The sequence below is a fragment of the Arthrobacter sp. TJ-170 genome (genome assembly GCF_058269305.1).
This window is the reverse complement of sequence record NZ_JBZCNL010000004.1, coordinates 57,672-113,895: the sequence shown is the minus strand read 5'-3', so window position 1 is coordinate 113,895 and position 56,224 is coordinate 57,672. Positions and strand designations below refer to the sequence as shown.

Below are 56,224 nucleotides of genomic sequence, written 5' to 3'. Positions count from 1 at the left end.
CCGCTGCCCAGCCGTTGACGACGGCGATGACCACCTTCGGCATGGTCCGCATCAGCCGCTGAACCTCGAGGATGTGAAGGCGCCCGGCACGTGCGGGGTCGATGCTTTCCCGGGTTTCGCCCTCTGCGTAGCGGTAGCCGTCCCGCCCGCGGATCCGCTGGTCGCCGCCCGAGCAGAAGGAATGCCCGCCGTCCTTGGGGGAGGGGCCGTTGCCTGTGAGGAGGACCGTCGCGACGTCCGGGGTCATGCGGGCATGATCCAGTGCCCGGTACAGCTCGTCCACGGTGCCCGGACGGAAAGCGTTGCGTACCTCCGGCCGGTTGAACGCGATGCGGACGGTGGGCAGGTCCCGCGACGCGGCGCCGTCGTTGCGGCTGCGTTCCACCTGGCTGCGTTCTACCTGACGGTGGTAGGTGATGTCCTGAAGATCCTCAAATCCCTCCACGAGCCGCCACCGGGCAGGGTCAAAGACATCGGATACCTGGGCAGGAAGGTCTGTGGTCACCAATCGAGTCTAGCTTCGAGGGCGGGGGTGACTTCAAAGTGCTTCCTGCCTAGCTCACACAGAACTCATTACCCTCAGGATCAGCCATGGTGTACCAGATGTGCGGACCCTCATTGCCCTGGTGCAGGAAGCGCGCCCCGCGGCTTTCCAGGGCGGCCCGCACGGCGTCCCTGTCATCGCCGTCGAGGCTGATGTCGAGGTGGATGCGATCCTTGACCGTCTTCGGTTCCGGTACTTTCATGAACAGGATGCGCTGGCGACCTTTCTGGCCTATTTCTTCAGGACGGCACACCGCCTCGCCGGTGTTCCAGACCCGGACGCCATTGTGCTCGATCAGGTCACTTTCCTGTGCGTATCCTTCTGCGAGCATCTTGTCGATGAAATTCTGGTTCGTCGGCTCAACCTCCCACCCGAGAGTTTCTGCCCACCAGTCAGCCTGGGTATGGGGATCTGCGCTGTCGACTACTACCTGAATGTTGTAGGTCATGGCTCTCAGCGTAGGAACGGCTGCAACCCCGATCCAGTACATTCCGGACAAGCTCTGTCCGTTATTCCGGTGGCGGTCAGCCGCGGAAGGGTCTGGACCGGAACCGCGGGGAGGACTAGCGTGACACCCACCCGCCGGAGTGGCCGGCGTCCGCTGAAGGAGGAAGCATGGCGAACCATACGTACAGCATTTCCGAGGTTGTCGGGACATCACCGGACGGGGTGGACGCAGCCGTGACCAACGCGGTGACGCACGCTGCCAAGACGCTCCGGAACCTCGACTGGTTCGAGGTCAAGGAGATCCGGGGGCATCTGGTGGATGGCGCCGTCGCTGACTGGCAGGTGACCGTCAAGCTGGGCTTCCGTTTGGAGGAGTAGTCGCGGGCCGAGCCGTTGACGATTCCCGCAATACTGTCCCCAGACGGCCTCAGTTGACCCTCCCGGCACCCCGTGCGATTCTTTATAGAACGAACGGTCGGTAATTATGCCGCCCTCAGCGTGACGCGCTGACGATGACGACGATGATGACGGAGGCTGGCATGGCCGAGGCTTTTCTGGTGGGCGGGGTTCGCACCCCGGTGGGACGGTACGGTGGAGCGCTTTCAGCGGTTCGGCCGGACGATCTCGCAGCGCTCACCCTCCGTGAACTGGTCCACCGCTCGGGCCTAGATCCCGAGGTTGTAGACGAAGTCATCCTCGGCAACGCCAACGGCGCCGGCGAGGAAAACCGTAACGTCGCCCGCATGGCCACCCTGCTCGCAGGTCTGCCGGACACCATCCCCGGGATCACGGTGAACCGGCTGTGCGCATCCGGGCTGTCGGCCATCATCATGGCGTCGCACATGATCAAGGCGGGTGCGGCCGACGTCGTTATCGCCGGTGGCGTCGAGTCCATGAGCCGCGCGCCCTGGGTGATGGAGAAGCCCACGACGGCGTTCGCCAAGCCCGGTGCAGCCTTCGACACCTCGATCGGCTGGCGCTTCACCAATCCAACCTTCGCGGCGCAGGAAAAGACTACGTACTCGATGCCGGAGACGGCAGAGGAAGTGGCCCGCATTGACGGAATCACCCGTGAGGACGCTGACGCCTTTGCCTTCCGCTCACACCAGCGGGCGGTCGCGGCGACAGAAGCGGGTCGCTTTTCAGACGAAATCGTCCCGGTCAACACCACGCGCGGCAAGAAGAACGTCACCGTGGACACCGATGAGGGGCCACGGCCGGACACCACGCTCGAGGTGCTCGCGGGTCTGAAGCCGGTGGTGACCAAGGACGGCGTTGTGACCGCCGGGAACTCCAGCTCCCTCAACGACGGCGCGTCCGCCGTGATTGTCGCGTCCGAAGCGGCACTCACCCGGCTCGGCCTGACTCCCCGTGCCCGGATCGTCACGGGCGCCTCAGCGGGGGTGTCGCCGGAGATCATGGGCCTCGGCCCGGTTCCGGCAACTCAGAAGGTGCTCGAACTCTCCGGTCGTTCCATCGGCGACCTCGATGCCGTCGAACTCAATGAAGCGTTCGCCACCCAGTCCCTCGCCTGTATCCGCAGGCTCGGCCTCGACGAGGAAATCGTCAACCGCGACGGCGGCGCGATCGCCCTGGGGCACCCGCTCGGTTCCTCCGGCTCGCGACTCGCGGTCACCCTGATGGGCCGCATGGAGCGCGAGGGCGGACACCTCGGCCTCGCCACCATGTGCGTCGGCGTAGGGCAGGGAACCGCCATGCTCCTGGAGCGTGTGTAGTGCAAACACTGAAAATCGACGACGGCGGCGACCGCCTGGGCGTCCAGCTCCACCGCCCCGACGTCCGTAACGCGATCGACCAGCAGATGGTCGACGAGCTGCACGAAGTGTGCGCTGACCTCGAGCGCACTCCGCGGATCCTCATCCTCTCCGGAACGGGCGGCGTGTTCGCCTCCGGCGCCGACATTGCACAGCTGAAGGAACGACGGCGCGAGGACGCACTCGCTGGAATCAACTCGACGCTGTTCTCCCGGATCGCAAGCCTCCCGATGCCCGTCATCGCCGCTCTGGACGGCTACGCACTCGGTGGCGGCGCCGAGCTCGCCTTCGCCGCCGATTTCCGGATCGGTACGCCCGAACTCAAGATCGGGAATCCGGAGACCGGTCTGGGGATCCTGCCCGCAGCCGGCGCGACGTGGCGGTTGCGCGAGCTTGTCGGCGAGCCGCTCGCAAAGGAGATCCTGCTCGCGGGCAGGGTGATGAACGCCGACGAGGCGCTCGCCGTCCGGCTCATCAGCGAGATCCATCCGGCTGAGGAGTTGCTGCAGGCTGCCCACCGCCTCGCAGACCGTATTGCCCGCCAGGACCCGCTGGCAACCCGCGTCACCAAAGCCGTGTTTCACGCACCCCGCGAGGCCCACCCTATGATCGACCAGCTCGCCCAGGGCATCCTGTTCGAGTCCGAGGCGAAGTTCGAACGCATGCAGGCATTCCTGACAAGGAAAGACACAGACAGGAAGAAGAAACTTTGACCACACAGCGCAATCAGGCCATTCCCTCAACCGTGGGCGTCCTCGGAGGCGGGCGCATGGGCGCAGGTATTGCGCACGCGTTCTGTGTGGCGGGTGCCGCCGTCGTCGTCGTTGAACAGAATCGCGACGCAGCGGAGGCCGCGCGCGGACGCATCACCGCAGCGCTCGATCGCAGCATCGCCAAGGGGACCACGCAGGAGAGTCTCGACGCGCTGTCGGGAAGGCTGGAAGTGGCCACCGATTACTCCGTGTTCCGGCCGTGCGGCCTGGTGGTTGAAGCGGTGCCGGAGGACCTCGGGTTGAAAACCGCGGCGCTGCGCGGTGTCGAGGAGCAGCTCGACGACGGCGCGTGGCTCGCAACGAACACCTCCTCCCTGTCCGTCGGTGAGCTGGCCGGCGTCCTGCGGCGGCCGGACCGGTTCTGCGGGCTGCACTTCTTTAATCCCGTGCCCGCCTCGACGCTCATTGAGGTTGTGCTCGCGCCTTCCACGTCGGCTGAACTGGCTGAGAAGGCACGCGGGTGGGCTGAAGCCTTGGGGAAAACGCCCGTCGTGGTCAAGGACGCTCCGGGATTCGCCAGTTCACGCCTGGGTGTTGCGATTGCCCTCGAGGCGATGCGCATGGTCGAGGAGGGTGTTGCATCTGCCGAAGACATCGATACGGCGATGGTTCTTGGTTACAAGCACCCGGTTGGTCCCCTGAGGACAACGGACATTGTGGGCCTCGACGTGCGGCTTGGAATTGCCGAATACCTGGCGTCGACCCTCGGCGAACGGTTCGCTCCGCCGCAGGTCCTGCGCGACAAAGTGGAGCGCGGCGAGTTGGGACGGAAGTCAGGCCAGGGTTTCTTCACCTGGGACGATTGACCGCAACGCGAGAGCCTTGCCCGCTTGAGAGCTAAAAGGGCTAAGGTTTTGGAATGAGCGAGCGGACGACCCTGGTGGATAAGCCGTTGATCGGACCGGTTGATGCGCCTGAGCTCCATGTCATGACCTACAACATCCGACGCCGGGTGGCTCATGTGAACCCCTGGAGCCACGATTATTGGGGCCGCAGGGAACCGCTGGTCCGCCGCCTGCTCGCAGCTGAGCAGCCCACCGTCCTCGGCGTGCAGGAAGCGCTCCCGGACCAGTTGCCGGCGATCCTCGAGAGCCTCGGAGACAAATACCGGAGTATCGGCCGCGGCCGCAACGCCGACGGTGACGGCGAGCAGTGCCCCATCGTCTACAACGCGGACCGGCTGGAACTGCTCGACTGGGATCAGGACGCGTTGTCCAACACCCCGGACACACCGGGGTCCAACGATTGGGGAAACCTCATCCCCCGCGTCGTTGTTACCGGCCGTTTCCGGGACCGGGACACGGGTAAGGAACTCACAGTGGTCAATACGCACCTTGACCACATGTCCCGCAAGTCCCGTCAGCGGTCAGCGGAGGCAATCAGGTCGCTCGTTGCGCGGACTGAGGGCGCCGTCGTCGTCATGGGCGACTTCAATACCGGCGCCGCATCGCAACCGTATGAGGAGCTGACCAACGGCGAGGTTCTCGCTGACGCCTGGGACGCGGCACAGAAGCGGGTGACCGAGCTCTGGGGAACTTTCCCGCACTACCGTGCGCCGAAGCAGGGGCACAAGCGTATCGACTGGCTGATGGTGAACCAGGATGTCACCGTGGTGGAAACGGGCATCAACACCACGCGCTACAACGGGGACTGGCCCTCAGACCACACGCCGGTGCAGGCGACCATCACAATCGATTAGTCGATCGCCTTGCGCACCTCCGGCAGGTACCCGGACTTGTAGCCCTTCGCGGTTGGATGGAGCTCACCAATCACCGTGCAACCGGTGAATGTGATCCGGGGGTCCGGCGAACCGATTCCGTGCTTATCGAATCGTTTGGCTACGTCCTCGAATTCGGCGCGGCGGCGGCAAGGTCGTTGCCGCCCGCGGAAACGGTAACAAGATCAGTCTGCGGGCTGATCTCCTCTGCTGCCGCAAGACCGGCCACTTGTTCCGGGAGGTCGGGCACACCGCCTAACACGTTGGCGGCACGCGCACCGGAACAAGCTGCTTTGAAGGTCAGCTGCAATGAGACCCGAAGCCAGGAGTACGCTGGCTGCGCCTCGGAGGAGTTTCATCGGATCAAGATACGCCTGAATCCCGAGTTCGAACGTAGGGTTTCGGCGAGCCTTGCCAGCCTCGCCGAACAGGTACATCCTAGGTCTCCTGGACACCTCAACGCGGGAGGGAAAGTGGGCCCTGAAGCCGATGCAGAGGCCGTCGCGGAGCGTATTTTCAACGCTGCACTCGGCACCATGGACATCCTCGCCATCCACCTCGGCGACCGGCTCGGCTGGTACCGGAGCCTTGTGAACGATGGCCCTGCGTCTGCGGCCGAACTGGCACAGCGCACCGGGACGTCCGAACGTTATGCCGCGGAGTGGCTCGAGCAGCAGGCCATCACCGGCCTCCTGGCTGCGAACGACGACGACGGTGCCCGCCGCTTTACTCTGCCTCCTGGTGCGGCGGAGGTGCTGACTGACGGCAGCAGTCTCAACTTCCTCGCTCCACTGGCCCGGATGCTGGCAGGTGCTGCCGTGCAGCTTCCTGCGTTGCAAGCGGCGTACCGCGCCGGCGAGGGGGTCAGCTGGCAGCAGTTCGGCGATGATGCCCGCGTGTCGCAGGCTGATATGAACCGTCCGTGGTTCGAACGGGAACTCGCTAACGCCTTGAAACAGGCACCTGACGTGATGACGCGCCTGCAGAAACCGCAAGCATCGATCGCAGACATCGGCTGCGGAGCCGGCTGGTCGACGATTGCACTCGCCCGGACGCTCCCCTCAGCGGAGGTCACGGGGTTCGATATTGACGCGGCCTCGATCGATCTTGCACGGACCAATGCGTCCGCCGCGGGGAGCAGTGTAGATTTTCAGCACGTCGACGCTGCGGGGTTGCCCGAGCAGCAGTTCGACGCGGTATTCGCCTTCGAGTGCATCCATGACATGCCCTACCCGGTTGACGTACTATCAGCGGCCCGCCGGTCGCTCCGTGCCGGGGGAAGCGTCATCGTCATGGATGAAGCTGTGGCGGAAACCTTCGCTCCACCCGGTGATGAGGTCGAGCGACTTATGTATGGGTTCAGTCTGCTGATTTGCCTGCCCGATGGCATGGCTCACCCCAACAGCGCCGGCACCGGAACTGTCATGCGTCCGGACACCTTGCGCCGGTATGCCTCGGCAGCCGGATTCAGCGAGGTTCGGGTCCTGCCGATCGAGGGCTTCGGGTTCTTCCGCTTCTACGAGTTGGTGCCCTAACGGACTCGTTGCCGCTTGTTACCCTGAGGCATGGCTTCGATTGATCTGGATCACCTGCGCCGGAACGGCGTGAGCCGGACGGTTCCATGGCAGGGTGCGGTCAATGCGCGGGACCTTGGCGGCGTCAGCCCGGACATCCGCCCCGGAAGGCTGTACCGGATGGGCCGACATGAATGGCTCACGGACGCCGGTTGGCAACAGGCATACGACGACGGCGTCCGGACCATCGTGGACCTGAGGAACCCGGGGGAGCGCGGACGGCGTGACACGGACCCTGTGATCAATCCAGCCGTCCTGGACCGCTTCCGGGTGGTCAACTGCCCGACCGAGGACCAGTCCGATGAGGAGTTCATGCGGCTGGTCGGCCCCTACCTGAGCACACCCGAGTACTACCTGGAGAACCTTCGCCGCTGGCCCGAGAAGATCGCCGCGGTGGTGCGCGTCATCGCGGAGTCGGAGGGCGCCGTCGTCGTGCACTGTTCCGCCGGGCGGGACCGGACCGGCATGGTGACCGCGGTGCTGCTGGCGCTCGCCGGCGCGTCGCATGAGAACATTGCCGACGATTACGCGCTGGCCGTACACGGCATCAACGAGCACCACCGCGCACAGGAGAAGCCGCACGAGAGGCCGAAATCACCCGAGGAACTGCACGAGTGGATCCTGCACACCAGAGCTCATCTGCTGGAGCTGCTGGACGGTTTTGACGCCGAGGCGTACCTGCGGAAGGCGGGGCTGTCGCAGGCGGAGATTGACGCGGTTCGTGCGCGGCTGACCTCCCGGACCTAGTCCTTCCCGGGTTTCTTCTCGAGCAGCAGGTTGGTGATGCGCAGGGTGCAGAGGCGGCCGCCGCCGTCGTTGGTGATCACTACCTCATGGGTGGTGAGGGTGCGCCCGAGATGGATCGGGGTGGCGGTAATGGTGATGATGCCGTCCCGTGCGGACTTGTGATGCGTCGCCGAAACGTCGACCCCGACAGCAGTCTTGCCCAGCGTGCTCGCGTGAATGACTGCGGCCCAGGAGCCGACGGCCTCGCCGACCGCCAGCGACGCTCCACCGTGCAGCAGCCCGAACGATTGGCGGTTTCCTTCCACCGGCATTGTCGCGACGACCCGTTCGACGGACTGTTCGAGGATTTTCACGCCCATCTTCTCGTCGAGTTCACCGAGGGTTATTTGCCAGGGTTTGCCGGTCACTTAGGGCTCCTTGTGGGGGTGTGGGCGGATCGCACGTTCATGTACTCTGGACATATTACCGAACGTCCGTTCAGTAATGTTTGTTCAGACACCTCCGTGAGCTTCCGAACGCGAAAGGTCAACGATGACTTCGACCGCCCTCAGCGTGGACATTGTCCCCAGCTTCATCCGCGACGCCTGGTGGACCCCTGACCAGCACACGTTGTCCGAGGACAACGCCGCCGAAGTACGGGATGCCAGCACCGGCGAACTGCTTGCCCTGGTGAGCACGAGCGGGCTGGACGTTGCCGACGTCGTCAACTACGCCCGAACCACCGGGCAGGGCGAGCTGGGGGAGTTCACATTCCACCAGCGTGCACTGAAGCTCAAGGCGCTGGCCCAGTTCCTGAACGACCGTCGTGAGCAGCTCTATGAGCTCTCTGCCCGGACCGGCGCAACGAAGATCGACTCGATGGTGGATATCGACGGCGGTATCGGAGTCCTGTTCACCTTCGGTTCCAAGGGCCGGCGGGAGCTGCCCAACTCGCAGGTTGTTATCGACGGGCCGGTGGAGGTGTTGTCGAAGGACGGTTCCTTCATCGGGGAGCACATCTACACCCGCATCCCCGGGGTAGCCGTCCAGATCAACGCCTTCAACTTCCCGGTCTGGGGGATGCTTGAGAAGCTCGCGCCGGCGTTCCTAGCCGGTGTGCCCACCATCGTGAAGCCCGCGACGCCGACCGGTTATCTCACGGCCGCCGTCGTGAAGCTCATCATCGAGTCGAACATCCTTCCGGCGGGCTCGCTGCAGCTCATCTCCGGCCCTGCCCGCGACGTTCTCGATCACCTCGATTACCGCGACCTGGTGTTGTTCACGGGTTCCGCGTCCACGGCGAACAAGCTGAAGTCCCACGAGAATGTGACGACCGGCGGCGTACGCTTCTCGTCCGAAACTGACTCGCTCAATGCGGCGATCCTCGGTGAGGACGCAGTGCCGGGCACGCCCGAGTTCGACGCCTTCATCAAGTCCCTCGTTACGGAAATAACCGTCAAGGCAGGCCAGAAGTGCACCAGCATCCGCCGAACGCTGGTTCCGAAGGCGCTGGTGAACGACGTCGTTGCTGCCGCCCGCGACCGCATCGAGCAGCGCGTCACGCTCGGCGATCCGCGCGCTGAGGGTGTCACCATGGGCGCGCTCGCGTCGGTGGAGCAGCTGCGGGGTGTCCGCGAGGCCGTCGAATCGATGCTTGCAGCCGGCGGTGAGCTCGCGTACGGAACGCTCGACTCTCCCCGTGTCACACACGCTGACGGCACTGTGGATGTCGCTGAGGAAGGCGCGTTCATGGCTCCGGTTCTTCTGACCTGGGAGAACGCGGACGCCGTGGAGCTTCATACGGTGGAGGCATTTGGTCCCGTCGCCTCGGTGGTGGGGTACGACGACGTCGCCCACGCCGTTCGTCTGGCCGCCATGGGGGAGGGTTCGCTCGTGGCGACGGTCTGCACGAATGATCCGTCCACTGCCCGCGAGCTGGTGACCGGTATCGCCGCCCACCATGGCCGCGTCCTTCTGCTGAACCGTGAGGATGCGCGGTCATCAACCGGGCACGGCTCACCCGTTCCGCACCTGGTGCATGGCGGGCCGGGCCGCGCCGGTGGCGGCGAGGAGCTCGGCGGTATCCGGTCCGTACTGCACCACATGCAGCGCACAGCCCTGCAGGGTTCGCCGAACATGCTGACCGCGATCACCGGCGTCTGGCATACCGGTGCTGACCGTAACTTCGATGAGGAACATCCGTTCCGGAAGAACCTCGCGACGCTGCGCATCGGCGATGCGGTACGGTCCGACCTGCGTCAGGTAACCCTTGAGGACATCACGGTCTTCGCCAACAGCACGGGTGACAAGTTCTACGCCCACACCAACGAGGAAGCCGCGGCTGCCAATCCGTTCTTCCCGGGCATTGTGGCGCACGGATACCTGCTGCTCTCGTGGGGTGCAGGGCTGTTCGTTGAGCCTGCGCCGGGGCCTGTTCTAGCGAACTATGGTCTCGAAAACCTGCGGTTCCTCACGCCCGTTGCGGCTGGCGACTCCATCCGCGTGACGCTGACGGCGAAGCGCATCACGCCGCGCGAGGATGAGGAATACGGCGAGGTGGCCTGGGACGCGGTACTCACGAACCAGGACGACGAGATCGTGGCCACCTACGACGTCCTGACCCTCGTGGAGAAGTAACTCCAGGTCTCTGCTCGCGTCCAGCCCCGCCCGCCCACCTCGACACTCCACCTCGACGGTCCACCGGGATATCCCACCGTACTCGCGTGTTCGGTGGGATAGTCCGGATATTCCCACTCAACCCGCGAGTTCAGCGGGACGGTACCTCGCGACTGCTTGCTGAACCAGCCGAACGAATTCGTTCGGCCGATCCACGATGAGCTGATAAGTGGCCCGGAGCAGGGGAGTGCCGTTCAGCGTCAGCGTGTTTCCGCGTCGCCGGTCTTCCTCAAAATCAGCGGCATCGCTGTGGTGCTTCCTACCGTCAGCTTCAATTCCGAGGACTCCCTCGACGAAGAGGTCCAGCCGGCCGACGCCCTTCACGTAAACCTGCGTCTGGACGGACAGTCCCGCGGCCCTCAAATGGTACCTGGCGGCAGTTTCGATGATCGATTGCGAGTGCGGGTCTACGAGATGCACGATTCTTCGCAGATTTCGATCCCGCACTCCGCCCGTACGGTTGCGCAACTGCTCAAGAGTGACAAGCCGCTTGATCACCGCTGATTCAACAATGCACAGGGCCTCGAGCTCAGGAAGGCACCTCATGCATTGCAGGCAAATATCGAGCGGCGTAAGCCGGATGCCTGAGCGATGAACCAGGAAGTTGCCCTGCACAGGTCGTCCATGATCGACGCTGACGTGAATGGAGCGTGGTTTGGTGAGAACCCATAATCCCAGACGCTCCGCAGCACTAATGCACGCTAATTCGGTCATGGCACAGGTGGCCGCAAGAAGTACGGGGTCAGCATCGGGTACGGCGTACACGCCACGGACGGGACGGAAGAGGCGTTCGTCTCGCAGCGCTGCGAGGATCTCGTGCCCGCTGAAACCAGCCCTCTCCAAATCTCGCCGCCGGGCCACTCCGCCTCGTTCAGCGACCATTTTCACGATGTCCATGCCCACCATGCTCGCGGCCACCTCGCGCGCGCGGTCGGGGGAATATCGCTATGTGGATAAGGCTCCCGCTGGGATATCCCGCCGAGCTGAAGGCCTCAGTGGGATAGTCCGGATAATCCCACTGACCTACCCGGTTCGGTGGGATATCCCGATGGAGGTGGGCGCAGCCGGCAGGCTAGGACCAGGGCGTGACGGGCTTGTCTTGCTGTGCGCCGTCGACCAGCAGGTCCACCCGCTCGTTGAAGAAGCACACTAGGCCATGGATCTGGTTGGCATCCGGGAAACGTGAGTCGTACTGCCAGGCGATGTCCCTGCCCTTCGGCGACTCCGCGTAGGAGAAATAACTCGCTTCGCCCTTGTAGGGGCACACCGTCCGGGTCGCGCTTGGCTCAAGCACATCGAACCGCACGTCCTCGGGCGGGATGTACAGACGAGGGGGCAGGAACGTTTCATACAGCAGGGCGGCGCGTGACGTCTCGGCGAGTGTGGTGCCTCCCATCCGCACCGTGACCTGTTCGGACGAACGGCGAATGTCGATGCGGCGGAACGGGTCTCGTGGATGTCCGATGATCGATTCATCGTCCTCACGCCAGTCCAGCGCATCGAAGTCGAGCAGGATGTAACCAGCGAGTGAAGCGTCGTCCGGGCGGAAGGCAGCATTGGGCCGGGAGGAGTTGCCCGCCGTGACGGTCAACGGGGTGCCGGTTGTCGTGTGCCGGCTGAAGGGCGTGCGGGGTCCAGGACTGGCGGACCCTCCAGCATGATGGCCACGGGGTACTCCTCGCCGACCGGCTGCTCCGCATTCGGGGGAGACAGTTCCGCCCGCACGTCCTCCTCCGGCACCGCGAAAATCGGGGTGACCCGCTTCGGCTCCCACACAAGCAGCGCACGGCGGGTGTCGACGACCGAAGTGCCGTCGAGGTCACCACGAACTCGTTTGAGGGTGGGCTCGTAGCGAAGTTCGGAAAGCAGACCCAGCATCGTGTCGGAGAGCTTGGTGCTCATAGGATCAGGGTCCGCTCAGGGCGGGGATCAGTCAAGACCGAAGACGTCAGGCGTGGTGGAGGCCCTCAAACACCATGGCGATGACGTCGTCGGCAAGTTTTTCGGGAGTCAACGGGCCGCCAGGCTTGTACCACTCGACCACCGAGTTGATGGTGCCGAACAGCAGCCTCGTGGTGGTGCGCGGGTCGATGTCCCTGCGGATGGAGCCCTCGGAGCGGGCAGCCTCAACAAGTGCGGCGACCTGCCGGTCAAACGTACGACGGCGCTCAAGGGCTTCGCGCTCAACCTCCGTATTGCCGCGTAACCGCAGCAGGAGCGTCACGAAGGGCAGGCGCTCGGTCAGCACTGCGATGGTGCCGCGCAGCACGTACTCGAGCCGCTGATCCGCCTTGCCGGAGGTTGCTTCCGCTTGGGTCAGTACAGCCTCGAGTCCGCCGAGTGCGTGGTCCAGGGCAAGCCGTAACAGGTCACCCTTCGACGGCACGTGATGGTAAATCGCCGACTTGCTGATGCCCAGGTTCTCCGCGAGGACCCCCATGGACGTGGCCTCATAACCATGCCGGTTGAAAACGTCGACGGCGATGTTAAGGACGGTCTGCTGGTCATATCCGGGGCGTCCGCGGCGGGTAGCGGCCTGTGGGCTGGGCATACGCGCTATTTTCGCATGAACGTTCGGTCAGATGAGCTAACGGGTGTCACGCTGTTACGCCTTCGGCCGCAGGTCGTAGATCCGCTTGAGCTTGCCGCTTGAGCGCGCCAGCGATCCGCTCTCCACGACCGACACGGCGCAGCTTGAACCGATGTGAATCTTGATCTGTTCGCTGAGCTGGGATGCCGCCGCCTCAGCTTCATCGGCGCTGACACCCTCGCGCGGCTCGATCCGGACGGTCATCTGGTCCATGCGCTGGCCCTCAGGGCGTGTGAGCTCAAGCTGGAAGTGCGGGCTCAGCGCCGGTATGCGCAGTGCGATCTCCTCGATCTGCGTGGGGAAGAGATTCACGCCGCGCAGAATGATCATGTCGTCGCTGCGCCCCGTGATGCGGTCCATGCGCCGCATGCCCGGGCGTGCGGTGCCCGGCAGCAGGCGGGTCAGATCATGCGTGCGGTAACGGATGATCGGCAGTGCCTCCTTGGTGAGCGAGGTGAACACGAGCTCCCCGAACTGGCCGTCGTCGAGCACTGTGTCGGTGAAGGGGTCAATGATCTCAGGGCGGAAGTGATCTTCCCAGATGTGGGAGCCGTCCTTGGTCTCAACGCATTCACCCGCGACGCCGGGGCCCATCACCTCGGACAGCCCATAGATGTCACAGGCGTCGAAGCCCATCCGATGTTCGAGCTCCTGACGCATCTGGTTGGTCCAGGGCTCGGCGCCCAGCACGGCGGTCTTCAGCGAGGTGCTCTGCGGATCGATGCCGGCAGCGACCATTGCGTCAAGGATGGTCAGCAGATAGGTCGGAGTACTGAGGATTGCGTCCGGTTCGAAGTCCCGAATGAGCTGCACCTGACGTTCGGTCTGTCCGCCCGAAATGGGGATCACGGTGCAGCCGAGCCTTTCCGCACCGGCATGAGCTCCAAGACCGCCGGTGAACAGCCCGTAGCCGTACGCGTTGTGAACCTTGTGCCCCTTCTTCACGCCGCTTGCACGCAGGCACCGCGCCACGAGTGACGCCCACCGGTCCAGGTCCCCGGTTGTGTAGCCGACCACGGTGGGCCGCCCGGTTGTGCCGGAGGACGCGTGGATCCGCGCCACCCGGTCCTGGGGGACAGCAAACATTCCAAACGGGTAGGTCTGCCGAAGGTCTTCTTTGGTGGTGTAAGGGAATTTGGCGAGGTCCGAGAGCTCGCGTAGATCAGTGGGGTGCACGCCGGCGTCGTCGAACTTGTGACGGTAAAGGTCCACATTCTCGTAGGCGTACCTGACCGTCCACTGCAGCCGCTCAAGCTGGAGTTCCTCGATCCGACCCCGGTCGTAATTCTCCTCGGGATCCCAGGTGGCTGCTTCCGCTGCGGTTGCCTTGATGGCCGTGGTGGTCATGCTTTCCTCGTTCCGGACGCGTCTTCCGACTGGGGCAGGTTCTGATTGCGGCGGTTCGGGACGGTGCGGGAGCGACCACGGAACAGCGCGACGAGGCGTTCGCTGTCGGGGGCACCGCCCTCATCGGTTGCCGTTATGGTGATGTCAAAGACGCCGCTGCGCCCCGCGCCGGCACTTCTGTCCGCCACCGCAGTGAGGCGTTCGCCGGGCATCGCCGAAGACAGGAAATTGATGTCGACGCCGGAGGCGACAGTGATGGTGTCGGTCTCACCAATGGGGTTGCAGGCAAGAGCGAACGCCGTGTCGGCGAAGGCGAAGATCATTCCGCCGTGGGCGATGCCGAAGCCGTTGAGCATTTCTTCACGCACACGCATGGTGGTGGTGGCGTGCCCGTCGGCAAGGCGCAGCACCTCGATGCCGAGCCAGTGAGAGGCGTAGTCCTTCTCCAGCATGGGGTGAACAGGGCGGACGTCAGTGTCCTTCATGGAGGCCTCTCGAGATTTATTTACCGATCGTTCATTAGGTAATACCTCGAGGGCCTCCACTGTCAAGCAGATGAAGGGCCGTAAACCTGAAACTAGCCCGCCACGCCGGCCTGCGAAAGCACCTTCGTGGCGCCGAGGGCGTCCGCGACGAACGCGTAGTCCCAGGCGACGTCCTTCCACTGCTCATACCGCCCGCTGGCGCCGCCATGGCCGCCGTCCATCTCGGTCTTGAGCACAATGGATTCGCTGCCGGTCGTGAGCTCGCGCAGCCTCGCCACCCACTTGGCTGGCTCCACGTACAGCACCCGGGTGTCATTGAAGCTCGTCACAGCGGCAATTCGCGGGTACGCCGTCTCGCGGATGTTCTCGTACGGCGTGTATTCCTTCATGTACCGGTAGACGTCGGGGTCGGTAATGGGGTTGCCCCACTCCTCCCACTCCAGCGCCGAGAGCGGAAGTTCCGGATCCAGAATCGTCGTCAGGGCGTCGACGAACGGAACCTGCGCGACGATTGCGCAGTACTTCTCGGGAGCCAGGTTGGCCACCGCACCCATCAGGAGTCCACCGGCGGAACCGCCGATCGCGGCGATCCGGTTCGGGTCCACCCATCCGGACTCGGCCAGATACGTGGTGGCGTCCACGAAATCCGTGAAGGTGTTCTTCTTTGCGAGCTTCTTTCCGCCCTCGTACCAGGTGCGCCCCATCTCGCCGCCGCCACGGATATGCGCGACGACGAAGATGATCCCCCGGTCGAGCACCGACAGGCGTGAAATGGAGAACCCCGGATCCATGCTGATTTCATAGCTGCCGTAGGCATAGACGACGGCGGGGTTGGTGCCGTCCTGCTGGAGGTCACGACGGCGAAGCACGGACAGCGGAATCTGCGTTCCGTCCGCCGCGGTAGCCCACTGGCGCTCGGCGACGTACTCCTCGGACCGGTAGCCGCCGCGCACCTCCGTCTCTTTGCGCAGGGTCAGGACACCGCCGTCGAGCAGGTAGTCATACACGCGCGGCGGCGTGAAATATGAGGCGTAGGAAAGCCGGATCACGGGAGATTCGAACTCGGCGCCGGCGAGGTTGCAGGTGTATAGCGATTCATCGAAGGTGGGCTCTGTCAGCAACGGCTGGGCGGGTGTGCCGAGGCCTTCGCGCGGCAGGATCTGCACGCGCATGGTGGTGTCCTTCCGCACTGAAACCAGCACATGCGTGGCGGTGACGGTGGCGCCGTGGACGCGGACGGCGTCGTCGTGCCCCACTACGGTCCGCCACTCCTGCTCTGCGAGCGGGCGCTCGAACTGCTCCGCGGGAACGAGGCTCACCATCGAATTCTTCGCGCGGTGGTCATGGGTCAGCAGGTAGTGGAGGCGGCCCTCGATGTGCAGGGGCTCAGGCTCATAAAGAACGCGTTCGGAACGCGGGATCAGGGTGGTGAGTCCGGCTCCCTGGTTCTCGAGGTCCAGTACGCGGTACTCGCTGTACTCCGAGCAGCCGATGCCGATGAGGAGCTGCGTGCGGTCGGCGGAAAGGTCGAAGCCGGTCCACATCGCGACGTCGTCCTCCTGGTACACCAGGACGTCCTGTTCGACGGCGGTGCCAAGACGGTGCGATCTCACCTGGTAGGGGCGCCAGCTGTCATCGACGACGGTGTAGAACACCTGGGATGCGTCCGGGGAGAAGGCCACGCCGTAGAAGACGTTGGGAATCACATCGGGCAACAGCTCCCCGGTGCGGAGGTCCTTCAGCCTCAGGGTGAAGCGCTCATCCCCGGCGTTGTCCACGCTGAAAGCCAGCAGGTTGCCGTCCTCACTCACGGAGAGTCCGCCGAGCGAGAAGAAGGGCTTGCCCTCCGCCTCGGTGTTGCCGTCGAGCAGCACTTGCTCACCCTCGACGGGCCGTCCCGGCACGACCTCGGGCGGTGTCCAGTCCAGGGCGACGTCGCCGGTGTCCGTCGCGCGTACCCGGCAGTGGATGCTGTACTGCTTTCCCTCTTCGGTGCGGGAGTAGTACCACCAGTCCTTTTTGCGGGCGGGGACGGAGAGGTCAGTTTCCTGGGTACGGTTCTTGATCTCGTTGAAGATGTCCTGGCGCAAATCTTCCTGCCCGGCAGTCACGGCCTCGGTGTACGCGTTCTCGGCCTTGAGGTGCTCAACGACCTCCGGGGTCTCCTTGGCGCGCAACCATTCGTAAGGGTCGATCACGGTGTCGCCGTGGTGGGTGCGTTCGGTTGGAACCTTCTTGGCAACGGGAGGGGTGAAAGTCATGGCACCATCCTGCCAGAGGGACGGGCGCGTCAGCTGGTTGAAGTTCCGCCCGCGGGATTACGCTGACAGGGCGGCGCTCAACGGGAACTGGGCCGTAACCACGGCGACGGCGGCGCGGCAGGGGGAGCCGATATGGTCATGACTTCGCAGGGAGGGCCCGTGGTCAGGAGCGACGTTGCCGAGTTCCTGGTCTCCGGTGCTGCTGCCCACTGGCTGGGGCCGGGTGTGCTGGCCTGGGACCTCCCGGATGCCCCCGAAGGCGCCTCTTACCGCCTCTACCACTCACCCGACGGTGGCCTTGACATCGTGGACAGAGTTGTCGCGGGCGGCGACTACCTTGATCTGGAACGCAGCTCCGATGTCCTCGACCCGGAGTTGGCGGCCGCGTCCCCACACCTGAGATCCTTCGATACATTGACCCTTCCGAAGAAGGGTGCACGGCAGGCAAAGCACCTGCTGAAGGGTGAGCTGCTCGCCGTCCAAATCGGTACGGACGGGTCGGTGCTGCAGGCGACCGGCGTGCAGGTTCCCCGAGTTCTCGATTCTCTCTACCGGAATGCCGCCAACCGCTCGCTTGGCCTCAGCTGGAAGGGGCGGCGCCCCCGCTTCGCCCTGTGGGCGCCGACTGCCCGCCGGGTAAGCCTCCACGTGTACCGGGAAGGATCCGGCGGTGAGCCTGTGGCTACTGTTTCCCTGAAGGAAGGAAACGACGGCGTCTGGACCCTTCTCGGCGAGAAGGACTGGAAGGATGCCTACTTCCTCTACGAGGTTCAGGTCTACGTACCGGAAACCGGCAAGGTGGAGCGCAACCTCGTCACCGATCCCTACAGTGTGGGCCTGTCCACGAACTCCGAACGCAGCCTGATCGTCAACCTGGACGATGCGGAGCTGGCACCCCCGGGCTGGGAATCCCTGGAGAAACCCGCCCTGGCCGGGCCAGTAGACCTGTCGATCTACGAACTGCACGTGCGGGACTTCTCGATCAGCGACGCCACGGTTCCCGCGGAGCGCCGCGGCACCTATGCGGCCTTCGCCGAAAGGGGCAGCGACGGGATGAAGCGGCTGACGGAACTCGCGGACGCCGGCCTCAACGCCGTCCATCTCCTGCCGGTGAACGACATCGCAACCATTGAGGAGCGCCGGCACGCACAGGCACAGCCGCAGTGCGATCTTGCGAGCTTCGCTGCCGACAGCGACGGGCAGCAGGCCTGCATCTCGGCCGTCGCGGGCAGGGACGGCTTCAACTGGGGCTACGATCCGCTGCACTACACCACGCCGGAGGGCTCCTACTCCACCAATCCCGACGACGCCACCCGCATCTGCGAGTTCCGCGAGATGGTGGCTGGCCTGAACAGCGCAGGGCTCCGCGTGATCCAGGACGTGGTCTACAACCACACCGCCGGCGCCGGCCAGCAATCGAGCAACAACCTGGACCGCATCATCCCGGGTTACTACCATCGGTTAGACCCGATCAGTGGGGCCGTTGAGACGTCGACCTGCTGCCCCAACACCGCCACCGAGAATGCCATGATGGGCAAGCTCATGGTGGATTCGTTGGTGACCCTCGCGCGCGCCTACAAGCTGGACGGATTCCGTTTTGACCTGATGGGCCACCACAGCAAACAGAACATGCTGGATGTGCGTGCTGCCCTTGACGAGCTGAACCTCGAGCGCGATGGCGTCGACGGCAAGAGCATCTATGTATACGGCGAAGGCTGGAACTTCGGTGAGGTGGCAGGCAACGCGCGGTTCGAGCAGGCAACCCAGGCGAACATGGCAGGCACCGGCATCGGAACCTTCAATGACAGGCTCCGCGACGCAGTGCGCGGCGGCGGACCCTTCGACGAGGACCCGCGCGTGCAGGGCTTCGGTTCCGGGCTCTGGACCCATCCGAACGGTGCGGAGGTGAACGGCACACCTGAGGAACAGCTCGCCCGTCTGCTGCTGAACCAGGACCAGATCAAGGTCGGGCTCACCGGGAACCTGCGGGACTACACCTTCACAGACCGCACCGGGGCTCAGGTCACGGGCGGAGACGTCGACTCGAACGGCAGCGCTGCCGGATACACGGCCGACCCGCAGGAGGCCGTCACCTACGTCGAGGCCCACGACAACGAGACGCTGTTCGACAGCCTCGCCTTCAAGCTGGCCCCGGGAACTTCGATGGCCGAGCGGATCCGCTTCCAGACCCTCTCGCTCAGTACCACCGCCTTCGGACAGGGTGTTTCCTTCTGGCACGCCGGGGGAGAGGCGCTGCGCAGCAAGTCCCTGGACCGCAACAGCTACGACTCCGGTGACTGGTTCAACCTCCTGGACCACACCGGAACGGAGAACGGCTTCGCCCGTGGACTGCCGCCGCGCCAGGACAACGCCGACAAGTACGGGTTCATGCAGCCCCTGCTGGCGGACCCTGCGCTCAAGCCCGCTCCGGCGGACATCGCTGAAGCCCGGGACCAGGTACTGTCGCTCCTCGAGATCCGCAAGAGCACGCCGCTGTTCCACCTCGGCACCGCCGAACTGATCCAGCAGAAGATGTCCTTCCCAACCGGTGGTCCGCACCAGACCCCGGGCGTGATCGTGATGCATATCGATGACACAGCCGGACCGGATGTGGACAGGGAGCGGAGCGGCGTCGTCGTTGTTTTCAACGCGTCGGCCACGGAAACCACCCAGACCGTTCCTGCGGTTGCGGCGCAGGCCTTCGGGCTGCACCCGGTTCAGTTGACCGGCTCGGATGAGGTCGTGAAGCGTGCGACGTTCGACCCGTCGACGGGCAGCTTCACTGTCCCGCCGCTTACGGTTGCGGTGTTCGAAGCGAAGTAGAAGCTGGTCGACAGAGGGCCTGAACAGCGCCCGCTGTTCCGACCTTTTGCGCGTCCACGACGCCCAGTGGTGTTGACTCTGAACTCCCCGCGCCGATATCCTGAACGAACGGTCGGTAATTATTTCGGGTCGGCACTTCAGCCGGCCTCGCACAGTGAGGTGACCATCATGACAACCGTGACTGACGCTCCGCAGGAGAAGACAGCGGAGCAGGAACAGTTCGACCGGCTGATCGCCGAGGACTCGCGCATCGAGCCACGTGACTGGATGCCCGAGGCTTACCGCAAGACCCTCACCCGCCAGATCTCCCAGCACGCGCACTCGGAAATCATCGGCATGCAGCCGGAGGCCAACTGGATCACCCGTGCACCCAGCCTGAAGCGCAAGGCCATCCTCATGGCGAAGGTCCAGGACGAAGCCGGGCACGGGCTCTACCTTTACTCGGCTGCAGAGACCCTCGGCACCACACGCGATTCGATGATGGCGGACCTCATCGCCGGCAAAGCGCGCTACTCAAGCATCTTCAACTACCCGGCACGCACCTGGGCTGACATGGGTGCTATCGGCTGGCTGGTCGACGGCGCAGCGATCGCCAACCAGGTCCCGCTGTGCCGTGCATCCTACGGGCCGTACGGACGCGCCATGGTGCGGATCTGCAAGGAAGAATCATTCCACCAGCGCCAGGGCTTCGAGATCCTGCTGGAGCTCGCGAACGGAACGCCGGCCCAGAAGCAGATGGCACAGGACGCCGTGAACCGCTGGTATGCGCCGAGCCTCATGATGTTCGGACCTCCGGATGAGGATTCTCCGAACTCCAGGCAGTCCATGGCCTGGAACATCAAGCGGTTCTCCAACGACGAGTTGCGCTCGCGCTTCGTCGGCATGATCGTCGAGCAGGTCAGGACCCTCGGGCTCAGCCTGCCGGATGACCAGATCCGCTACAACGAGGAAACCCGCACCTGGGAGCACGGCCCGCTGGACTGGAACGAGTTCAAGGAGGTCCTCGCCGGTCGCGGACCATGTAACGCCCAGCGCATGGAGCGCCGTCGGGAAGCTCACGACGGCGGTGCCTGGGTTCGCGAGGCCGCTGCAGCCTACGCCGCGAAGCAGGCCGCCAAGCGCAACGAAGAGAAAGAGGCGGCATAAATGGTCAGCGGATCACAAACGGGCGACGACGGCGCCAAGGCCCCCAGCGCCGAGCAGCCGGGTCACCCGACGGCCGAACCGTGGCCGCTGTGGGAAGTGTTCGTCCGGTCCTCGCGGGGTCTCAGCCACGTCCATGCGGGTTCGCTGCACGCGCCCGACGCCGACATGGCCGTCCGCAACGCCCGCGATCTGTACACCCGGCGCAATGAGGGAGTGAGCCTCTGGGTGGTGCCGGCATCGGCCGTTGTTTCCAGCGACCCGGATGCGAAGGGCCAATTCTTCGAGTCTCCGCAGGGCAAGGACTACCGCCACGCCACCTACTACACCAAGAGCGAGGGAGTGAAGCACCTGTGAGCGAGTCAAATGCGAGCGCCACCCGCATCACTCCGGGTAACGCTCTCCGACCGGAGGACATTGCGGCCTCCAACGTCCGGCCCAGCGGGGCCGTGGCGGAGTACGCGATGCGCCTCGGCGATGATGCACTCATTCTCGCCCAGCGACTGGGCTGGTGGATTTCGCGGGCACCGGAGCTTGAAGAAGATGTGGCGCTGGGCAATATCGCGCTGGACCAGATCGGACACGCACGCTCTTTCCTCGCCTACGCCGGGCATGCGTGGGACAAAACCGAGGATGATCTTGCATACTTCCGCGGGGAAGACGAGTTCCGCTCAGCTCATCTGGTGGAGCAACCCAACGGAGACTTCGCTCGGACAATCGCGCGTCAGCTGGTGATTTCGCAGTATCAGTTCGAGTTGTACTCCCAGTTGGTGAATTCGGCTGACGCCACCCTTTCCGCCATTGCCGCCAAAGCCGTGAAGGAAGTGGATTACCACCGCGACCATGCCCGCCAGTGGGTGCTCCGCCTCGCGTTGGGAACCGACGAATCCCGCCGACGCATGATCGAAGGACTTCTCCTCACCTGGCCGTACGTCGGCGAGCTGTTCGAGGATGACGACCTCGTGAACGGGCTCGACGGGGTCGCGGTCCGCCCCTCCGCCCTCCGTGCCGCTTTCGACGCCGAGATCGAATCACTCTTCGCCGAGGCGGAGCTCGAGGTGCCGGACGTTCCCGCCGCGACAGGCGGCGGCCGCTACGGCCGCCACAGTGAGTACCTGGGCTATATCCTGGCCGAGCTGCAGGTCCTGGCCCGCGAACATCCGGGAGCGACATGGTGACCACACTGCATCCATCCAGGAGCGCCCTCCAGGCGACTGTGTGGGGGATCGCCGCAACCGTTGCGGATCCCGAGATCCCCGTGCTCACCATCGAGGACCTCGGTGTCCTGCGAGCGGTCACAATAGACGACGACGGCGTCATCACTGTCACCATCACCCCCACTTATTCGGGGTGCCCGGCCATGGATGCGATCCGCGACGACATCATTACTGCTCTCGACGCGCAGGGCTTCAGCGACGTGCGCGTGAACCTGGTGCTCTCGCCGGCCTGGACAACCGACTGGATGAGCGCGGCGGGCAAGGCGAAGCTTGAGGAGTACGGAATCGCTCCGCCCACGGGCAAGGCCGCCGCCGGAAAAGTGAGGCTTGGCCTGAGCGTCAAATGCCCGCAGTGCTCCTCCCTTAATACCCGCGAGCTCACCCGTTTCGGTTCCACGTCCTGCAAGGCGCTCTACGTCTGCCAGGACTGCCGGGAACCCTTTGACTACTTCAAGGTCCACTAATGGCAGTGAAACTGGCACCGTCCACCAAACGGCGAACCGCCTTCCACGAACTGACGGTTGCAGAGGTACGGCGCCTCACCGAAGACGCCATCGAGGTGACCTTCGCGGTTCCCGAGGAGTTGGCCGGCCGCTTTGATTACCTGCCCGGGCAGTACGTGGCGCTGAGAACGACGATGGACATCGACGGTGAGCCGAAGGAGGTGCGTCGCAGCTACTCCATCTGTGCCGAACCTAAACCCGGTGAGATCCGGGTCGCCATCAAGAAGGACCTCGGCGGTACCTTTTCCACCTGGGCGAATGAGTTCCTCAGGGCAGGGGACAAGCTCGACGTGATGAGCCCCATGGGCCAATTCATCTCGAAGCACCCCATGACCGGGCTCAACGACCCCGGGAGCATAGACACCACGACCGAGCATTCGTTTGTCGCAGTGGCCGCCGGCTCGGGCATCACACCCGTGATCGCCATCGCGCGCTCGGTGCTCGCCGCCGACCCGGCGGTTCGCTTCGATCTCATCTACGCCAACAGGGCCTCAATGGACGTCATGTTCCTGGAGGAGCTGGCTGACCTGAAGGACCGGTATCCCGCCCGGTTTGCGCTGCACCACGTGCTGTCCCGCGAACAGCGCATCTCGCCGCTTTTGAGCGGACGCATCGACGCCGAGAAGCTGCAGACCATGCTCACGAAGGTGATCCGTACCGACGAGGTGGACGAGTGGTTCCTCTGCGGGCCCTTCGAACTGGTTCAGCTGTGCCGCGACACCCTCGCCGAACGGGGAGTTGCGCCGGAGAAGGTGCGGTTCGAACTGTTCACCACGGGTGAGCCGACCAAGCCCGAAGGCCAGATCGGCCGTCCGGTGAAGGACGACGGCAGCGAGGACAGCTACTCCATCAACTTCAACCTCGACGGACTCCAGGGCACGGTGTCCAGCCCGACCCACGCGCGCGAGTCAATCCTCAACGCGGCGTTGCGCGTCCGCCCCGATGTGCCCTTCGCGTGTGCCGGCGGCGTGTGCGGTACATGCCGTGCCAAGGTGGTCAGCGGGACCGTGGACATGGAAGAGAACTACGCACTGGAGCCGGATGAACTGGCAAACGGCTATGTGCTGACGTGCCAGTCGCGGCCCACGAGCCCTGAAGTCACCGTCGACTACGACGCCTGACCACCGAAGTTTTCGTCGCCTATCTGCTGTTTACGCACGCTCATGACAGCACATAGGCGACAAAAACTCTAGAGATCGAGGAGCGATTGCATGATCAGCCTGACCATCGACGGCAACGTCGCCGAGATTGTCCTCAACGCGCCGGAGAAGCTCAATTCCCTCAACGAGGAGGCGCTCGCCGAGCTGTCTGATGCGTACGACGACGCTGCCTCCGCTGCAGCGGATGGCCGGGTCCGTGCCCTGCTGCTGCGCGGCGAGGGCCGGGCGTTCTGCGCGGGACGGGACATTGCCGGCGTCGAGCCCGAAACTGACGACGCCGTCGCCTACCTGGACGGTCTGGTCACCCCGCTGCTGAAGAAGATGTCAGCTTTTCCTGCGCCCACCTTCGCGGCCGCACAGGGTGCGTGCCTCGGGGTGGGGCTTGGGCTCCTTATCGCGACGGACGTTGTCTACGTGGCCGACTCCGCGAAAATCGGTTCCCCATTCGCGAAGCTCGGCGCAACACTGGATTCCGGCGGGCACTGGCTGTTCACTGAGCGGTTGGGTGCGCACCGCACGCTCGACCTCATATACACCGCAGACCTGATGACCGGCGCGGACGCGGTCGCAGGTGGACTCTTCAGCAGGGTCTTCCCGGCCGGGGAACTGCTCCCGTCCACAAGGTCCGCCGTCGAGCGTGTCGCGGAAGGCGCCACGGGAGCATTCCGGGCGTCGAAGAATCTGGTGGCATCGATCCGGGACCGGAGGCTTGGCCTGTGGGAATCAGTGACTGACGAAAACGCTGCCCAGGGTGAACTGTGCAGGAGCACCGATTACGCCGAGGGATTTCGGGCCTTCCAGGAGAAACGCCCGCCGATCTTCAGGGGCTGATGCAAAGGTGCCGTGTTTATTACACGGAAGCAACCACTTACGCAACGGTTTGAACTCAATACTGCGTAATCTGCGCAGAACTGGCCCCATTCGTCATTTCGTGGCATTTACTAGGACTTGTGGCCGGGGAGTCTGTCGGGGGGCCTCATGGGGGACGGTGACATTCAGAACGGGATGTCACCTACAGTACGGCGGACACCTCGGCCACACCTCTTCTTCAGCACCAGAGACGTCCGGAAACCGGGCCTGTCTTCATGCCCGGGACCAACTGATGACCGGTTTGCTCGATTCCCGAAGCCAGCCCGGTTTCCCACCGTCTCTAAGCTTACCCGTATATCTTAACTTGCACTCTGATATATCTGTCTTATACTAGATTGGATCCGCCGGAGGATTGATCGCTAACTCAATGAGGAGTGGAAACAGCATGCAGCAACTGGCGCACCGGCTCGAACGTCTGGGCACCGAAACCGCCTTCAGCGTCGCCCAGGCCGCGGCCGCCTGGAAGGCGAAGGGGAACCTCGTGTACCCCTTCCATCTCGGCGACATCAACATCCCGACGGCCCCGCATATCGTCGAGGCGATGAACCGGGCTATTGCCGACGGCTATACGGGCTATTGCCCGGGCCCCGGAATCCCGCAGCTGCGCGAGGCCCTCGCCGACGATATTGGGTCCCGCCGAGGTGTCGAGTTCGCACCCGACAACGTCGTAGTGATGACGGGCGGCAAGCCTGTGATCACGAAGTTTCTGCAGGCGGTCATGAATCCCGGCCAGGAAGTGCTCTATCCCAACCCGGGCTTCCCGATCTACGAATCGCAGATCGAGTACCTCGGCGGCACGGCCGTGCCGTACCGTTACCTGCCAACGAGCCAGGGCTTCGCGATCGATCTCGACCAGGTGCGCGCAGCGATCACTCCGAATACTGTCGCAATCATCTACAACGACCTGCAGAACCCCATCTCGGCTGAGTCGACGTCGGCCGAGCGGGAGGCTATCGCACAGCTCGCGCAGGAGCACGACCTCTGGGTACTCTCCGACGAGGCATACTTCGAGACACGCTATGAGGGTGTCTCGAACTCCATCGCGTCCCTCCCCGGGATGGCGGAGCGCACCGTGATCCTGTACACGTTCAGCAAGAAGTTCGCCATGACCGGATCCCGTCTGGGCTGCGCAGTAGCCCCGATCGAGATCGCCAAAATTCTCAGCACACTCAACACCAACGACGAGTCTTGCACGACGCACTACGTGCAGTGGGCCGGCATTGAAGCGCTCCGTGGCACCCAGGAGCCCGTCCAGCAGATGCTCGACATCCTCCGGGAGCGCCGCGATGCCGCCTGCGAACTCGTGAACGACATCTCCGGCATGCAGGTCGCCGTGCCGAAGTCGACTTTCTACCTTTTCCCCGACGTCACCGAGGTCATGCAGCGCATGGGTTACACGGCAGTCGGCGATTTCGCCTCCGCCGCACTGCACGAGACCGGCGTCTCCTTCTGCACACGTGAGCACTTCGGACGCCGTCAGCCCGGCGAAGAGCGGCAGTACATCCGGCTCGCCTACTCGGGCATCGGCGTCGCCGATATCCGCGACGGCCTTGGCCGCCTGCGCAAGTGGATCGAGACGGCGTGAGCCGGGTAGTCGTCACGGGACGTGTACCCGAAGCCGCCATCGAGAAGCTTCGTGCCGAGCACGAGGTCGACGCCTGGGAGGGTCCGGAGGCGATTGGGCGGGAGGAGCTCCTGCGCCGCGTAGCCGGCGCCGACGCCGTCGTGAGCCTGCTCACCGAACGCATCGACGCCGAGCTGCTCGACGCCGCCGGCCCGCAGCTCAAGGTGGTCGCGAACGTCGCCGTCGGCTATGACAATATCGACGTGCCTGCCTGCACCGAACGGGGCGTCGTGGCCACCAACACCCCGGGTGTGCTCACGGACGCTACAGCCGACATCGCGCTCGGCCTGATCCTGATGGCGACCCGCCGGCTCGGTGAGGGGGAGCGGCTCATCCGCTCCGGCCAGCCCTGGAAGTGGGGGATGTTCTTCCTGCTCGGCACCAGCCTGCACGGCAAAACCCTGGGCGTCGTCGGTATGGGCGGCATCGGCCAGGCGACCGCGCGCCGGGCCAAGGCCTTCGGCATGGAGATTGTCTACCAGTCGCGCAGTGAGATCGATCCGGAGATCGCCGCCGAGCTGGGCGCCCGGCGGGTGGATCTCGACGAGTTGCTGACCGTCTCCGATGTCGTTTCCCTGCATTGCCCCTACGGGCCTGCTACGCATCATCTGATCGGTGCCGAACAACTGGCGGCGATGAAGAGCTCGGCGTACCTCGTCAACACGGCGCGCGGACCAATCGTCGACGAAGCGGCGCTCGCGTCCGCGCTTCGCGAGGGACAAATCGCGGGTGCCGGCCTGGACGTCTATGAGCACGAGCCCCGGGTGCATCCCGGGCTGCTGGAGCTCGACAACGTGGTGCTCCTGCCTCATCTGGGGTCCGCCACGGTGGAGACGCGCACCGCGATGGCGATGCTCGCCGCCGACAACGCCCTTGCCGTGCTCAGCGGCGAAGGACCGCCCGCCCCAATCAACTAGCAGATACGAGTACGAGCCCCGTCCAGAAAGGACGGGGCTCGTACTCGTTAATGTCGTACTTCGTTAGTGTACGGCGCAGTGTTAGGCAACAAACCTAGCGCGTATCCATGTCCTCGAACACGAGGAAAGTCTGGGTATCCAGCACACCCGGCATGGACTGCAACTGATCGAAAATGACCCGGCGGAGATCCACATTGTCTTGGGCGCGCACCAGCAGGATGACATCGAAGTCCCCGCCCACCAGCGCAATGTGGTGAATCTCGGGGATGGCCCGCAGCTGCTCCCGCAGCTCCCGCCAGGAGTGCTGGCGGACCTTGAGGGTTACATACGCGGAAGACCTGAGACCAGCCTTGATCGGGTCGATCAGAGCCGTGAACTTGGTCAGTACCCCGGTTTCTGTCAGTCGGGAGATGCGTGAGTAGGCATGTGCCCGCGAGATATGGACGTTCTCGGCAACGGCAGTAACGGAGAGCCGGCCGTCGCGGGTGAGTTCGGCGAGGATCTTCCGGTCGACCTCGTCGAGGGACTGCTCTGCCATCTGTCTACACCCTTGTTTGTTATCCAGCTCACAATGTCAATCTGTCCGCGATAAGTCGCGTTATGAAGCCATTCTTCCATGATATTGGGTTCTTGTGGATACGAAACTGGTCGCAAAAGCATAATTGAGGAACAGATATTGTTCCCCGACCATCCGTCGGGGGACGCCAGGCAGAGAAGCCGTCCTCAGGTCGTGACGGCTGAGGAGGCAGCATGACCATTTCAACCGGCAGCTCCGCCAACCAGTACGGCGAATCCATGAAGCGCTCGGGGCACCGTAGCAGCGACATGGGCCCCACAGCGGAGGAATACATGCTTCCGTCCCCCCAACCGGTCCAACTCGTAGACCCGGAGGGCGAACACGTCCACAACGACCGCTACCCCCTGCCCGACGGCGAAGCGCTCCTCGCTGCCTACGAGAAGCTCGTGGTGGGCCGGCGCATCAACGACCAGGCCAATGCCCTGGTCCGGCAGGGCCGGATGGCTGTCTACCCTTCATCACACGGGCAGGAGGCATGCCAGGTGGCTGCCGCCGTCGTTCTTGAGAAGGATGACTGGCTTTTCCCGACATACCGGGACACAGTTGCGGTAGTCACCCGCGGCGTGGATCCCCTCGAAGTGCTGACACTGCTGAGGGGCGACTGGCATGCGGGCTACGACCCGTACAGGCACAAGACCGCGACCCAGGCAACGCCGCTTGCCACCCAACTGCTGCACGCTGTCGGTGTGGCACACGCAGCCAAGCTGCGCGGCGAGAACACGGTGGTGCTCGCCCTGTGCGGTGACGGAGCCACCAGCGAGGGGGACTTCCACGAGGCCCTGAACTTCGCTGCCGTATTCCACGTTCCGGTGGTGTTCCTCGTGCAGAACAACGAGTACGCCATCTCGGTGCCGCTGAAGCACCAGACCGTGGCCCCGTCGCTTGCCCACAAGGCGATCGGCTACGGCATGCCCGGTGAACGCGTGGACGGCAATGACCTGGCAGCCATGTTGTCCGTGCTCGGCAAGGCTGTGGACCGCGCACGCGACGGCGGAGGGCCCGCTCTCGTGGAGGCCCACACCTACCGGATGCAGGCCCATACCAACGCGGATGATCCGTCGAGGTACCGCTCGCAGTCCGACGTCGACCAGTGGGTGCCGAAGGACCCGATCACCCGCATGCGTACGTACCTCGGCAACCTCAACCTGCTCACATCGGATGGCGAGCAGCGCATCGCTGAGGCCGCCGAACGGACAGCAAGCACCCTCCGCGACGGGCTCAACTCGGATCCGGAGATCAACCCGGCCGATCTGTTCGAGTACGTCTACACCGAGAAGACGAGCCAGCTGCGCGAACAGGCGGCGCTCCTGGCCGAGGAGCTCTCAAGGGAAGAGGCGTAGCAATGACCGAGACCGCAGTCCGACCCGAACCGGCTGAGAAGGCCGCCCGCAACACCCAGGCGGGGCCCCAACCGCTCACCTTCGCCAAGGCCCTGAACACCGCGTTGGCCGACGCCATGGAAGCCGATTCCTCAGTCGTCATGTTCGGCGAGGACGTCGGCCCGCTCGGCGGAGTCTTCCGGATCACCGACGGGCTGACAGCCCGCTTCGGGGAGGAACGCTGCTTCGATACGCCACTCGCGGAGGCGGGAATCATGGGCATGGCGGTAGGCATGGCGATGAACGGCATGCGTCCCGTCGTCGAAATGCAGTTCGATGCCTTCGCCTACCCTGCCTTCGAACAGGTGGTGAGCCATGTGGCGAAGATCCCCAACCGAACAAAAGGCAAGGTGAAGCTGCCGCTGGTCATACGCATCCCGTACGCCGGCGGCATCGGGGGAGTGGAGCACCACTGCGATTCCTCGGAGTCCTACTACGCGCACACGCCCGGCCTCACTGTGCTTGCGCCCGCCACAGTGCGCGATGCCTACCTGATGCTGCGTGAAGCGATCCGTTTTCCTGATCCCGTCGTCTTCCTCGAGCCGAAGAAGCTCTACTGGTCCAAGGAGACACTCGACCTGGATGAGCTGCGCAAGGAAGCCGACGACGCCGCGACCACCGGCGTGACCATAGGCCGTGCCGTCGTCGCCCGCTCAGGGACCGACGCCACCCTCATTGCCTACGGACCCTCCGTGCCGACCGCGCTCGCAGCCGCGGAAGCGGCTGCAGGGGAAGGGCGCAGCCTAGAAGTGATTGACGTGCGTTCCATCGTGCCGTTCGACGACGAGACCGTTACTGCCAGCGTGCGGAAGACAGGCCGCGCCGTCGTTATTGCAGAAGCGCCGGGGTTCGCGTCGGTGGCATCGGAAATTGTCGCCCGCGTCCAGGAGCGCTGCTTCCATTCGCTCGTCGCCCCGGTGCGGCGCGTGACCGGGTTCGACATTCCGTACCCTGCACCGAAGCTGGAGCACTACTTCCTGCCCAGCGTCGACCGAATCCTCGACACCGTTGACGAACTGCAGTGGGAGGACGCATGAGCGCGGAAACAATCTCACCCTCCGTCAAGGTGTTCCTGCTCCCAGACCTCGGTGAAGGACTGACCGAGGCCGAACTGGTGAACTGGCTCGTAGCCGAGGGCGACTCCGTAACCGTCGACCAGCCGGTTGCCGAGGTCGAGACGGCGAAGTCAATGGTGGAGGTTCCCTCTCCCTTCGCCGGCGTCGTGACCCAGTTGCACGGCGAGGCAGGAAGCACCATCAACGTCGGTGCCCCTCTGATCTCCGTGCAGCCGGCCGGTGCTGCAGCGGAACCGTCCTCACCCGAGTCAGTTCCCCATCCTGAGGCTGAGGTCTACCGCGAAGAAGAACGCGCCGGTGTCAGCGTGCCCACGGACGCGGAGGTCGCTGCTGCGCCCGCGGCGGACGAGGAGAAGGCAGATAACGCCGCAGAGTCAAACGGAGGATCAGGCAACGTCCTGATCGGTTACGGGACTCCCGGAACCGGAACGGGTGGCCGGACCCGGCGTCGCAGGAGCGGGACAGCGCTAACTGCCGTGCTGGAAGGTTCGGAGCCCGACGCCGTTACGCGGGCCGTGGTGTGTATCTCACCGCTGGTGCGCAAACTGGCGCGGGACGCGGGACTGGACCTTCGGTCAATCAAGGGCAGCGGAGCCGACGGCATGATCCTGCGCCGCGACGTCGAGCGCGCCCTGGAGGATTCCGCCGGAACGCCGACACCGCAGCGTGAGGGCGGACAGGCCACTGCGGAGGAGGACGACCAGGATCGCCGGACCGGTCTGCGCGTCACAGACCGGGTCCCCGTTCGCGGAGTACGGAAGGCCGTGGCCGAGGCCATGACCCGCAGCCGCCGCGAGATCCCCGAGGCCACCGTATGGGTGGACGTCGACGCAACCGCACTGGTGAACCTGCGCGCCGACCTCAAACGCCGCCAGCCGGACGCCACGCCCGGGCTGCTGGCCTTCGTCGCGCGGTTTTCGCTGGCCGGCCTGGCACGGTACCCGGAACTGAACACCCGCATCGTCGACAGCGCTGACGGGAGTCAGGAGATCCTGAAGTTCGACGGCGTGAACCTCGGCATCGCCGCCCAGACCGACCGGGGACTTCTGGTCCCCGCCGTTCAGCGCGCCGACAGGATGAGCGCCCGGGAACTGGACGCTGAGATCCGGCGGCTGGCCGCCGTCGCACGCGAGGGCAAGGCCACCCCGGCTGAGCTCACATCCGGGACATTCACGCTGAACAACTACGGCGTGTTCGGGGTGGATGGCAGCGCCGCGATCATCAACCACCCGGAGGCTGCAATCCTTGGTCTGGGCCGGATCATCGACCGGCCGTGGGTTGTGGACGGTGAGCTGGCTGTGCGGAAGGTAACCGAGTTGACGCTGACCTTCGACCACCGGGTGTGCGACGGCGGTGTGGCAGGAGGATTCCTGCGCTACGTTGCCGATGCAATCGAGAACCCGGGTGGAGCCCTCGCCGACCTCTAGCTAGCGCCTACCTGACGGTAGGCGCTACCGGCCCCCCCGGGGCTCGCTGCGCTCACTCCGGGTCCCTGCCGATAGCGCCTGCCGGCCCCCCGGGGCTCGCTGCGCTCACTCCGGGTCCCTGCCGATAGGCTTAGGAACAGCCGCTACCGGAGAGGAACCCATGTCCGAGGAACAAATCGAACAGTCCCATCCCTGGAAGCAATTGGGGGAGGGGGTATGGATACTCCGGACCGATCCGCTGGGTCTGAACACGGGACTCGTGGTTGGAACGGAACGGGCGCTCGTTATCGACACGGGAGCCGGCCCGGGTCAGGCTGCACGGATCATGGACGCTGTGCGCCAGCTCACCGACCTGCCGCTCGTTGTTGTGAACACGCACTCCCACTACGACCATGTCTTCGGGAACGCGTATTTCGCTGCGCACGGCGTGGAGGACTTCTGGGCAACCGACCGGTGCGCCGCCGTCGTCAGCGAAAGTGCCGAGAAACAGCGGGTCGAAGTTGCCTCGATCGAGCCGGCGATGGCTGCCAACGAGGGCGAGCACACCGCTATCCATCCCGCCAACAGGCACGTTTCCGGATCGCCGGTTGACCTGGACCTTGGCGGCATTTCGGTGACGCTGTTCCACCTCGGTTTCGGCCACACCGACAACGACCTTTTGGTTGCAGCCGGGAACGTCCTCTTCACCGGAGACCTGGTGGAGGAAGGGGCGGATCCGGGGTTCGAGGACTCGTATCCGGCGGAGTGGCTCCGGACGCTGGGTAAGATCGCAGCGCTCGAAGACCTGTACGACGTTTTCGTCCCGGGCCATGGTGCGCCGGTCGATGTCGAGTTCGTGCTCACCCAACTGAACAAGATGCGCAGTGCGGTTCGCGTCACGAAGATCGCCATGGACGAAGCCTCAACGGACATGACCAAGGCCATCCCTATCCTGCCGTACGGCCCCGAGCAGTCGCGGGCGCTATTGACCCGCCTGCGCACCCTCGCGCACTGGAAGTGGCTGGAGCGCCAGAGCAGCAAGGGGTGACAATGGCGGGATAAGTGGCTCCAGCCGGGCGTCGATCTGTTCCAGCAGGGCCGCGGCTGTCTCCGCTTCAGTTCCATTTGCGTCCACCAGCGTGTATTCCCCGAAGCGAGGGAGCCGCCGGTAGGAGGCGTCAAGCGCCGTGAGGAACTCGAGGGTTTCCACGTCCGTGTTCCGGGAAGCGATGCGCTCCTGCGCCGTCTCCGGTTTCACGCTGAGGTAGACCACCAGATCTGGTTGCGGCAGTACGCGCAGCAGCCACGGCAACAGTACGCCGGTCGGCAGACCCCGCACCTGCCGCAGGGCCAGCTGGCACTGCAGGTGACGGTCGTAGAGAACGACGCCCCGCCGTCGTCGTGTCTGCAGGGTTGACCGCAGCACCGCCAGAATGCGGACTGACGTTTCGATCGAATCAAGCAGGCGCGTGCCCAGCAGCGCCTCGGCCGTACGCGAGTGCCGTGACGCGCAGCGGTCGAGGGTTCGCCGCCCACCGGGGTTGCGGAACAGCTCCGCCTCCATGCCCCGCTGATGCAGCTGACGAACCACTGCACGCGCGGCTGTTGTTTTCCCTGCCCCGTCTATTCCGAGCAGCACCACAACAGGAACCTGCGGATTCCTTGGAACACCGGTCATTTTTGCCTCTCGCGGGTGTATCTTCGAAACAATCATCGCAGGGGCGACTGAATGGATACTGACACCGCCATCACGCAATCCTCTGGGCTTCCCGTGACGAAGACACTGTGAGATGGGATAAATGCTCCCGGGGAAGCCGGTTGTGGATCCCGCCGGAATGGAGAGCCATGAAAATCCCACGCAGCGCGCTTGGCCTGAGTCTTGCACTTGTGCTTGTTGGAGTCGCCGGATGCGGTTCGGGTGATCAACCGACCGGCGAGGCTCCGCCGGCTGAAACCACCAGCGAAGCAGAAGCCACGGCTGAAGCTACAGACGAGACAACCACAGCCGAGGAACCCGCCTCCTCCGAGGAAGCGTCGGAGGAGCCCACAGAAGAGGCGCCGGCCGAGGAAATTGTCATCACCATCCGCAACTTCGAGTACGAGATGCCCGAAACCGTGCCCGCCGGTGCCGAGATCACCGTGGTCAACGAGGACACAGCCCCGCACACCGTGACCTCCACCGAGACCGAAGACTTCGACGCCGTCGCCAAGGGTGGTGAGACTGTCACCTTCACCGCGCCGTCAGAGCCGGGTGAGTACCCCTTCGTCTGCACGTTCCACGCGAACATGTCGGGAACGCTGGTGGTAAGCAGCGATGGCTAGCGCGGCGGCACACGGGCGGCGTGTCAGCCGCGGACGGTCGGCTCCGCAGTTGATCGGTCTCCGTGTCCTCATCGCGCTGGGGCTGGCGATCGACGCGTACGTGCATTTCCTCCTCGCGCCGACCTACGAGTTGGCCTACCCGGACGGGATGGGCGGAGGGACTCTCTTCCGCATCCAGGCCGTGGCGGCCATCATTGCGGGTCTCTATGTACTGATCCGCGGAAGCCGCCTGTCCTACGCAATCGCGGCCCTTGTTGCGCTGTCGGCGTTCGCCGCCGTCGTGCTGTCTGCCTACGTCCAGCTGCCGCAGATAGGGCCCATACCGGCGATGTATGAACCTGTGTGGTTCTTCGAGAAAACCCTGAGCGCAGTCGCCGAAGGAATCGCAGGAGTGCTCGCCGTCATCGGATTCTTCCTGCTGAAGCGGAAGGATGCCGCACTGCGCTAGTTTTGAACGGTGCGCCAGGAACCGTTCAACCTTCGAAAAATAGCAGTTGGCGCCTACGGTCCCTCACTCCTGTACGGCGCCGCAACGGGTTCGATCATCCCGGTCATTGTGCTCTCGGCCACGGAGCTGGGCGCGAACGTCGCGACGGCGGCACTGATCCTCACGCTCACGGGGATCGGATCGCTTGTCACCAACGTCCCGGCCACCCTGATCACCTCCCGCTTCGGCGAGCGGTGGTCGCTAGTGGCGGCCTCGCTCTGGTGCTCTGCCGCGATGATCCTTGCACTCGTCGCGACGAACCTCGCCGTCTTCGCCACCGCCATCTTCATGATCGGCATGGCCGGAGCCGTGTTCGGGCTCGCCCGTCAGAGTTATCTCACCGAGGCGGTGCCCGTTCACTTCCGTGCCCGCGCGCTCTCGACCCTGGGCGGAGTGACGCGGATCGGCGTCTTCCTCGGTCCGTTTGCCGGTGCGCTCGCGATGAGTTTCCTTGGGCTCGACGGCGCTTACTGGGTTGGCGCTGTCACCACCGTCGTTGCCGCTGTGCTCAGCTTCCAGGTCCCCGAACTGGGCGGACCGCGTGCGTCCCGACGACGGGATACCTCCGACCTTGCCGTAGCCGTACCGACCCTCCGGACAATCTTCCGAAGCCACGCGCGGATTTTCGGAACCGTCGGCCTCGGGGTACTGCTGATCGCAGCGGTCAGGGCCACAAGGCAGGCTGTCCTCCCGCTCTGGGCCCAGGAAATCGGTCTGGACCCGACGACGACGGCCCTCATCTACGGTGTGTCCGGCGGGATCGACATGCTCATCTTCTATCCTGCGGGCAAGGTGATGGACGTCTACGGCAGGCGCTGGGTCGCAGTGCCCTGCATGCTGCTCATGGGTACGGCACTGCTCCTGCTGCCGCTGACACAGGATGCGTTTGGCCTGCTGGCCGTGGCGCTGCTCATCGGATTCGGTAACGGTATCGGCTCCGGGATCGTGATGACGCTGGGGGCGGATTTCTCGCCGTCGCCGGGTCGGCCGCAGTTCCTTGGCATCTGGCGTCTGCTGTCGGACATCGGGACCATGGCGGGCCCGGGAACCGTGTCCCTCGTTACAGCGGCGGCAACGCTCGCGGGCGGAATCTGGGCCACCGGTGCGCTGGGCCTGCTGGGAGCGCTCGTGCTGTGGCGGTGGGTGCCGCCGTCAGAGAGCCGGAAGCTGCTGGTGCGTTAGGACTTGCGGAGCCGCGCCTGCGAGCCGAACAGCCAGCACGCCGTGCCGCTCAGCGTGTAGCCCACGCCGACAATGAGTGAAAGGCCGGACCAGAAAAACAGCGGAACCCCGGCAGTGCCGGGCACAGGAGCGGGACCGATTGCCTGCACATACATGTACAGGCCGAGTGACAGTGCCAAGGAAAGCAGGCCCGGGATCCAGCACAACGCCAGCCACACCCGGGATGCGCCCCAGGATTCGCCGAAGCCGTCCCAGACGTTCCAGGGATTGCCGGTACGCATGATGAGGAGACCGCCGATGAGTGTCCATGCACCGACCACCAGGTAAGCGGCCACGACGTCGGCGGGCCGGTGCCACAGATTGATGAAAGTTGCGGCTCCCGCCAGGACGGAATAGGAGCCGCCGGCGGCGGCCGCGAAGGGGCGCCAGCGGGGGGACACGACAAGGAATATAGCCGCTGCGGCCGATGCGGCCAGGGTGGTGTGCCCGGAGGGAAGCGAGTTGAAGTCCAGGGTAGGCACGCCCCGGTCCGGACGGTCGAAAAGGAGGTTCTTCAAAATCTGCGTAGTGAGATTGGCGCCGATGATTGTGCCGAGGGCTATACCGGCCGCGGCCCACCGCCGTCGTCCGAGTGTGACGAAGAGGATCACCACTGCCGCGATGAACACTGAGATCATCGGCAGGCTGTCGAGCAGTTGTAGAAAGGGCCCTCGACTGTCCGGTGCGGCGATGCCCGCTTCCGCCCAGGCCGATTCATCCGCAAATTGCCCTGTCGTGGTGCGCACGAACGCCCAGTACGTCCAGCCCAGAGCGACAAAGCACCCGATCGCGCCGAGGACAAACAGCACGGGGTGTCGTGCGGCAGTTGAGAAGCGGCGTGACTTGGTCGGGTGCTTGGTGCTCACCTGATTAACACTTACACGATCCCGGGTTGGTTCCTGAACAGCGCGCCCGTACTGTTCGCCAAACGGGTCCGCCCGCACACCTTCCGGCGTGCGGGCGGACCCGTGTCAGGTGGTGCGGCGCTACCGCCTGGTGACGGGTACCGTGATGGATCCGCCGGCCGAGGACGTAATCTTCGCTTGCGACGTCGCGGTGGCGTTGGAGTTACGAACGCGGATGGTCCAGCTGCCGTCGGCCAGGACCGTTGCCCGTCCGATGAGGGTGCCGTTCGCATCGACCGCTGTGATGGTGTTGTTTGCGGTAATGCTTGCGCTTCCGCCGATCCGCCACTCACGCTTGTCGGCACGGTACTCCGCGGTCGCCGTGAGCTGGTCCTCGGGAGTGACCGTGGAGGAGGCACCGCTGCCGAAGGTCCCGGGCGGGCTGTCACCGGCAGCGCTTGTTGCAACGAGCTTCAGGTTGTACACGGTTTCGTTGGTCAGCCCGTTCAGTACCGCGCTCCGTCCTGCAGCGTCCGTCTTGACTTCAACAGCTGCGCCCGAAAGCGGCGTAGCCGTCAGGACATAGCCCGTAACCGGCGTGTTTCCGGCGGTGGCCGGCTGCCACTCAACGGTCGCGCTCTCGTTGCCCGCGGTCACCCGCACAACGTTGGGAGGAGTCGGTGCGGTCAGGGTTCCCGCCTTCGGGGTGAAAAGAACCGGTTCAGCTGCGGTGTTGCCCGCCGCGCTGTTCGCCGTCACAACGAAGCTGTGCTCCGTTCCGGGGGTAAGGCCCTCGAGCGTTGCCGATGTGGCACCGCTCCCGACTGTGGTTATAGCAGCTTCCGTCGTCCCGGACATCGCCGTGACGGTGTAGCCGGTCACGGCAGAACCGTTCGCGGCCGCCGCGGTCCAGGAGATCTCGGCTGAACCAAGCAGCGAACCATCCTTGACCGCTACGTCGCCCGGAGCCGACGGTGCAGTAGCCGCAGGCGGCGTTTCGACGGATGTGACCGTGACGGTGCCGGCCTCCGCGGCGGTGCTTGCCTGTCCGTTGAGGGCAAACACCTGCACCGGATACGCCTGGGCATTGACCAGTCCACGGATGGTGGCGCTGGTGGCTTCCGCCCCGACCTTCACGCTCACTTCCTGGCCCAGGGCCGTGTCTACCGCGACTACTTCGTAACCGGTGATCGCGGGGGCGTCAGCAGGAACGGTTGCGGCCTTCCAGGTGACATTGATGCCGTTCTGTCCGGCTGCGCTGGCGAAGGCTTCAGTAGGAGGGTTGGGAGCCTGTCTAGCCGGCCCGGCGGGGCATCCGCCGAATCCCGGTCCGTCAATCTCCTTGAATTCGGAGATGGTCAGGCCCAGTTGGGCTTCAACATTTGCCGGCTCGGCCTGCCAGCTGGCTACTGAAGGATCACCGGCGAAAGCTGTGTCCTGCTCCGCCTTGGAGAAGAAGCCGTACGTGACCTCGAATTGCCCACCCGCCGCCGTGCCGTCCACGGTGTAGGTTGCAGGCGCCTCGTCGGTCGGCCAGCCGATCGCCCGCTCGCCGATGCCCATGGCTCTCATATCGGGGTTGACGATTTCAACTCCCATGCGGGCGAGGTCAACGTCTGGACCATAGGTGCCCTTGACAACAACTGTGCCTTCGACGTCGCCAGCAACATCCGGCGTTGCTGTGCCGTCAACGGATTCAACGGAAGTGATCAGCGCCGTTCCTGCAACCGCCCCGTCGCTGCTGCCATCTTCGAATTCCGCCGTGACGACGTCGAGGCCGGTGATGTTGGGGGTGACCACGTCCCAGCAGGACCCCCCGGGGTGATTGACCTCGAAGAAGCCATCATCACCGACCACCCCGTGTGAAATGCCGATGAGGTTCCCCCCGCGGGTGACCTTGATGGCGACGTCCTGGCCTGCCTGGGCGGTGTAGCCCTCGATGGCGACCATGTCCCGCTTGGTGAAGATCTCGATGTTTCCTGGTCCGATGGGAGGATTTGCCGCCATGACGACGGTCGCGCTGCCGGCAATGAGCATCATTGTAGTGCTTCCCGCGAGCAGTCCGGTAACGCGTCTCCTGGAAGACGGGGTACCTGTAGCACCGGGAGAAACGTGACTGTGTAACTTCATCACGAATCCTTTCCTAACGGAGCTCGCAGGCCCCGAAATAGTTCGCTGCAGGACGGACGCCTGCTTCCGTTAGGATCGTCCCGGGATCTTGGGAATTTCTTGACTGGTCGTTATGACTACGCTGATTCAATGGAGCAACCCACTGCGGATGAGCTGCTGGCTTCCGCACACGTAGTCTCAGTCCCCATGCGCGTCCGCTTCCGCGGAGTCACCCATCGGGAGGCGCTGATTCTGCGCGGACCGCGGGGCTGGGGCGAGTTCTCGCCTTTTCCCGAGTACGACGACGCCGAGTCGGCTTCCTGGCTGCGCGCGGCGGTCGAAGCCGCGTGGGAGGGCTTCCCTGGGCCGGTGCGGAGCCGCGTCCCGGTGAACGCCACTGTCCCCGCGGTGGCGGCGGCCGGCGTCGAACCCATACTGGCGCGGTTCGGTGCCGTGAGCGCTGTCAAGATCAAGGTGGCGGAGCGCGGGCAGACGCTTGACGACGACGTCGCCCGCGTCGCTGAGGTGCGCCGCCTCCTTCCGGAGGCGAAGCTGCGTGTTGATGCCAACGGCGGCTGGGACCCGGCCGATGCCCTTCCAGCGCTCGAGGCCCTCGCTCCCTTCGGACTTGAATACGCCGAGCAACCGGTCATGGGTACTGCTGATCTGCGGGCCGTCCGGCTCGAAGTACGGCGACGCGGTCTCCCGGTTCTGATCGCGGCGGATGAGGGTGTCCGCAAGGCGGAGGATCCGCTCCGCGTCGCCCGGGAGGACGCGGCGGATCTGATTGTCGTGAAGGTTGCACCACTCGGCGGCGTCCGGCGTGCGCTGGACATCGTGGCGCAGGCGGGCCTTCCCGCCGTCGTAAGTTCCGCTCTGGACACCTCGGTCGGCATCCGAGCGGGGGTGGCGCTCGCCGCGTCGCTGCCGGAGCTGCCCTACGCCTGCGGACTGGCTACCCTCTCGCTGATGGACGGTGACGTGTCGCCCGAGCCCCTGTTGCCCGACGGCGGCTGGCTGCCGGTGCGCCCGGTGACTGTTACCGAAGAACTCCTTCAGCGCTTCGCGGCACCAACGGACCGTACTGCCTGGTGGCTGGAACGGTTGAAACGGGTACACACGATTCTCGAATCCGGGGCTTAAACGGCGAAGGCCGGGGTATGCGGTTCATGCACACCCCGGCCGCGTCCGCGGAGGTTACTTCCGCAGGCCCTTGCCGTTCTTGCCGCGGAAGACCTGGACCACCGAGGGACGGGGTGCAGGGGTTCCGTCATACGGGAACAGCGAGGTGTGGTTGCCCCACGAGCCGTCCTCACCCGGGTGCTGCACGGCGACGAAGATCATGCCTTCCTGGTCGTGGATGACCGGTCCGCAGGTTTCGGCGTCCCGTGGCACGGAGAGGAACTGCTCGACCTTGCCTCGGTCGGCGCCCTCAAGGGTCACCTTGAAGAGGCCGTCGTTGTAGCCGATGCCGGACGGCGCGCCGTCGGTGGAGATCCAGAGGTTGCCCGCTGAGTCGAAGGCCACGTTGTCCGGGCATGAGATGGGGGAGACCTGATCCACCGGGTAGCCGCTGAAGTAGGTCACGTCGCCCTGGGCAGGATCACCGCAAACCATCAGCAGGTTCCAGTTGAAGGTCGAAGCCGTGGCGTCGTTGTTGGTTTCGGTGATCTCGACGATGTGGCCGTCGCGGTTCTGGGTGCGGGGGTTGGTTTCATCGGCGGCAGGGTTCGAGCCGACACCACGGTTCGAGTTGTTGGTGCACGCTACGTAAATCCGCCCGGTCACCGGGTTTGGCTCAACGTCTTCGGGGCGGTCCATCTTGGTGGGGCCGACCTTGTCCGCGGCCAGACGGGTGTGAACCAGCACCTCCTCGATGCTCATGCCGGGAACGGCGCTGCGTCCGCCGCGGGTGAGCGGAATCCACTCGCCCGTGCCGTCGAAGGAACCGTCGGAAGGCACTGCACCCGAGCCGTCGATCTCGGCCTCCGAGTTGCCGCGGAACCGTGCGACGAACAGGTCACCGTTGGCGAGGAGCGTCTTGTTGTGCTCGCGGTTGCCTTCGATGTGCTTGTCGCGTGAAACGAACTTGTACAGGTAGTCAAAGCGCTCGTCATCGCCCATGTAGGCCACAACGTGTCCGTCGGCGTTGAGCCGGACGTTGGCGCCTTCGTGCTTGAAACGGCCCATGGCAGTGTGCTTGACCGGGGTCGAGGTGGGGTCCATCGGATCGACCTCAACGATGTAGCCGAAGCGGTTCGGCTCGTTCCTGTAGCCTTCGGTGGACGCGTCGAAGCGCTCCTCGTCCAGGTGCCAGCCGCGGCCGGGATTGGTGCTGGTGATCCCGTAACGGCGCTGTGCAGCGGTGGGGGTTCCCACCTTGAAGTAGCCTTGGAAGTTCTCTTCGCCGGAGAGGATGGTGCCCCAGGGTGTGGTGCCGCCGGCGCAGTTGTTCAGGGTGCCGAGTACGGTGCGTCCCTCGGGATCCGCAACAGTTTTGACGAGATCGGAGCCGGCAGCAGGACCGGTGAGCGTGAACGGCGTCGACATGGTGATCCGACGGTTGAGCTTGCCGGTGCGGGTGTACCTCCAGGGGAAGCCCTCGCTCTTGCGCTCGAGTTCGACGACGGCCATGCCGTGGGCGTTCTTCGCGATTGCCCGGATGGTGGCGGCATCGGTGCCTGGAGGGAACATGATGCTCTCGTTGGTGTACTCGTGGTTGGCCACGAGAACGGCACGGGTGTTCTTCCTGTCCAGCGGCAGAATGTCCAGGTAGTCGTTGTTGTAGCCGAACTGGCCTGCCTGTGATTCCGGAGTCTGGTTATGGATGTCGAACTCGGGCGCTCCCGGCAGAATGGGATCGCCCCAGCGGATAATCGGCTCCCATGAGTACGTCTTCGGGACGGTGAACTCATCGACGGATGCGGGCACGGGGGCGATGGCGGAGAACTGCAGGCGTCCGCCGGCCTTTGCAGCCGGCGAAAGACCCTGGGCGCCCGGTGCCTGGTTGACGGCGTTCGCGCCGAGCAGCAGGGTCAGCGCGCCGACAGCGCCCGCACCGAGCACGTTGCGGCGTGAGTATTCGGCGGAGACGATGTCGCGCATGTAGCTGTTATTCGACGTGTTGCAGACGTCTTTGGCGCACGCGTTGTCACACTTCAGCGCGCAGGTAACCGCGCTTCGTTTGCCCTTCACATGGTCCAGCATGGGCAGGAAGCGGCGGCGGGATTCGATGGTCATGGGAGTGTTGCCTTCCGAAGATGAACGGTCGAATCTGAGGCTGTCAGTGCCACCTGTCCCGGCGAGGACTATCAGGTGAACCCGGGGTAAATAGTTGGGCGCCCGGGGGAAGCAGGGTCATCAGTGAAAGGATGGACCGGTGAAGTCGATCGAATCAGCCCGCGCCGTTGTTCGGGCGCTGCACAACTCCGGAATCACCGACGTCGTTCTTGCCCCGGGATCACGCAGCGCACCCCTTGCATACGCCCTGGCGGAGGCAGCCGAACACGGCGGGCTCCGACTCCACGTTCGCGTGGATGAGCGGGTGGGTGGATTCACCGCACTGGGACTGGCGCTCGGGTCCCAGCGTCCGGCTGCCGTCGTCACCACCTCCGGCACCGCCGTGGGGGAATTGCTCCCCGCTGTGATGGAGGCCAACCACGCTGCGGTGCCCCTTGTGGTCCTCTCCGCAGACCGGCCGGACGAGCTGCGCGGAACCGGCGCCAACCAGACCACGCGCCAGGTGGGCCTGTTCGGCGTGCACACCCGTGCCGCACTCGACGTTCCGGCAGGCACTGATCCTTCGCCCTACGTTGCGCGGGCGCTCGCTGAGGCGCGCGGAGCCAACGGCCCCGCGGGACCGGTGCAGGTGAACCTCGCGTTCCGGGATCCGCTCGTGCCGGACCTCGACGAGGTGCGCGGTCCCGCCGAGACGCAGCCTCTTGGCGCCGTGCCGATGGTCCGGACAACAGAACCAGCGGGGACCGCGGCGCCTGCTCCGAACGACGCCGCCCGCACTGTTGTGCTCGCGGGGCACGGAGCAGGGGAGCTGGCAGCGGTGTTCGCGCAGCATCTGGGCCTCCCGCTGCTGGCGGAGCCGTCGTCGAACGCGCGGTTCGGCTCGTCCGCCATCGGCGCGTACCGGCTGCTGCTCGAGCAGTTCGGGCCGCGGATCGAGCGGGTCGTTGTCTTCGGGCGGCCGACGCTCTCCCGGCCGGTGGCAGCGCTGCTCGCCCGGACGGACGTGGAGCGGGCACTGTATGTACCGGAACCGCAGGCGTGGTTCGAGGAGGGCAGGCGTCCCGAACGGATGATCAGCACGCTTGACGGGTTGGTGGCCTTCGCAGGGTGCGGCGCTGACGGATGGCTCGAGGAATGGCGGGAGGCGGGTGCCCGAGCTGAGGCCGCCCTTCAGCTGCACCTAGCCGACGAGCCCGCCCTCACAGGGCTGCACGTGGCGGACGCGGTGTGGGAGAACACTACGGACAACCTGGTGCTCGGGTCATCGAACCCCATCCGTGACATGGACCTTATGGCCTCCGGTGACTGGCACCCCCTCGAGGTGTACGCCAACCGCGGTCTGTCCGGGATCGACGGCACCATCTCGACCGCGACCGGCATTGCGCTTGCCGCGGGTATTCCCACGCGGCTGCTGGTCGGTGACCTGACCTTCCTGCACGACGCCGGCGGCCTCCTTCTCGGTACCGGCGAGGAGGAGCCGGACCTGCAGGTTGTTGTACTCAACGATTCAGGCGGCGGCATTTTCGGCCTCTTGGAGCACGGGGATCCCGCGACGGTGGAACGCTACGGACCCGCTGTGGAACGCCTGTTCGGCACGCCGCACGCGGCGGATCTCGCCGCCCTGGCGGCAGGCTACGGCGTTCAGCACCGGCTCACCAGTACTCCCGACGAGCTGGATGCTGTTCTGGAGCAACCGATCAGCGGCCGGTCGGTCCTGGAAGTCAGGATCGACCGCGCCGGGCTGCGCGATTTGCACGCACGGGTGAGGACTGCCGTGCGGAACGCCGTTGAGCGTTAGTTACCGGAACAGCCGGTAGGTCTGCCAGCCCTGACCGATGGTCGCGGCGGTTCCCCACCTGTTACCCGGCATCGGGTAGTACCTCAGCTGGCCGGTTGCTGTCGAGCGTGCCCTCAGCCCGTACGAACCCGGGCCCTGGAAACCGGAGATGGCAGTGAGGCTGTCCATTGACTGCCAGCCCTGCCCGATCACGCGCCGGGTCTCGTTCACGAAACCGCCGGAACCGTTGGAGCGGTACAGGGCGAGCTGGCCGTTGGACCGCGTGCCCAGAATGTCCTGGTTGCCGTCCCGGTCCCAGTCGGCCTGGGCGATCCCCAGGTTTTGCCACCCGTGTCCGATTCGAACTCCGCGCGACAGGGTGCCGCCTGCGGTGTTCGCGTAGTGCCAGAGTCCGCCTGTGCTGTCCTTGGCCACCACGGATGGGAAGCGGCTGTTCCGCAACCAGCGGCCCACCGTGACCTCGTGAGAGCCCCAGCCCTGGCCGATGCTGACCGGTGCCTGGAATCCTCCACCGAACAGGCCTCGGTACAGGGTCAGCCGGCCGTCGTTCCACTGGGCGACGAGGTCCTGGATTCCGTCGGCGTTCCAGTCCGTATTGAAGCCTGCCTTCAGCGAGGACCAACCGCCGCCAAGACGAGCCCTGGGACGGAAACCGTTGAGGTAGTTCGATGGATAGGTCCACAGGGCGCCGGTGGCGTCGGCGGCCACGACATCCGAGGAATGCTTCACCGAAGGATTGGAGCCGTTGTAGTAATGCTCCATGGTGGGGATGCCACGGGTTTTCATTTCGGTGGCCACTGACCGGCCGACATAGCGCAGGTGCCACGGCTCAAAGGTGTAGCCGGTGGTCGGCTGGTATCCGTCCGGGTACCTGACGATGAACCCGTACCGGTGCGCGTTCGCTGCAACCCAGCGGCCGCCGGGGGTGTTCGCGAAGCAGGCGCCGAGACCGCAGGATCCGTCCTGGTTGCCGACGTCAACCGCCAGCCCGGTTTGGTGTTCGCTGTGGCCGGGGCGGGCGGAGATGGTATCGGCAACTGCTTGACCGTAGAGGCTGACGTAATAGTTGTAGAGCGCAGCCTGCTCGTCGTACGAGCGGTAGGCGCTTATCAGGGCAAGCGGGGCGCCCGCACCGCGGGCGGCATTGAACAGGTTCTGGAGGTTGGACGACACCTCGCGCCGCACCAGGTAGCTGGTGCCCGGGTAGTACACGAGGTCCGGCGGAACGTATCTGAGTGGATTCAGGGGCCGGGACTTCGTCACCAGCACCTGGACGTTATTCGGATCGTTGACCGGGATGGCCGCATTGGCCGGTGGTGCGGTGAGCAATCCGGCGAGCAGAGTGAGACAAACAACGACGACGGCGGCGAACCGCGCCCTCAGGCGCGGACGTCCGGCGGTGAGTAACTCGGACATCGATTTCCTGGGGTAGGGGAGACCAAGCGGGTTGGTGCGTTTTATCTTCGCACGCACCAACCCGTTTAGGAACGGCCCCTTAAATCACAGTTAGAGAACCTTTGAGAGGAAGCCCTGCGTGCGCTCGTGCTGCGGGTTGCCGAGGACATCCTCCGGATTGCCCTGCTCCACCACGACTCCGCCGTCCATGAAGACCACGCGGTCGCCGACTTCCCGGGCAAAGCCCATCTCGTGGGTAACCACCATCATGGTCATGCCGTCGCGGGCGAGTTGCTTCATCACGTCCAGGACGTCGCCGACCAGTTCGGGGTCGAGCGCGCTGGTGGGCTCGTCGAACAGCATCATGTCCGGGTCCATGGACAGCGCACGGGCAATCGCCACGCGCTGCTGCTGGCCGCCGGAGAGCTGCGAGGGAAAGGCGTCTGCCTTCTCGGCGAGTCCCACCTTGTCGAGGTTCCGCCGCGCGACTTCCTCAGCTTCCGCCCTACCGCGCTTCTTCGCCCGGATCTGGGCCAGCGTGAGGTTGCGCAGCACGTTCAGGTGCGGGAACAGGTTGAACTGCTGGAACACCATACCGATGCGGGTCCGGACCTTGTCGAGGTCGGTGTCCTCGTCGGTGATGTCGACGCCCTCGACCATGATGGTGCCCGACGTCGGCTCCTCAAGCCTGTTGACACAGCGCAGCAGCGTGGACTTGCCCGAGCCCGAAGGGCCGATGACGCAGACCACCTCACCCTGGTCCACATGGAAGTCAATGCCCTTGAGCACTTCGTTGTCCCCGAAGGATTTGTGCAGATCGCGTACCTCGATGGCGGGCACGTCAGTTCTGCGGTGCGGTTCGGCCATGGCTTATCGGCCTCTCTTGTTGTGTCGTTCCAGCTTGGCAACCAGCTGGGTAAGGGGGAGGGTGATGACCAGATACATCAGCGCCGCGAGCACCAGGGGTGTTGCGTTGGCCTGCGATGACACGGAGTCACGGGCGAAGGTGGTGAGCTCGCGGTCGCTGAGGGCCATGCCGGCGATGAACAGCAGAGAGGTGTCCTTGATGAGGATGACCAGCTCGTTGGTCAGGGGAGGCGTGATGATCCGGAAGGCCTGGGGGAGGACTACGGACACCAGGGTCCAGGACGGCCGCATGCCCAGTGAGCGGGCTGCTTCGACCTGGCCCTTGGGCACGGCCTCGATGCCGGCGCGGATGGTTTCGGCGATGTAGGCGGCGGCGACCACGATGAGCGCGATCAGGCCGGCGCCGGCACTGCCGCCCGGAGGACGCCACTGGAAGGCGATCGGAACAGCGAAGGCGAATCCGAAGATCACCAGCAGGGCGGGGAGGCCGCGGAACAGTTCAATGTAGGCGGTCGCCAACCAGCGGTACGGGCCGACGGGCGAGAGCTTCATCAGGGCGAGGATGAGCCCGCCGATCATGCCTCCGACGAAGGCGATAGCCGTGTAGACGACCGTATTTTTCGCAGCGGTGGTGATGACCCCCGGGAAGGCCTGCGCGGCGACGTCAAGATCGAAGAAGTTTGAGCGGATCGCTTCCCAGTCGGCCAGGAACACAACGACGGCGATGGCGATGATGAAAATGGCATAGAGGACACCCCGGAAGAGCCGCTTACGGGTGGTGGGTTTCACGTGTTTTCTTACCTATCTTTCGGGAGGTGAACACGGCTGCGGCAGTCCCAGAACCTGGAACTGCCGCATATCCGTGGAGTGGTTACTTCTCCTCGAAGTAGGTGTTGTAGATCTCGTCGTACTTGCCGCTGTCACGCAGCCCGGCGAGCTCGGTGTTCACAGCTTCGACGAGGGTTTCGCTTCCCTCCTTGGGGAACGCGAACCCATACTGCTCGTCCGTCTCGAACTCGGCGGCGATGGTGTATGCGCCGTCCTCGGTGTGGTTCAGGTTGACGGGCAGATCCTGAAGGATCGCTGCCACGTTCCCCGCCTGGAGCGCTGAGTAGAGCTCCGCGTCACTGGGGAATGCCACCACCTCGGTGTCGGCCGGGACATTGTCGCGGGCGTATGCCTCACCGGTGGTGCCCTGCTGAACGCCCACGGATTCACCGGCAAGATCCTCGAGGCCGGCAATGGCGGAGTCCGCCGGAACCAGCAGTGACTGCAGCGAGTCGTAGTACGGCTCAGAGAAGGTCAGGTTCTCTTCACGGTCGGGGGTGATGGTCATGGCGCTGGCGCCGACGTCGCACTGCCCGGCAGCAAGCACGGCACCGGACTGGAGTCCGTCGAACCCGACGTCCTGCACGGTGAATTCAAGGTCAAGGCCAGCGGCGATTTCCTTCATCAGATCCATGTCGAACCCGACGTATTCGCCGTTCTCTTCGTACTCGAACGGCTCGTAGGGGATGTCGGAGCAGACAGTCAGCGTGCCGGGGGAGACAAGGTTCAGTTCGGAGCCGCCTCCGGCTGCCTCCCCGCCCTCCTCGGGCTCGGAGCCGCCGCCGCAGGCGGTAAGTGCCAGGGTGCCGATTGCCATAACGGCAAGCGATTTGGAAATCTTCGAAAACATGCAGTACCTCAGCTCAGGACGGAGTAAGAAAACGTCATGGACGATTCTAGCTGTTATGGAGATGTGCATCACAGGCTACAGCCATTGCCTATTGGTAACCAACAGCTTCAGGGAAAAGAATCAGGATCGTGATGGTGCCCGCAGGCCGAGCGCTTCGATCATGGGCCGGAACTTGCTCCACGTTTCCGCGAGTTCCGCCACCGGCTGGGAGCCCTCAACGATGCCGCAGCCGGCGTACATCCGAACCCGCGTGGGAGTCTCGACGACGGCACCGCGCAGGGCAATGCCCCACTCGCCGTTTCCATCGGCGTCCATCCAGCCCACCGGTCCGGCGTACGGTCCCCGTTCAAGGTGTTCCAGTTCCCGGATCAGCTCACCGGCAACCGTGGTGGGCGTGCCGCATACAGCCGCCGTAGGGTGCAGGGCCTCGACCAGAGCCAATGACGACGGCACGTTGCCGTCGCTGTCCTCGGCAAGTTCGGCGGTGACGTCGGAAGCGAGATGCCACACGTTGGGAAGTTCTAGGACGAAGGGCTCGCTGTGTGAGGTCATGGTCCGGGTGAACGGTTCCAGCTGCCGGGTGAGGGAGTCGATGGCGATCTCATGTTCGTGCTGCTGCTTCTCCGAGCCGGCCAGCACCCGCTCCGCGTAGCTGCTCTCCCCGGCCGGCGCCGAGGATCGGTCAAGGGTGCCCGCCAGAACCCGGGCGCGGGCGGTGTGGTTCTCGACCTTGATGAGCATTTCCGGTGTGGAGCCGATGAGCCCGTCCACCGAGTAGGTCCAGCAATCGGAGTAGCGGACAGCGAGCTCACGCAGCACCTGCGCCGCGGAAATGGGTGAACCGAGCTCGGCAACGACGTCGCGGGCCAGGACGAGTTTGCTCAGCTCACCGTCACGGATGTGCGCGACGCCGCGACTGACCGCCGTCATCCACTGCTCTTCGGTCAGAATCCCCGGAGCCAGCCGGTCGCCTGGGCAGGGTTTCCGTTCCGGCTCAACTTCGTCGAGGTAGGCGGCAAGCTCCGCTTCCGCAGCAGAGGCACTCACCTCCGCGTCGTCGTCGCCCGTGATGTAGGTGAGCCAGCTCTTACCCTCACTGCTGCCGACAACTATCCGCGGCACAATGAGACGGGAGAGGTGGCGGGAGGTCTTTGAGAAGGCAAAGGACCCGAACGACATCAACCCGGTGCCGGGCTGGCTGAGGGGATTGACGACGTCGGCAGCCGCGACGACCTCCCGCCACCATGCCTGCGCCTCGGCGAATCGGCCCGGTCCGGAGGTGGTGAAGCGCGCCGCCTCGCCGAAGCCGACAAGGCCTCCGCCGCGGCGGATCCAGGTGTGGACCTCATTGCGCACCACGTAATCGAGGAGGCCGGTGTCCAGTTGAAGGTCGCCCCGCTCAAAGGAAATGCTGCGAAGGGCAGGCGCCTGATCCAGCGGCGTCGCCACTGCAGCAGGGGACGGAATGCTCATGATGCACTAGCGTACTCCCGCGCGCTGTCCTCCCTGTTCCGTCCTGTCTGTTCAATTGGGGGTGCGGTTCAATGTTTGAGACAATGACGGGGTGAATCGAGCATCGCTGGATAAGCGTCCCGAGGAAGTTGCCGCCATGTTTGACGATGTGGCGCCCAAATACGACGTAGTGAATGACGTGCTTTCGCTGGGGCAGACCCACCGTTGGCGGCGTGTTGTGGTGGACGCCGTTGATGCGGGTCGGGGAGACCGGGTGCTTGACCTGGCAGCCGGTACGGGCACGTCGAGTGAGCCCTTCGCCGACGCCGGCGTACATGTGGTCGCGTGTGATTTCTCACTCGGGATGCTGCGCGTGGGCAAGCGCCGCCGTCCGGACATCGACTTCATTGCCGGCGACGCCACCAACCTGCCGTTCGAAGACAACTCCTTCGACGCCTGCACCATCTCCTTCGGGCTGCGCAACGTCGACCGCCCCACCAAGGCGCTGGAGGAAATGCTCCGCGTCACCAAGCCAGGCGGCCGCCTCGTCATTGCCGAGTTCTCGCAGCCCACCGTTCCGCTCTGGCGCACTATGTACACCGAGTACCTCATGCGCGCACTCCCGGCGATCGCCACCAAGGTCAGCTCCAACCCTGAGGCATACGTTTACCTCGCCGAGTCCATTCGAGCCTGGCCCAACCAGGACGAGTTGGCCGCGTGGATCACCGAGAGCGGCTGGCAATCGGTCGCCTACCGCAACCTGAACGGCGGCATTGTGGCCGTGCACCGCGCCACCAAGCCGGAAGCCACCATCACAACGACGGCGGCTGCTTCCCAGACCCGCCAGCGTCGCCGCAGCAGCAGGGCCGCAAACTAAGTGTCCGTCCTCATCATCGGCGCGGGCCCGGCAGGGTCCACGGCTGCCTACTACCTCGCTGCTGCAGGTATCGAAACGACGGTCGTCGAGAAGACGTTCTTCCCCCGCGAGAAGGTGTGCGGGGACGGCTTCACGCCTCGCGCCGTTCGGGAGATACAGCTGCTGGGATTGCCGCACGGCGAAGAACTCGGGTGGCGGCGGAACATGGGCCTTCGGCTCCTGGCCGGCGGCAGGACCGTCGAACTGCCCTGGCCTGAGCTGTCCGACTTCCCGTCCTACGGGCTGGTGCGCACGCGGCTCGGCTTCGATGAGCAGCTTGCCGAGCACGCCCGGTCCGCCGGTGCACGGATCCTCGAGGGCCACTCGGTCACCGAAGCGGTACGGGACCAGACCGGGCGGGTGACCGGCGTCGTCGTGAACGTCCTCGGCCCTGGCGGGCGGCGGACGGGCGAGCAGAAGACCCTGAGCGCCGACGTCGTGCTGGCGGCGGACGGTAACTCGACCCGGACGGCCGTGAGCCTTGGCATGGCCAAGCGGGACGACAGGCCCCTGGGCGTCGCGGTGCGGACCTACTTCACGAGCCCCCGCCATGAAGACCCATGGATGGAGGGCTGGCTGGAACTGCCGGACGCCTCCGGGAAGCCTCTGCCCGGCTACGGCTGGGTGTTCGGTGTGGGCGACGGAACCTCGAATGTGGGCCTGGGGATCCTGAACTCCTCTGCGTCGTTCGGGAAGCTCGACTACAAGCAGGTGCTGCGGGACTGGACCGCCGGGATGCCCGCCGATTGGGGATTCACCGAGGAGAACCAGATCGGCGAAATCCGCGGCGCGGCCTTGCCGATGGGATTCAACCGGACTCCGCACTACTCGCGGGGCATGCTGCTGCTCGGAGACGCCGGTGGCATGGTGTCGCCGTTCAACGGTGAGGGAATCTCCTACGCCATGGAGTCGGCGCGGTACGCGGCCGAGTTCATCGAGCGGTCCCACGCCGTGGACCCGGGGCCTGCGCGCGACAGCGTGCTCTCGGGATACGCGCCATACATCCGCGACCAGTGGGGAAGCCACTTCACCCTCGGCCGCGTCTTCGCCGGACTCATCGGCAAGCCGGCCATTCTGCGGCTCGCGCTGCGTACCGGCATGCCGATCCCGGTGCTGATGCGGTTCGTTGTGCGGATGCTGGCCAACCTGACCGACTCCAGAGGCAAGGGTTTCGAGGATCGGCTGATCCATGTGCTCGAAAGCCTCGTCCCGGCGACGGATAACCAGTCGGTAGCTCGGAACCGGTAGAACCCCGGGAACTTTTGCGCACCTCTGGCGGGTTGAAGGGCGGCCCAGAACCCGCCAGAGCTGCACGAAAGTTCCAGCCCGTTGACTCCCAATGCTCGCTGCGCTCCCTCGCCCGATAGGCTTAGACCCATGACGGATTCCCCCCAAACCAGCTGGACCAGCGCTGGCCATCCGCGCCCGCTCATCGACGAGCTGGAGCCGAGCACCGGCGTGATCGCCACGGGGCTCCGCCTGCCCGCAGGTTTCGCCCTGATTGCTGAGGATCCGGAGCTTGGACCGGCTGTGTCAACGTGCCTCGCCAAGGTCGAGAAACAGCTTCGCGAAGCGATCTCCAGTTCCGATCCGCTGGCAGACGCCACCTCCCGCCACCTCGTTGAAGCCGGCGGCAAGCGGATCCGTCCGCTGCTGACCATCCTGGCTTCCCACCTCGGAGATCCAACCAAGCCGGAAGTGGTTGTTGCCGCCGTCGTCGTGGAACTGACGCACCTGGCAACTCTGTACCACGACGACGTGATGGACTCCGCGCCGTACCGCCGGGGCGCTCCGACGGCACACGAAGTGTGGGGTAATTCCGTAGCGATCCTGACCGGCGACCTGATCTTCGCCCGGGCTTCGATCTTGGTTTCTGAGCTGGGATCCCGTGCGCTCGGTATTCAGGCGCGTACTTTCGAGCGGCTCTGCCTCGGCCAACTGCACGAGACCGTTGGTCCCCGGGACGGCGAGGACCCGGTGGAGCACTACCTGTCGGTCATCGCGGACAAGACCGGCTCCCTGGTTGCCGCGTCCGGGCAGCTCGGTGCGATTTTCGCGGATGCACCGGCGTCGGCTGTCGATGTCATGGTGTCCTACGGCGAGAAGGTCGGCGTGGCATTCCAGCTGGCAGATGACGTCATCGACGTCACCGGGCTGAAGTCTAAATCGGGCAAATCTCCGGGGACCGACCTGCGCGAGGGCGTACCCACGCTGCCCGTACTCCTGCTGCGCCAGGCGGCTGCTGCCGGCGACGGGTCCGCGCAGCGCGTGCTCGAGTTGGTGGACGGCGACCTGACCTCGGACGAGGCCCTCGCAGAAGCTGTTTCAGCCCTCCGTGAGCACTCGGCCACACGCCAGGCCTGGACCGTTGCGCAGCAGTGGGCGGAAGACGCGGTCTCCGCACTCGACCCGTTGCCCGACAGCATGGTCAAAACTGCGCTGGCGAGCTTTGCACAGGCGGTCGTCAGCCGCGACGTCTAGTGGCAGCCGGCGCCATCCGTTCCGCATCCACAGGTGATGACAACCACTTCTCATCTTTTCTAGAGGGAAGGTTGCAATTTTCGCTGAAGAAAACCGAGTGCGTCGTTCCTCAAAGCCGAGGAAAAGACATGCCCCTCGTCGTACCAGGCTCCGGTGTACCGGCCCGTATCCTGCGCATGCAGTCGCTGAAGCATCCTGTCGGCGTCCCGCATGCCAGTTCGAGCAAACAGCGGATCGGTGTCGGCAAACTGCACGAGGAAGCTGCATCCCGAATTCAGGGTTGTGAGTTCCGGCAGGTCGAACGCTCGTGCCAGCCCCGGCGTGTTGAGCAGCCAGGAGTGATGGTCGAGATGATCAGGGAACAGGCCCGCAAAAGTAGTCATCATGCAGGAGATGACGCAGGCTCGCACATCAGGAGCGAGTGCTGCGAGGGCGAGTGAGCGGCCGCCGCCGCCCGAGAAGCCGGCAGTGCCGATACGTTCAGGGTCCACGATAGGCAGCGAGCGCAGGATGGCCAGGGCAACAAGATCCTCGTGTGCAACCATCCCCGCATAGCTGGTGCCCAGCAGGCCTGAAGCCTTTGCGATCGTATTTTCGTGGTGTGCCGCTGCTGCGTTATACAGCATCCCGGCCGAAGGGACTATGCGCTGCTCAGCCCACTGTGCCATCCGCGCTTCAACCCAGTCCGCTGTCCGACGCGGAGCGGGATCCAGCGTGAACTTTCGGCTACCCCAGCTGAAGGCGTCGTGAACCAGTACTGCGAAGCCTGCCCGGGCGACCTCGTTGGCAACAGCGTGGCCGTCATACAGTTCCCTTTGCAGTACCGAGACTTCCTCTGGTGTTTCCGGCCCGATATCGATCAGCCGCTCGGAGCCTAACCATTTGTTCCCCGCGTGGCACTGGTTCCAGAGCACCGCCGGGAGCGGTCCGCGACGGTGCTCTGGAACCAGGAGGTACGCAGTGGTGGGAGGACCATAAGACAGTTGCCACTGGAGCTGGGTCACCTGGACGCCCTCCACAGCCCAACCCGTCCTGTGCATGATCTCAGGTTGCGTACTCGGTAGCGCTGGGACCCCGAGGGTTGCCGCAAGCCGCCTACTGCCGTCGTCGTGCCCTTGATGCAGGGGGCTGGCCCGCACATAGGCGGGCCAGTCCTCAAAACCTGCAATCGGGCTGGGTTCTGTTGTCATGGTGGGGACGCTGCTAAGCGTTGATCAGTCCTTCGATCTCAGCGGTCATCTGTTCGGCAGCCTGCTGGGGGGTGAGGGCGTCAAATAGCACCTCGGAGGCATAACGCTTGATCACGTCCTGCACGCCGCCGGCGCCCACGGGCGAGATCTTCTCAGGCCCGGCCATGTCCGGGCGGATCTCCTCGAGGAAGTCCACGACAGTCTGCTCGGTTTCACTCAACTCCGGCTCAATGGCGGCGACCATATCAGGATTGGCAGGAACACCGCGGTCGACCATGATCTGCTTTGCGGCGTCCTCGTTGTTGGCAAGGTAGTTCACAAATTCAGCCGCCGCCTCCTGGTCATCGGACTGGCTGGAGATGGACCAGTACATCGTCGACTTGTAATACATTCCGTTGTCTGCCACTTTCCCGGAAACCGAAGGTGTCCGCAGCATGCCGATGTTGCTTCCTGTGGCCGTCTCGAGCGATGCCAATTGGTTGGACCAGAACCACCCCATGGCGGCCTTGTTTGTGGGGAAGCTGCTGGCCTCGAACGCGCCGGATTGTTCCTCAGTGAACTGGGCAGCACTCATTCCACCGCCTTCATCGCGGACATCGAGGAGGTGCTCAAACCATGCCGCGGCCGTAGCGGCGCTGTAGCCCACTCCTGTTTCTTCACCGTACAGAGATTCGCCGTGCTGCCGCAGCCAGATTCGCAGGTCGGCTTCCTGCGCACCATACGTTGTTCCGCTTTCGTCCCCGAGCTTTTCGGCCAGTTCAGCCGAAAGGGCGTAGTAGTCCTCCCAGGTCCATGTGGTGTCATCGGGTAGCTCAACACCGGCCTCTTCAAAGAGATCCTTATTCACCATCACCACATAGGCGTTTTGGCCTGTGGTCAAACCGTAGATTCCGTCCTCGTACGCACCAAGTTCCAGTGCCGATTCATCGAACTTTGAGAGGTCCAGGCCTGGCAGTGTGCTGAGGTCGGTCAATGCGCCCCGGCCGGCGTATTCCTGAAGGTACTTCTCGTCCATGTTGATGACGTCGGGTGCGTCTCCGCCTGCGGTCATGGTGGCCAATTTGTCCCAGTAGCCACCCCATTCGCCGTACTCACCTTCAACGGTGATGTCCGGGTTCTCGGCCTCGAAGTCTTCTATGACGTCCAGGGTGGTGTTGTGCAGGGGATCCGAGCCCCACCAGGAGAACCGCAGGCTGCCGTCCCCGGATTGAGCTTCCGCTCCGTTCCCGCAACCTCCCAGGGTGAGACCAAGTGTCATGGCAAGCGATGTGGCCATGATGGCGCGGGCTGATCGCGGGAACTTCGTCATTGAATCTTCCTTCACTGTGGTGGGTCGTCAGTGCTCTGTTGTGCTGGCCCAGGTGGATCGCAGCACTATGAGAAAACGTTTTCTCAGTAGGAAGTTGAGGCTATCCGCTGATTCGAAACCCGTCAAGAGCCTCGGGTTAGAGGCCCAGCGCCTTGCGAAGTTCAGCGGCCTTGCCGGCGCGGATTGCCGGGTCCACGATGGGCCTCCTCGGCGTGAAGTAGAAGCCGTCGTCGTGCCAGCGGGGGAGCACATGTTGGTGGTAGTGCCAGACATGCTGGCTGCCGGCGGGTTCGTTGTGCTGGCGGGTTGAGACGCCGTCCGGGTTCCACGCGCGCTTGATGGCGATCGCCATGTCGCGTGTGACGGTCATGATACGGCCGGCCACGTCGTCGGGAAGTTCGTACAGCAGTTCGTGGTGGGCGCGAGGCGTCACCAGGACGTGCCCGGGGTTCGGCTCGAAGCCGTGTGAGGCGATGAACGCCAGAACCAGGTCATCCGAGTAGATCAGGTCGCCCGGCTCGCAGAGGTTGGAGGCGAATCGGAATTCGCCCGAGGCCAGGTCGCAGAACGGGCACTCGTATCCTTGCGGAGCGTGGGTGACCCAGGTCATTCTGCCTCGTCATCGAACACCCAGTCGAACATGTCGAGCATGAATTCGCTGAAGGTCCCTTCCTCATTTTTCCAGGAACCACGGGCGTTGTTGCGACGCCAGACGATCGGATCGGGGACGGTCAGCTGGTCAGCCTTGACGCCCCAGACGAACTTTTCATCGACGTCTTCCATGAACAGCAGGAAACCGTCCTCGATTTCGAGCTCGTCCGGATCCCAGACGTAGTGGAACGCTTCCATGAGGTCTTCGGAAGCACCGACGGCGAGGTAGAACTCGCTCATCGCCATCGGGAGCGGGAAGTCCTGGCCCTCCCGCAGCTGGGCCAGTTCGTCTTCAGACAGGCCGTCTTCCGCCACCCAGGGTTCCTCGAAGTAAGCGGGTACGAGGGCGCGGAATTTATCCAGGAACAGCTCGGTCACAGTGGCTCCAGGTGAGGTTGGGGGATCGCTCAATCCTATCCCGCCGGGGGAGGCGCTGAAGGACGCGGTGAATGGGTGGCCAGGGGTGCATGCCATCCCGCCCGCCAGGCAAGAACCCGCAGGAGGAACACCAGTGCCGCGACGGTCACTCCGGTCAGGACGTTGAACAGTTCCAGCTTCGCGAGGACGACGGTGAGGGCCGCGCCCAGGAAGGCAGGCAGCGCGTAGATGTCTCCCGGATTGAACAATCGCGGCACCTCGTTCGCGACGACGTC

54 protein-coding genes (2 of these 54 only partly in view) are annotated in these 56,224 nt (G+C 64.6%); 29 read left to right on the top strand and 25 right to left on the bottom strand.

The features are described 5' to 3' along the window. Both AC4D1W_RS09240 and AC4D1W_RS09235 read right to left on the bottom strand, forming a co-directional pair. Window positions 1-505, bottom strand: the 5' portion of a protein-coding gene (locus AC4D1W_RS09240; protein WP_490889938.1) for a 1,4-dihydroxy-2-naphthoyl-CoA synthase. It extends 467 nt beyond the left edge of the window; the window shows 505 of its 972 coding nt (coding positions 1-505); the start codon lies at window positions 503-505; its stop codon lies beyond the left edge, outside the window. Window positions 506-554: 49 nt separating this feature from the next. Then, window positions 555-992: a VOC family protein gene (locus AC4D1W_RS09235; protein WP_490889936.1), complete on the bottom strand. Its 438-nt coding sequence runs from the start codon at window positions 990-992 to the stop codon at window positions 555-557. A 167-nt stretch (window positions 993-1,159) separates the two neighbouring features. Here AC4D1W_RS09235 and AC4D1W_RS09230 point away from each other — a divergent pair, with 167 nt between their 5' ends. The 7 genes from AC4D1W_RS09230 (at window position 1,160) to AC4D1W_RS09200 (ending at window position 7,577) form a co-directional block, all read left to right on the top strand. After that, a complete protein-coding gene (locus tag AC4D1W_RS09230) occupies window positions 1,160-1,369 on the top strand; it encodes a dodecin (protein ID WP_490889934.1) in 210 nt (69 codons plus the stop codon). 161 nt (window positions 1,370-1,530) lie between these two features. Continuing rightward, window positions 1,531-2,727: a thiolase family protein gene (locus AC4D1W_RS09225; RefSeq protein WP_490889932.1), complete on the top strand. Its 1,197-nt coding sequence runs from the start codon at window positions 1,531-1,533 to the stop codon at window positions 2,725-2,727. Then, complete coding sequence (locus tag AC4D1W_RS09220; RefSeq protein ID WP_490889931.1) at window positions 2,727-3,479, top strand: enoyl-CoA hydratase/isomerase family protein; 753 nt, start codon at window positions 2,727-2,729, stop codon at window positions 3,477-3,479. The genes AC4D1W_RS09225 and AC4D1W_RS09220 overlap by 1 nt, the downstream gene beginning before the upstream one ends. Beyond that, window positions 3,476-4,345: a 3-hydroxyacyl-CoA dehydrogenase family protein gene (locus AC4D1W_RS09215; protein ID WP_490898572.1), complete on the top strand. Its 870-nt coding sequence runs from the start codon at window positions 3,476-3,478 to the stop codon at window positions 4,343-4,345. The genes AC4D1W_RS09220 and AC4D1W_RS09215 overlap by 4 nt, the downstream gene beginning before the upstream one ends. A gap of 53 nt (window positions 4,346-4,398) precedes the next feature. Continuing rightward, window positions 4,399-5,238 carry an endonuclease/exonuclease/phosphatase family protein gene (locus AC4D1W_RS09210; RefSeq protein ID WP_490898571.1) on the top strand — a complete coding sequence of 280 codons (840 nt, stop codon included), beginning with the start codon at window positions 4,399-4,401 and terminating at the stop codon, window positions 5,236-5,238. A 491-nt stretch (window positions 5,239-5,729) separates the two neighbouring features. Further along, complete coding sequence (locus AC4D1W_RS09205) at window positions 5,730-6,791, top strand: class I SAM-dependent methyltransferase (protein WP_490898570.1); 1,062 nt, start codon at window positions 5,730-5,732, stop codon at window positions 6,789-6,791. 30 nt (window positions 6,792-6,821) lie between these two features. Next, window positions 6,822-7,577, top strand: a complete 756-nt coding sequence (locus tag AC4D1W_RS09200; RefSeq protein WP_490898569.1) for a tyrosine-protein phosphatase — start codon at window positions 6,822-6,824, stop codon at window positions 7,575-7,577. On the opposite strand, the gene AC4D1W_RS09195 is transcribed toward AC4D1W_RS09200, so the two are convergent. Beyond that, window positions 7,574-7,936 (bottom strand): PaaI family thioesterase, encoded by a 363-nt coding sequence (locus tag AC4D1W_RS09195; RefSeq protein WP_490898682.1) that lies wholly within the window; start codon window positions 7,934-7,936, stop codon window positions 7,574-7,576. The two genes, AC4D1W_RS09200 and AC4D1W_RS09195, sit on opposite strands and share 4 nt — an antisense overlap. A 172-nt stretch (window positions 7,937-8,108) precedes the next feature. Here AC4D1W_RS09195 and paaZ point away from each other — a divergent pair, with 172 nt between their 5' ends. Then, window positions 8,109-10,193 (top strand): phenylacetic acid degradation bifunctional protein PaaZ, encoded by a 2,085-nt coding sequence (paaZ, locus tag AC4D1W_RS09190; protein ID WP_490898568.1) that lies wholly within the window; start codon window positions 8,109-8,111, stop codon window positions 10,191-10,193. Between the two features lie 117 nt (window positions 10,194-10,310). Here paaZ and AC4D1W_RS09185 read toward each other — a convergent pair whose 3' ends face one another. From AC4D1W_RS09185 to AC4D1W_RS09155, 7 genes are all read right to left on the bottom strand, one after another. Further along, the gene (locus AC4D1W_RS09185) at window positions 10,311-11,129 is read right to left on the bottom strand and encodes a type IV toxin-antitoxin system AbiEi family antitoxin domain-containing protein (RefSeq protein WP_490898567.1); all 819 of its coding nucleotides are present in this window, start codon (window positions 11,127-11,129) and stop codon (window positions 10,311-10,313) included. 175 nt (window positions 11,130-11,304) lie between these two features. Next, window positions 11,305-11,823 carry a DUF427 domain-containing protein gene (locus AC4D1W_RS09180; protein WP_490889919.1) on the bottom strand — a complete coding sequence of 173 codons (519 nt, stop codon included), beginning with the start codon at window positions 11,821-11,823 and terminating at the stop codon, window positions 11,305-11,307. Further along, on the bottom strand, window positions 11,820-12,134 hold the full coding sequence (locus AC4D1W_RS09175; RefSeq protein ID WP_490889918.1) for a DUF427 domain-containing protein: 315 nt from the start codon (window positions 12,132-12,134) through the stop codon (window positions 11,820-11,822). Before AC4D1W_RS09175 ends, AC4D1W_RS09180 begins: the two co-directional genes overlap by 4 nt. Before the next feature lie 46 nt (window positions 12,135-12,180). Next, window positions 12,181-12,783 carry a TetR/AcrR family transcriptional regulator gene (locus AC4D1W_RS09170; protein WP_490889916.1) on the bottom strand — a complete coding sequence of 201 codons (603 nt, stop codon included), beginning with the start codon at window positions 12,781-12,783 and terminating at the stop codon, window positions 12,181-12,183. A 54-nt stretch (window positions 12,784-12,837) separates the two neighbouring features. Then, window positions 12,838-14,169 carry a phenylacetate--CoA ligase PaaK gene (gene paaK / locus AC4D1W_RS09165; RefSeq protein ID WP_490898566.1) on the bottom strand — a complete coding sequence of 444 codons (1,332 nt, stop codon included), beginning with the start codon at window positions 14,167-14,169 and terminating at the stop codon, window positions 12,838-12,840. Beyond that, a complete protein-coding gene (gene paaI, locus AC4D1W_RS09160) occupies window positions 14,166-14,654 on the bottom strand; it encodes a hydroxyphenylacetyl-CoA thioesterase PaaI (RefSeq protein ID WP_490889913.1) in 489 nt (162 codons plus the stop codon). The genes paaK and paaI overlap by 4 nt, the downstream gene beginning before the upstream one ends. 92 nt (window positions 14,655-14,746) lie before the next feature. Continuing rightward, entirely contained in the window at window positions 14,747-16,915 is a 2,169-nt protein-coding gene (locus AC4D1W_RS09155) for a S9 family peptidase (RefSeq protein ID WP_490898565.1), read from the bottom strand. A gap of 138 nt (window positions 16,916-17,053) precedes the next feature. Here AC4D1W_RS09155 and pulA point away from each other — a divergent pair, with 138 nt between their 5' ends. The 9 genes from pulA (at window position 17,054) to AC4D1W_RS09110 (ending at window position 27,172) form a co-directional block, all read left to right on the top strand. Continuing rightward, a complete protein-coding gene (pulA, locus tag AC4D1W_RS09150) occupies window positions 17,054-19,738 on the top strand; it encodes a pullulanase-type alpha-1,6-glucosidase (protein ID WP_490898564.1) in 2,685 nt (894 codons plus the stop codon). Window positions 19,739-19,906: 168 nt separating this feature from the next. After that, the gene (gene paaA, locus AC4D1W_RS09145; RefSeq protein WP_490898563.1) at window positions 19,907-20,884 is read left to right on the top strand and encodes a 1,2-phenylacetyl-CoA epoxidase subunit PaaA; all 978 of its coding nucleotides are present in this window, start codon (window positions 19,907-19,909) and stop codon (window positions 20,882-20,884) included. Further along, on the top strand, window positions 20,885-21,238 hold the full coding sequence (paaB, locus tag AC4D1W_RS09140; protein WP_490898562.1) for a 1,2-phenylacetyl-CoA epoxidase subunit PaaB: 354 nt from the start codon (window positions 20,885-20,887) through the stop codon (window positions 21,236-21,238). Then, window positions 21,235-22,059, top strand: a complete 825-nt coding sequence (paaC, locus tag AC4D1W_RS09135) for a 1,2-phenylacetyl-CoA epoxidase subunit PaaC (protein WP_490898561.1) — start codon at window positions 21,235-21,237, stop codon at window positions 22,057-22,059. The genes paaB and paaC overlap by 4 nt, the downstream gene beginning before the upstream one ends. Beyond that, window positions 22,053-22,562 (top strand): 1,2-phenylacetyl-CoA epoxidase subunit PaaD, encoded by a 510-nt coding sequence (gene paaD / locus AC4D1W_RS09130; protein WP_490898560.1) that lies wholly within the window; start codon window positions 22,053-22,055, stop codon window positions 22,560-22,562. The genes paaC and paaD overlap by 7 nt, the downstream gene beginning before the upstream one ends. Next, a complete protein-coding gene (paaE, locus tag AC4D1W_RS09125) occupies window positions 22,562-23,722 on the top strand; it encodes a 1,2-phenylacetyl-CoA epoxidase subunit PaaE (protein WP_490889901.1) in 1,161 nt (386 codons plus the stop codon). Before paaD ends, paaE begins: the two co-directional genes overlap by 1 nt. 90 nt (window positions 23,723-23,812) lie before the next feature. Next, on the top strand, window positions 23,813-24,592 hold the full coding sequence (locus tag AC4D1W_RS09120; RefSeq protein ID WP_490889898.1) for an enoyl-CoA hydratase/isomerase family protein: 780 nt from the start codon (window positions 23,813-23,815) through the stop codon (window positions 24,590-24,592). A 424-nt stretch (window positions 24,593-25,016) separates the two neighbouring features. Then, a complete protein-coding gene (locus AC4D1W_RS09115; RefSeq protein ID WP_490898559.1) occupies window positions 25,017-26,216 on the top strand; it encodes a pyridoxal phosphate-dependent aminotransferase in 1,200 nt (399 codons plus the stop codon). Then, window positions 26,213-27,172: a 2-hydroxyacid dehydrogenase gene (locus tag AC4D1W_RS09110; protein WP_490898558.1), complete on the top strand. Its 960-nt coding sequence runs from the start codon at window positions 26,213-26,215 to the stop codon at window positions 27,170-27,172. Before AC4D1W_RS09115 ends, AC4D1W_RS09110 begins: the two co-directional genes overlap by 4 nt. Window positions 27,173-27,266: 94 nt before the next feature. Here the strand turns inward: AC4D1W_RS09110 and AC4D1W_RS09105 are convergent, their stop codons facing one another. Further along, on the bottom strand, window positions 27,267-27,710 hold the full coding sequence (locus AC4D1W_RS09105; RefSeq protein ID WP_490898556.1) for an Lrp/AsnC family transcriptional regulator: 444 nt from the start codon (window positions 27,708-27,710) through the stop codon (window positions 27,267-27,269). Window positions 27,711-27,922: 212 nt separating this feature from the next. Between AC4D1W_RS09105 and pdhA the strand changes: the two genes are divergently transcribed. From pdhA to AC4D1W_RS09085, 4 genes are all read left to right on the top strand, one after another. Then, complete coding sequence (pdhA, locus tag AC4D1W_RS09100) at window positions 27,923-29,089, top strand: pyruvate dehydrogenase (acetyl-transferring) E1 component subunit alpha (protein ID WP_490889892.1); 1,167 nt, start codon at window positions 27,923-27,925, stop codon at window positions 29,087-29,089. Window positions 29,090-29,091: 2 nt separating this feature from the next. Further along, window positions 29,092-30,165 (top strand): alpha-ketoacid dehydrogenase subunit beta, encoded by a 1,074-nt coding sequence (locus AC4D1W_RS09095; protein WP_490898555.1) that lies wholly within the window; start codon window positions 29,092-29,094, stop codon window positions 30,163-30,165. Then, the gene (locus tag AC4D1W_RS09090; protein ID WP_490898554.1) at window positions 30,162-31,631 is read left to right on the top strand and encodes a dihydrolipoamide acetyltransferase family protein; all 1,470 of its coding nucleotides are present in this window, start codon (window positions 30,162-30,164) and stop codon (window positions 31,629-31,631) included. Before AC4D1W_RS09095 ends, AC4D1W_RS09090 begins: the two co-directional genes overlap by 4 nt. Window positions 31,632-31,791: 160 nt before the next feature. Continuing rightward, on the top strand, window positions 31,792-32,658 hold the full coding sequence (locus tag AC4D1W_RS09085; RefSeq protein ID WP_490898553.1) for an MBL fold metallo-hydrolase: 867 nt from the start codon (window positions 31,792-31,794) through the stop codon (window positions 32,656-32,658). Here the strand turns inward: AC4D1W_RS09085 and AC4D1W_RS09080 are convergent. Beyond that, window positions 32,593-33,288, bottom strand: coding sequence for a dTMP kinase (locus tag AC4D1W_RS09080; RefSeq protein ID WP_490889886.1), 696 nt, complete (start codon window positions 33,286-33,288; stop codon window positions 32,593-32,595). The two genes, AC4D1W_RS09085 and AC4D1W_RS09080, sit on opposite strands and share 66 nt — an antisense overlap. Window positions 33,289-33,455: 167 nt before the next feature. On the opposite strand from AC4D1W_RS09080, the gene AC4D1W_RS09075 reads away from it, so the two are divergent. Genes AC4D1W_RS09075 through AC4D1W_RS09065 form a run of 3 tightly spaced genes read left to right on the top strand, consistent with a single transcriptional unit; the run spans window position 33,456 to window position 35,601 of the window. Then, the gene (locus AC4D1W_RS09075) at window positions 33,456-33,932 is read left to right on the top strand and encodes a cupredoxin domain-containing protein (protein WP_490889885.1); all 477 of its coding nucleotides are present in this window, start codon (window positions 33,456-33,458) and stop codon (window positions 33,930-33,932) included. Further along, window positions 33,925-34,380, top strand: coding sequence for a hypothetical protein (locus AC4D1W_RS09070; RefSeq protein WP_490889882.1), 456 nt, complete (start codon window positions 33,925-33,927; stop codon window positions 34,378-34,380). The genes AC4D1W_RS09075 and AC4D1W_RS09070 overlap by 8 nt, the downstream gene beginning before the upstream one ends. 9 nt (window positions 34,381-34,389) lie before the next feature. Beyond that, entirely contained in the window at window positions 34,390-35,601 is a 1,212-nt protein-coding gene (locus AC4D1W_RS09065) for an MFS transporter (protein WP_490889881.1), read from the top strand. On the opposite strand, the gene AC4D1W_RS09060 is transcribed toward AC4D1W_RS09065, so the two are convergent. Next, entirely contained in the window at window positions 35,598-36,506 is a 909-nt protein-coding gene (locus AC4D1W_RS09060; protein ID WP_490889880.1) for a phosphatase PAP2 family protein, read from the bottom strand. The two genes, AC4D1W_RS09065 and AC4D1W_RS09060, sit on opposite strands and share 4 nt — an antisense overlap. A gap of 120 nt (window positions 36,507-36,626) precedes the next feature. Beyond that, on the bottom strand, window positions 36,627-38,525 hold the full coding sequence (locus AC4D1W_RS09055) for a fibronectin type III domain-containing protein (RefSeq protein WP_490898552.1): 1,899 nt from the start codon (window positions 38,523-38,525) through the stop codon (window positions 36,627-36,629). A gap of 219 nt (window positions 38,526-38,744) precedes the next feature. On the opposite strand from AC4D1W_RS09055, the gene AC4D1W_RS09050 reads away from it, so the two are divergent. Continuing rightward, the gene (locus tag AC4D1W_RS09050) at window positions 38,745-39,737 is read left to right on the top strand and encodes an o-succinylbenzoate synthase (protein WP_490889875.1); all 993 of its coding nucleotides are present in this window, start codon (window positions 38,745-38,747) and stop codon (window positions 39,735-39,737) included. A 54-nt stretch (window positions 39,738-39,791) separates the two neighbouring features. On the opposite strand, the gene AC4D1W_RS09045 is transcribed toward AC4D1W_RS09050, so the two are convergent. Beyond that, window positions 39,792-41,834, bottom strand: coding sequence for a PhoX family protein (locus AC4D1W_RS09045; protein WP_490898551.1), 2,043 nt, complete (start codon window positions 41,832-41,834; stop codon window positions 39,792-39,794). Window positions 41,835-41,973: 139 nt separating this feature from the next. Between AC4D1W_RS09045 and menD the strand changes: the two genes are divergently transcribed. Next, window positions 41,974-43,632: a 2-succinyl-5-enolpyruvyl-6-hydroxy-3-cyclohexene-1-carboxylic-acid synthase gene (menD, locus tag AC4D1W_RS09040; protein WP_490898550.1), complete on the top strand. Its 1,659-nt coding sequence runs from the start codon at window positions 41,974-41,976 to the stop codon at window positions 43,630-43,632. Here menD and AC4D1W_RS09035 read toward each other — a convergent pair whose 3' ends face one another. The 5 genes from AC4D1W_RS09035 to AC4D1W_RS09015 form a co-directional block, all read right to left on the bottom strand. Next, window positions 43,633-45,048, bottom strand: coding sequence for a D-alanyl-D-alanine carboxypeptidase family protein (locus AC4D1W_RS09035; RefSeq protein ID WP_490898549.1), 1,416 nt, complete (start codon window positions 45,046-45,048; stop codon window positions 43,633-43,635). A gap of 90 nt (window positions 45,049-45,138) precedes the next feature. Next, window positions 45,139-45,894 (bottom strand): amino acid ABC transporter ATP-binding protein, encoded by a 756-nt coding sequence (locus AC4D1W_RS09030; protein ID WP_490889867.1) that lies wholly within the window; start codon window positions 45,892-45,894, stop codon window positions 45,139-45,141. Between the two features lie 3 nt (window positions 45,895-45,897). Then, a complete protein-coding gene (locus AC4D1W_RS09025) occupies window positions 45,898-46,683 on the bottom strand; it encodes an amino acid ABC transporter permease (RefSeq protein WP_490898548.1) in 786 nt (261 codons plus the stop codon). Between the two features lie 82 nt (window positions 46,684-46,765). Then, on the bottom strand, window positions 46,766-47,572 hold the full coding sequence (locus AC4D1W_RS09020) for a transporter substrate-binding domain-containing protein (RefSeq protein WP_490889864.1): 807 nt from the start codon (window positions 47,570-47,572) through the stop codon (window positions 46,766-46,768). Between the two features lie 120 nt (window positions 47,573-47,692). Beyond that, entirely contained in the window at window positions 47,693-49,045 is a 1,353-nt protein-coding gene (locus AC4D1W_RS09015; protein ID WP_490898547.1) for an isochorismate synthase, read from the bottom strand. Between the two features lie 91 nt (window positions 49,046-49,136). Here AC4D1W_RS09015 and AC4D1W_RS09010 point away from each other — a divergent pair, with 91 nt between their 5' ends. The 3 genes from AC4D1W_RS09010 to AC4D1W_RS09000 all read left to right on the top strand — a co-directional run bounded on the left by AC4D1W_RS09010 (window position 49,137) and on the right by AC4D1W_RS09000 (window position 52,421). Then, window positions 49,137-49,901 (top strand): demethylmenaquinone methyltransferase, encoded by a 765-nt coding sequence (locus AC4D1W_RS09010; RefSeq protein WP_490898546.1) that lies wholly within the window; start codon window positions 49,137-49,139, stop codon window positions 49,899-49,901. Beyond that, window positions 49,902-51,188, top strand: a complete 1,287-nt coding sequence (locus tag AC4D1W_RS09005; protein ID WP_490898545.1) for a geranylgeranyl reductase family protein — start codon at window positions 49,902-49,904, stop codon at window positions 51,186-51,188. Between the two features lie 129 nt (window positions 51,189-51,317). After that, window positions 51,318-52,421, top strand: coding sequence for a polyprenyl synthetase family protein (locus AC4D1W_RS09000; RefSeq protein WP_490889859.1), 1,104 nt, complete (start codon window positions 51,318-51,320; stop codon window positions 52,419-52,421). A gap of 59 nt (window positions 52,422-52,480) precedes the next feature. Here the strand turns inward: AC4D1W_RS09000 and AC4D1W_RS08995 are convergent, their stop codons facing one another. The 5 genes from AC4D1W_RS08995 to AC4D1W_RS08975 form a co-directional block, all read right to left on the bottom strand. Further along, window positions 52,481-53,611, bottom strand: a complete 1,131-nt coding sequence (locus AC4D1W_RS08995) for an acetylxylan esterase (protein ID WP_490898544.1) — start codon at window positions 53,609-53,611, stop codon at window positions 52,481-52,483. 13 nt (window positions 53,612-53,624) lie between these two features. Continuing rightward, window positions 53,625-54,920: an ABC transporter substrate-binding protein gene (locus AC4D1W_RS08990; protein WP_490898543.1), complete on the bottom strand. Its 1,296-nt coding sequence runs from the start codon at window positions 54,918-54,920 to the stop codon at window positions 53,625-53,627. Between the two features lie 136 nt (window positions 54,921-55,056). Continuing rightward, window positions 55,057-55,530: an HIT family protein gene (locus AC4D1W_RS08985; protein WP_490889853.1), complete on the bottom strand. Its 474-nt coding sequence runs from the start codon at window positions 55,528-55,530 to the stop codon at window positions 55,057-55,059. Continuing rightward, a complete protein-coding gene (locus AC4D1W_RS08980; RefSeq protein WP_490889851.1) occupies window positions 55,527-55,949 on the bottom strand; it encodes a hypothetical protein in 423 nt (140 codons plus the stop codon). The genes AC4D1W_RS08985 and AC4D1W_RS08980 overlap by 4 nt, the downstream gene beginning before the upstream one ends. A gap of 35 nt (window positions 55,950-55,984) precedes the next feature. After that, a protein-coding gene (locus tag AC4D1W_RS08975) for a trimeric intracellular cation channel family protein (RefSeq protein ID WP_490898542.1) crosses the window boundary here: on the bottom strand, window positions 55,985-56,224 show its final stretch. The gene runs 399 nt beyond the window's last position; the window shows 240 of its 639 coding nt (coding positions 400-639); its start codon lies beyond the right edge, outside the window; its stop codon occupies window positions 55,985-55,987.

What these genes read in the sequence shown, in the direction of transcription:
- paaB (WP_490898562.1), top strand. Translation starts at nt 20,885, where the DNA reads ATGGTCAGCGGATCACAAACGGGCGACGACGGCGCCAAGGCCCCCAGC.
- paaE (WP_490889901.1), top strand. Translation starts at nt 22,562, where the DNA reads ATGGCAGTGAAACTGGCACCGTCCACCAAACGGCGAACCGCCTTCCAC.
- AC4D1W_RS09055 (WP_490898552.1), bottom strand. Translation starts at nt 38,525, where the DNA reads ATGATGCTCATTGCCGGCAGCGCGACCGTCGTCATGGCGGCAAATCCT.
- AC4D1W_RS09030 (WP_490889867.1), bottom strand. Translation starts at nt 45,894, where the DNA reads ATGGCCGAACCGCACCGCAGAACTGACGTGCCCGCCATCGAGGTACGC.
- AC4D1W_RS09085 (WP_490898553.1), top strand. Translation starts at nt 31,792, where the DNA reads ATGTCCGAGGAACAAATCGAACAGTCCCATCCCTGGAAGCAATTGGGG.
- AC4D1W_RS09090 (WP_490898554.1), top strand. Translation starts at nt 30,162, where the DNA reads ATGAGCGCGGAAACAATCTCACCCTCCGTCAAGGTGTTCCTGCTCCCA.
- AC4D1W_RS09050 (WP_490889875.1), top strand. Translation starts at nt 38,745, where the DNA reads ATGGAGCAACCCACTGCGGATGAGCTGCTGGCTTCCGCACACGTAGTC.
- AC4D1W_RS09195 (WP_490898682.1), bottom strand. Translation starts at nt 7,936, where the DNA reads ATGGGCGTGAAAATCCTCGAACAGTCCGTCGAACGGGTCGTCGCGACA.
- paaD (WP_490898560.1), top strand. Translation starts at nt 22,053, where the DNA reads ATGGTGACCACACTGCATCCATCCAGGAGCGCCCTCCAGGCGACTGTG.
- AC4D1W_RS09115 (WP_490898559.1), top strand. Translation starts at nt 25,017, where the DNA reads ATGCAGCAACTGGCGCACCGGCTCGAACGTCTGGGCACCGAAACCGCC.
- AC4D1W_RS09170 (WP_490889916.1), bottom strand. Translation starts at nt 12,783, where the DNA reads ATGCCCAGCCCACAGGCCGCTACCCGCCGCGGACGCCCCGGATATGAC.
- AC4D1W_RS09000 (WP_490889859.1), top strand. Translation starts at nt 51,318, where the DNA reads ATGACGGATTCCCCCCAAACCAGCTGGACCAGCGCTGGCCATCCGCGC.
- AC4D1W_RS09105 (WP_490898556.1), bottom strand. Translation starts at nt 27,710, where the DNA reads ATGGCAGAGCAGTCCCTCGACGAGGTCGACCGGAAGATCCTCGCCGAA.
- AC4D1W_RS09080 (WP_490889886.1), bottom strand. Translation starts at nt 33,288, where the DNA reads ATGACCGGTGTTCCAAGGAATCCGCAGGTTCCTGTTGTGGTGCTGCTC.
- AC4D1W_RS09035 (WP_490898549.1), bottom strand. Translation starts at nt 45,048, where the DNA reads ATGTCCGAGTTACTCACCGCCGGACGTCCGCGCCTGAGGGCGCGGTTC.
- AC4D1W_RS09015 (WP_490898547.1), bottom strand. Translation starts at nt 49,045, where the DNA reads ATGAGCATTCCGTCCCCTGCTGCAGTGGCGACGCCGCTGGATCAGGCG.
- paaK (WP_490898566.1), bottom strand. Translation starts at nt 14,169, where the DNA reads ATGACCACCACGGCCATCAAGGCAACCGCAGCGGAAGCAGCCACCTGG.
- AC4D1W_RS09235 (WP_490889936.1), bottom strand. Translation starts at nt 992, where the DNA reads ATGACCTACAACATTCAGGTAGTAGTCGACAGCGCAGATCCCCATACC.
- AC4D1W_RS09210 (WP_490898571.1), top strand. Translation starts at nt 4,399, where the DNA reads ATGAGCGAGCGGACGACCCTGGTGGATAAGCCGTTGATCGGACCGGTT.
- AC4D1W_RS09225 (WP_490889932.1), top strand. Translation starts at nt 1,531, where the DNA reads ATGGCCGAGGCTTTTCTGGTGGGCGGGGTTCGCACCCCGGTGGGACGG.
- AC4D1W_RS09095 (WP_490898555.1), top strand. Translation starts at nt 29,092, where the DNA reads ATGACCGAGACCGCAGTCCGACCCGAACCGGCTGAGAAGGCCGCCCGC.
- AC4D1W_RS09200 (WP_490898569.1), top strand. Translation starts at nt 6,822, where the DNA reads ATGGCTTCGATTGATCTGGATCACCTGCGCCGGAACGGCGTGAGCCGG.
- AC4D1W_RS09230 (WP_490889934.1), top strand. Translation starts at nt 1,160, where the DNA reads ATGGCGAACCATACGTACAGCATTTCCGAGGTTGTCGGGACATCACCG.
- AC4D1W_RS09020 (WP_490889864.1), bottom strand. Translation starts at nt 47,572, where the DNA reads ATGTTTTCGAAGATTTCCAAATCGCTTGCCGTTATGGCAATCGGCACC.
- AC4D1W_RS08995 (WP_490898544.1), bottom strand. Translation starts at nt 53,611, where the DNA reads ATGACAACAGAACCCAGCCCGATTGCAGGTTTTGAGGACTGGCCCGCC.
- AC4D1W_RS09070 (WP_490889882.1), top strand. Translation starts at nt 33,925, where the DNA reads ATGGCTAGCGCGGCGGCACACGGGCGGCGTGTCAGCCGCGGACGGTCG.
- pulA (WP_490898564.1), top strand. Translation starts at nt 17,054, where the DNA reads ATGACTTCGCAGGGAGGGCCCGTGGTCAGGAGCGACGTTGCCGAGTTC.
- pdhA (WP_490889892.1), top strand. Translation starts at nt 27,923, where the DNA reads ATGACCATTTCAACCGGCAGCTCCGCCAACCAGTACGGCGAATCCATG.
- paaI (WP_490889913.1), bottom strand. Translation starts at nt 14,654, where the DNA reads ATGAAGGACACTGACGTCCGCCCTGTTCACCCCATGCTGGAGAAGGAC.
- AC4D1W_RS09175 (WP_490889918.1), bottom strand. Translation starts at nt 12,134, where the DNA reads ATGAGCACCAAGCTCTCCGACACGATGCTGGGTCTGCTTTCCGAACTT.
- paaA (WP_490898563.1), top strand. Translation starts at nt 19,907, where the DNA reads ATGACAACCGTGACTGACGCTCCGCAGGAGAAGACAGCGGAGCAGGAA.
- AC4D1W_RS09120 (WP_490889898.1), top strand. Translation starts at nt 23,813, where the DNA reads ATGATCAGCCTGACCATCGACGGCAACGTCGCCGAGATTGTCCTCAAC.
- AC4D1W_RS09185 (WP_490898567.1), bottom strand. Translation starts at nt 11,129, where the DNA reads ATGGACATCGTGAAAATGGTCGCTGAACGAGGCGGAGTGGCCCGGCGG.
- AC4D1W_RS09155 (WP_490898565.1), bottom strand. Translation starts at nt 16,915, where the DNA reads ATGACTTTCACCCCTCCCGTTGCCAAGAAGGTTCCAACCGAACGCACC.
- AC4D1W_RS09075 (WP_490889885.1), top strand. Translation starts at nt 33,456, where the DNA reads ATGAAAATCCCACGCAGCGCGCTTGGCCTGAGTCTTGCACTTGTGCTT.
- paaZ (WP_490898568.1), top strand. Translation starts at nt 8,109, where the DNA reads ATGACTTCGACCGCCCTCAGCGTGGACATTGTCCCCAGCTTCATCCGC.
- AC4D1W_RS08990 (WP_490898543.1), bottom strand. Translation starts at nt 54,920, where the DNA reads ATGACGAAGTTCCCGCGATCAGCCCGCGCCATCATGGCCACATCGCTT.
- AC4D1W_RS09045 (WP_490898551.1), bottom strand. Translation starts at nt 41,834, where the DNA reads ATGACCATCGAATCCCGCCGCCGCTTCCTGCCCATGCTGGACCATGTG.
- AC4D1W_RS08985 (WP_490889853.1), bottom strand. Translation starts at nt 55,530, where the DNA reads ATGACCTGGGTCACCCACGCTCCGCAAGGATACGAGTGCCCGTTCTGC.